General features: G+C 29.7%; 60 protein-coding genes, 25 tRNA genes, 1 riboswitch and 1 other annotated feature (1 of these 87 only partly in view). Of the genes, 12 read left to right on the plus strand and 73 right to left on the minus strand.

Features of this window, described 5'->3' with window-relative positions; all coding sequences use genetic code 11:
• Positions 1 to 175: 175 nt before the first annotated feature.
• Both Q7K47_06915 and Q7K47_06920 read right to left on the minus strand, forming a co-directional pair.
• Positions 176 to 1,279, minus strand: coding sequence for a D-alanyl-D-alanine carboxypeptidase family protein (locus Q7K47_06915; GenBank protein ID MDP0506954.1), 1,104 nt, complete (start codon positions 1,277 to 1,279; stop codon positions 176 to 178).
• Between the two features lie 116 nt (positions 1,280 to 1,395).
• Positions 1,396 to 2,865: a Na+/H+ antiporter NhaC family protein gene (locus Q7K47_06920; GenBank protein ID MDP0506955.1), complete on the minus strand. Its 1,470-nt coding sequence runs from the start codon at positions 2,863 to 2,865 to the stop codon at positions 1,396 to 1,398.
• 134 nt (positions 2,866 to 2,999) lie between these two features.
• Positions 3,000 to 3,172: riboswitch (Lysine riboswitch) on the minus strand.
• Between the two features lie 132 nt (positions 3,173 to 3,304).
• Between Q7K47_06920 and Q7K47_06925 the strand changes: the two genes are divergently transcribed.
• The 8 genes from Q7K47_06925 (at position 3,305) to Q7K47_06960 (ending at position 8,911) form a co-directional block, all read left to right on the plus strand.
• Entirely contained in the window at positions 3,305 to 4,255 is a 951-nt protein-coding gene (locus Q7K47_06925; GenBank protein ID MDP0506956.1) for an RluA family pseudouridine synthase, read from the plus strand.
• Positions 4,248 to 4,859 (plus strand): ribonuclease HII, encoded by a 612-nt coding sequence (locus Q7K47_06930; protein ID MDP0506957.1) that lies wholly within the window; start codon positions 4,248 to 4,250, stop codon positions 4,857 to 4,859. Before Q7K47_06925 ends, Q7K47_06930 begins: the two co-directional genes overlap by 8 nt.
• Positions 4,860 to 5,237 carry a YraN family protein gene (locus Q7K47_06935; GenBank protein ID MDP0506958.1) on the plus strand — a complete coding sequence of 126 codons (378 nt, stop codon included), beginning with the start codon at positions 4,860 to 4,862 and terminating at the stop codon, positions 5,235 to 5,237.
• On the plus strand, positions 5,221 to 5,442 hold the full coding sequence (locus Q7K47_06940; GenBank protein MDP0506959.1) for a zinc ribbon domain-containing protein: 222 nt from the start codon (positions 5,221 to 5,223) through the stop codon (positions 5,440 to 5,442). The genes Q7K47_06935 and Q7K47_06940 overlap by 17 nt, the downstream gene beginning before the upstream one ends.
• Positions 5,411 to 6,067, plus strand: a complete 657-nt coding sequence (locus Q7K47_06945) for a phosphoribosyltransferase family protein (GenBank protein ID MDP0506960.1) — start codon at positions 5,411 to 5,413, stop codon at positions 6,065 to 6,067. The genes Q7K47_06940 and Q7K47_06945 overlap by 32 nt, the downstream gene beginning before the upstream one ends.
• A gap of 119 nt (positions 6,068 to 6,186) precedes the next feature.
• Positions 6,187 to 6,948: a triose-phosphate isomerase gene (tpiA, locus tag Q7K47_06950; protein MDP0506961.1), complete on the plus strand. Its 762-nt coding sequence runs from the start codon at positions 6,187 to 6,189 to the stop codon at positions 6,946 to 6,948.
• A gap of 23 nt (positions 6,949 to 6,971) precedes the next feature.
• A complete protein-coding gene (gene gpmI / locus Q7K47_06955) occupies positions 6,972 to 8,492 on the plus strand; it encodes a 2,3-bisphosphoglycerate-independent phosphoglycerate mutase (GenBank protein MDP0506962.1) in 1,521 nt (506 codons plus the stop codon).
• A 44-nt stretch (positions 8,493 to 8,536) separates the two neighbouring features.
• Complete coding sequence (locus tag Q7K47_06960) at positions 8,537 to 8,911, plus strand: thioesterase family protein (GenBank protein ID MDP0506963.1); 375 nt, start codon at positions 8,537 to 8,539, stop codon at positions 8,909 to 8,911.
• A gap of 445 nt (positions 8,912 to 9,356) precedes the next feature.
• Here the strand turns inward: Q7K47_06960 and rplT are convergent, their stop codons facing one another.
• From rplT to Q7K47_07120, 32 genes are all read right to left on the minus strand, one after another.
• Positions 9,357 to 9,710 (minus strand): 50S ribosomal protein L20, encoded by a 354-nt coding sequence (gene rplT / locus Q7K47_06965; protein ID MDP0506964.1) that lies wholly within the window; start codon positions 9,708 to 9,710, stop codon positions 9,357 to 9,359.
• Between the two features lie 29 nt (positions 9,711 to 9,739).
• A complete protein-coding gene (rpmI, locus tag Q7K47_06970) occupies positions 9,740 to 9,946 on the minus strand; it encodes a 50S ribosomal protein L35 (protein ID MDP0506965.1) in 207 nt (68 codons plus the stop codon).
• Positions 9,947 to 9,976: 30 nt separating this feature from the next.
• On the minus strand, positions 9,977 to 10,489 hold the full coding sequence (infC, locus tag Q7K47_06975) for a translation initiation factor IF-3 (GenBank protein MDP0506966.1): 513 nt from the start codon (positions 10,487 to 10,489) through the stop codon (positions 9,977 to 9,979).
• Between the two features lie 15 nt (positions 10,490 to 10,504).
• Positions 10,505 to 10,624: a sequence feature (ribosomal protein L20 leader region), on the minus strand.
• Positions 10,625 to 10,681: 57 nt separating this feature from the next.
• Positions 10,682 to 10,758, minus strand: a tRNA-Arg gene (locus Q7K47_06980).
• A gap of 39 nt (positions 10,759 to 10,797) precedes the next feature.
• Positions 10,798 to 10,889 (minus strand) — tRNA-Ser (locus tag Q7K47_06985).
• A 4-nt stretch (positions 10,890 to 10,893) separates the two neighbouring features.
• A tRNA-Ser gene (locus Q7K47_06990) sits at positions 10,894 to 10,977 on the minus strand.
• 94 nt (positions 10,978 to 11,071) lie between these two features.
• Positions 11,072 to 11,443 (minus strand): Fe-S cluster assembly scaffold protein NifU, encoded by a 372-nt coding sequence (gene nifU / locus Q7K47_06995; protein ID MDP0506967.1) that lies wholly within the window; start codon positions 11,441 to 11,443, stop codon positions 11,072 to 11,074.
• A 10-nt stretch (positions 11,444 to 11,453) separates the two neighbouring features.
• Entirely contained in the window at positions 11,454 to 12,620 is a 1,167-nt protein-coding gene (locus Q7K47_07000; protein MDP0506968.1) for a cysteine desulfurase family protein, read from the minus strand.
• Between the two features lie 54 nt (positions 12,621 to 12,674).
• The gene (nth, locus tag Q7K47_07005) at positions 12,675 to 13,328 is read right to left on the minus strand and encodes an endonuclease III (protein ID MDP0506969.1); all 654 of its coding nucleotides are present in this window, start codon (positions 13,326 to 13,328) and stop codon (positions 12,675 to 12,677) included.
• A gap of 50 nt (positions 13,329 to 13,378) precedes the next feature.
• Positions 13,379 to 13,846 carry a GNAT family N-acetyltransferase gene (locus Q7K47_07010; GenBank protein ID MDP0506970.1) on the minus strand — a complete coding sequence of 156 codons (468 nt, stop codon included), beginning with the start codon at positions 13,844 to 13,846 and terminating at the stop codon, positions 13,379 to 13,381.
• A gap of 12 nt (positions 13,847 to 13,858) precedes the next feature.
• Positions 13,859 to 15,079, minus strand: coding sequence for a tyrosine--tRNA ligase (gene tyrS / locus Q7K47_07015; GenBank protein ID MDP0506971.1), 1,221 nt, complete (start codon positions 15,077 to 15,079; stop codon positions 13,859 to 13,861).
• A 102-nt stretch (positions 15,080 to 15,181) separates the two neighbouring features.
• Positions 15,182 to 15,259, minus strand: a tRNA-Asp gene (locus Q7K47_07020).
• Positions 15,260 to 15,276: 17 nt separating this feature from the next.
• Positions 15,277 to 15,352, minus strand: a tRNA-Val gene (locus Q7K47_07025).
• Positions 15,353 to 15,355: 3 nt separating this feature from the next.
• Positions 15,356 to 15,440 (minus strand) — tRNA-Tyr (locus tag Q7K47_07030).
• A gap of 17 nt (positions 15,441 to 15,457) precedes the next feature.
• A tRNA-Glu gene (locus tag Q7K47_07035) sits at positions 15,458 to 15,532 on the minus strand.
• 7 nt (positions 15,533 to 15,539) lie between these two features.
• Positions 15,540 to 15,615, minus strand: a tRNA-Thr gene (locus tag Q7K47_07040).
• Positions 15,616 to 15,683: 68 nt separating this feature from the next.
• A complete protein-coding gene (minD, locus tag Q7K47_07045) occupies positions 15,684 to 16,475 on the minus strand; it encodes a septum site-determining protein MinD (GenBank protein MDP0506972.1) in 792 nt (263 codons plus the stop codon).
• Positions 16,476 to 16,669: 194 nt separating this feature from the next.
• Complete coding sequence (locus Q7K47_07050) at positions 16,670 to 17,887, minus strand: DUF819 family protein (GenBank protein MDP0506973.1); 1,218 nt, start codon at positions 17,885 to 17,887, stop codon at positions 16,670 to 16,672.
• A 180-nt stretch (positions 17,888 to 18,067) separates the two neighbouring features.
• The gene (gene eno / locus Q7K47_07055) at positions 18,068 to 19,366 is read right to left on the minus strand and encodes a phosphopyruvate hydratase (protein MDP0506974.1); all 1,299 of its coding nucleotides are present in this window, start codon (positions 19,364 to 19,366) and stop codon (positions 18,068 to 18,070) included.
• A gap of 50 nt (positions 19,367 to 19,416) precedes the next feature.
• Complete coding sequence (gene pykF, locus Q7K47_07060) at positions 19,417 to 20,832, minus strand: pyruvate kinase PykF (protein MDP0506975.1); 1,416 nt, start codon at positions 20,830 to 20,832, stop codon at positions 19,417 to 19,419.
• A 221-nt stretch (positions 20,833 to 21,053) separates the two neighbouring features.
• Positions 21,054 to 21,131: transfer RNA gene (locus Q7K47_07065), tRNA-Asp, on the minus strand.
• Between the two features lie 8 nt (positions 21,132 to 21,139).
• Positions 21,140 to 21,215 (minus strand) — tRNA-Val (locus Q7K47_07070).
• A gap of 3 nt (positions 21,216 to 21,218) precedes the next feature.
• Positions 21,219 to 21,294 (minus strand) — tRNA-Phe (locus Q7K47_07075).
• A 27-nt stretch (positions 21,295 to 21,321) separates the two neighbouring features.
• Positions 21,322 to 21,405, minus strand: a tRNA-Ser gene (locus Q7K47_07080).
• 8 nt (positions 21,406 to 21,413) lie between these two features.
• Positions 21,414 to 21,488 (minus strand) — tRNA-Glu (locus Q7K47_07085).
• A 6-nt stretch (positions 21,489 to 21,494) separates the two neighbouring features.
• A tRNA-Ile gene (locus Q7K47_07090) sits at positions 21,495 to 21,571 on the minus strand.
• A 52-nt stretch (positions 21,572 to 21,623) separates the two neighbouring features.
• Positions 21,624 to 21,700, minus strand: a tRNA-Arg gene (locus tag Q7K47_07095).
• Positions 21,701 to 21,711: 11 nt separating this feature from the next.
• Positions 21,712 to 21,787 (minus strand) — tRNA-Lys (locus Q7K47_07100).
• A gap of 6 nt (positions 21,788 to 21,793) precedes the next feature.
• Positions 21,794 to 21,869 (minus strand) — tRNA-Gly (locus Q7K47_07105).
• Positions 21,870 to 21,893: 24 nt separating this feature from the next.
• Positions 21,894 to 21,969: transfer RNA gene (locus tag Q7K47_07110), tRNA-Met, on the minus strand.
• A gap of 3 nt (positions 21,970 to 21,972) precedes the next feature.
• Positions 21,973 to 22,061 (minus strand) — tRNA-Leu (locus tag Q7K47_07115).
• Between the two features lie 122 nt (positions 22,062 to 22,183).
• Positions 22,184 to 22,504, minus strand: coding sequence for a GIY-YIG nuclease family protein (locus Q7K47_07120; GenBank protein ID MDP0506976.1), 321 nt, complete (start codon positions 22,502 to 22,504; stop codon positions 22,184 to 22,186).
• Positions 22,505 to 22,593: 89 nt separating this feature from the next.
• Here Q7K47_07120 and Q7K47_07125 point away from each other — a divergent pair, with 89 nt between their 5' ends.
• Positions 22,594 to 23,949, plus strand: a complete 1,356-nt coding sequence (locus tag Q7K47_07125; GenBank protein ID MDP0506977.1) for a DUF1576 domain-containing protein — start codon at positions 22,594 to 22,596, stop codon at positions 23,947 to 23,949.
• 34 nt (positions 23,950 to 23,983) lie between these two features.
• On the opposite strand, the gene tsaD is transcribed toward Q7K47_07125, so the two are convergent.
• From tsaD to Q7K47_07250, 25 genes are all read right to left on the minus strand, one after another.
• Positions 23,984 to 24,991, minus strand: a complete 1,008-nt coding sequence (gene tsaD, locus Q7K47_07130; protein MDP0506978.1) for a tRNA (adenosine(37)-N6)-threonylcarbamoyltransferase complex transferase subunit TsaD — start codon at positions 24,989 to 24,991, stop codon at positions 23,984 to 23,986.
• 8 nt (positions 24,992 to 24,999) lie between these two features.
• Positions 25,000 to 26,358 carry a PFL family protein gene (locus tag Q7K47_07135; GenBank protein MDP0506979.1) on the minus strand — a complete coding sequence of 453 codons (1,359 nt, stop codon included), beginning with the start codon at positions 26,356 to 26,358 and terminating at the stop codon, positions 25,000 to 25,002.
• 17 nt (positions 26,359 to 26,375) lie between these two features.
• Entirely contained in the window at positions 26,376 to 26,645 is a 270-nt protein-coding gene (locus tag Q7K47_07140) for an ACT domain-containing protein (protein ID MDP0506980.1), read from the minus strand.
• 111 nt (positions 26,646 to 26,756) lie between these two features.
• Positions 26,757 to 27,317 (minus strand): ribosome recycling factor, encoded by a 561-nt coding sequence (frr, locus tag Q7K47_07145; protein ID MDP0506981.1) that lies wholly within the window; start codon positions 27,315 to 27,317, stop codon positions 26,757 to 26,759.
• An 18-nt stretch (positions 27,318 to 27,335) separates the two neighbouring features.
• Positions 27,336 to 28,046: a UMP kinase gene (gene pyrH / locus Q7K47_07150; GenBank protein ID MDP0506982.1), complete on the minus strand. Its 711-nt coding sequence runs from the start codon at positions 28,044 to 28,046 to the stop codon at positions 27,336 to 27,338.
• 69 nt (positions 28,047 to 28,115) lie between these two features.
• Positions 28,116 to 29,003 (minus strand): translation elongation factor Ts, encoded by an 888-nt coding sequence (gene tsf, locus Q7K47_07155; protein ID MDP0506983.1) that lies wholly within the window; start codon positions 29,001 to 29,003, stop codon positions 28,116 to 28,118.
• 23 nt (positions 29,004 to 29,026) lie between these two features.
• Positions 29,027 to 29,779: a 30S ribosomal protein S2 gene (gene rpsB / locus Q7K47_07160; GenBank protein ID MDP0506984.1), complete on the minus strand. Its 753-nt coding sequence runs from the start codon at positions 29,777 to 29,779 to the stop codon at positions 29,027 to 29,029.
• Positions 29,780 to 29,942: 163 nt separating this feature from the next.
• On the minus strand, positions 29,943 to 30,725 hold the full coding sequence (locus tag Q7K47_07165; GenBank protein MDP0506985.1) for a 4Fe-4S binding protein: 783 nt from the start codon (positions 30,723 to 30,725) through the stop codon (positions 29,943 to 29,945).
• Positions 30,726 to 30,728: 3 nt separating this feature from the next.
• Positions 30,729 to 31,934: a [FeFe] hydrogenase H-cluster maturation GTPase HydF gene (gene hydF / locus Q7K47_07170; GenBank protein ID MDP0506986.1), complete on the minus strand. Its 1,206-nt coding sequence runs from the start codon at positions 31,932 to 31,934 to the stop codon at positions 30,729 to 30,731.
• A 12-nt stretch (positions 31,935 to 31,946) separates the two neighbouring features.
• Positions 31,947 to 33,533 carry an FAD-dependent monooxygenase gene (locus tag Q7K47_07175; GenBank protein MDP0506987.1) on the minus strand — a complete coding sequence of 529 codons (1,587 nt, stop codon included), beginning with the start codon at positions 33,531 to 33,533 and terminating at the stop codon, positions 31,947 to 31,949.
• A 94-nt stretch (positions 33,534 to 33,627) separates the two neighbouring features.
• On the minus strand, positions 33,628 to 34,962 hold the full coding sequence (locus Q7K47_07180; GenBank protein MDP0506988.1) for a butyryl-CoA:acetate CoA-transferase: 1,335 nt from the start codon (positions 34,960 to 34,962) through the stop codon (positions 33,628 to 33,630).
• A gap of 166 nt (positions 34,963 to 35,128) precedes the next feature.
• Positions 35,129 to 35,479, minus strand: coding sequence for a 50S ribosomal protein L17 (gene rplQ / locus Q7K47_07185; protein ID MDP0506989.1), 351 nt, complete (start codon positions 35,477 to 35,479; stop codon positions 35,129 to 35,131).
• A gap of 24 nt (positions 35,480 to 35,503) precedes the next feature.
• Entirely contained in the window at positions 35,504 to 36,481 is a 978-nt protein-coding gene (locus tag Q7K47_07190; protein ID MDP0506990.1) for a DNA-directed RNA polymerase subunit alpha, read from the minus strand.
• A 26-nt stretch (positions 36,482 to 36,507) separates the two neighbouring features.
• Positions 36,508 to 37,095, minus strand: coding sequence for a 30S ribosomal protein S4 (gene rpsD, locus Q7K47_07195; GenBank protein MDP0506991.1), 588 nt, complete (start codon positions 37,093 to 37,095; stop codon positions 36,508 to 36,510).
• A gap of 50 nt (positions 37,096 to 37,145) precedes the next feature.
• Positions 37,146 to 37,532 (minus strand): 30S ribosomal protein S11, encoded by a 387-nt coding sequence (gene rpsK / locus Q7K47_07200; protein ID MDP0506992.1) that lies wholly within the window; start codon positions 37,530 to 37,532, stop codon positions 37,146 to 37,148.
• 46 nt (positions 37,533 to 37,578) lie between these two features.
• Positions 37,579 to 37,935, minus strand: coding sequence for a 30S ribosomal protein S13 (gene rpsM, locus Q7K47_07205; GenBank protein MDP0506993.1), 357 nt, complete (start codon positions 37,933 to 37,935; stop codon positions 37,579 to 37,581).
• 193 nt (positions 37,936 to 38,128) lie between these two features.
• Complete coding sequence (gene rpmJ / locus Q7K47_07210) at positions 38,129 to 38,242, minus strand: 50S ribosomal protein L36 (protein ID MDP0506994.1); 114 nt, start codon at positions 38,240 to 38,242, stop codon at positions 38,129 to 38,131.
• A gap of 29 nt (positions 38,243 to 38,271) precedes the next feature.
• Positions 38,272 to 38,490 carry a translation initiation factor IF-1 gene (infA, locus tag Q7K47_07215; protein ID MDP0506995.1) on the minus strand — a complete coding sequence of 73 codons (219 nt, stop codon included), beginning with the start codon at positions 38,488 to 38,490 and terminating at the stop codon, positions 38,272 to 38,274.
• Positions 38,491 to 38,566: 76 nt separating this feature from the next.
• Entirely contained in the window at positions 38,567 to 39,337 is a 771-nt protein-coding gene (gene map / locus Q7K47_07220; GenBank protein ID MDP0506996.1) for a type I methionyl aminopeptidase, read from the minus strand.
• 20 nt (positions 39,338 to 39,357) lie between these two features.
• A complete protein-coding gene (locus tag Q7K47_07225) occupies positions 39,358 to 39,999 on the minus strand; it encodes an adenylate kinase (protein ID MDP0506997.1) in 642 nt (213 codons plus the stop codon).
• A gap of 73 nt (positions 40,000 to 40,072) precedes the next feature.
• A complete protein-coding gene (gene leuS, locus Q7K47_07230; GenBank protein MDP0506998.1) occupies positions 40,073 to 42,670 on the minus strand; it encodes a leucine--tRNA ligase in 2,598 nt (865 codons plus the stop codon).
• A 9-nt stretch (positions 42,671 to 42,679) separates the two neighbouring features.
• On the minus strand, positions 42,680 to 43,264 hold the full coding sequence (locus tag Q7K47_07235) for a sigma-70 family RNA polymerase sigma factor (GenBank protein ID MDP0506999.1): 585 nt from the start codon (positions 43,262 to 43,264) through the stop codon (positions 42,680 to 42,682).
• 17 nt (positions 43,265 to 43,281) lie between these two features.
• Positions 43,282 to 43,992: a 23S rRNA (guanosine(2251)-2'-O)-methyltransferase RlmB gene (gene rlmB, locus Q7K47_07240; protein ID MDP0507000.1), complete on the minus strand. Its 711-nt coding sequence runs from the start codon at positions 43,990 to 43,992 to the stop codon at positions 43,282 to 43,284.
• 14 nt (positions 43,993 to 44,006) lie between these two features.
• Positions 44,007 to 45,287, minus strand: a complete 1,281-nt coding sequence (gene murA, locus Q7K47_07245; GenBank protein ID MDP0507001.1) for a UDP-N-acetylglucosamine 1-carboxyvinyltransferase — start codon at positions 45,285 to 45,287, stop codon at positions 44,007 to 44,009.
• Positions 45,284 to 45,841: a DUF1694 domain-containing protein gene (locus Q7K47_07250; GenBank protein ID MDP0507002.1), complete on the minus strand. Its 558-nt coding sequence runs from the start codon at positions 45,839 to 45,841 to the stop codon at positions 45,284 to 45,286. The genes murA and Q7K47_07250 overlap by 4 nt, the downstream gene beginning before the upstream one ends.
• Before the next feature lie 167 nt (positions 45,842 to 46,008).
• On the opposite strand from Q7K47_07250, the gene Q7K47_07255 reads away from it, so the two are divergent.
• Positions 46,009 to 46,794, plus strand: a complete 786-nt coding sequence (locus Q7K47_07255) for a carboxypeptidase-like regulatory domain-containing protein (protein MDP0507003.1) — start codon at positions 46,009 to 46,011, stop codon at positions 46,792 to 46,794.
• A gap of 59 nt (positions 46,795 to 46,853) precedes the next feature.
• On the opposite strand, the gene Q7K47_07260 is transcribed toward Q7K47_07255, so the two are convergent.
• The 6 genes from Q7K47_07260 to Q7K47_07285 all read right to left on the minus strand — a co-directional run bounded on the left by Q7K47_07260 (position 46,854) and on the right by Q7K47_07285 (position 47,350).
• Positions 46,854 to 46,937, minus strand: a tRNA-Leu gene (locus Q7K47_07260).
• 7 nt (positions 46,938 to 46,944) lie between these two features.
• Positions 46,945 to 47,020: transfer RNA gene (locus Q7K47_07265), tRNA-Lys, on the minus strand.
• Between the two features lie 8 nt (positions 47,021 to 47,028).
• Positions 47,029 to 47,104: transfer RNA gene (locus tag Q7K47_07270), tRNA-His, on the minus strand.
• Between the two features lie 4 nt (positions 47,105 to 47,108).
• Positions 47,109 to 47,185: transfer RNA gene (locus Q7K47_07275), tRNA-Arg, on the minus strand.
• A 9-nt stretch (positions 47,186 to 47,194) separates the two neighbouring features.
• Positions 47,195 to 47,270: transfer RNA gene (locus tag Q7K47_07280), tRNA-Gly, on the minus strand.
• A 3-nt stretch (positions 47,271 to 47,273) separates the two neighbouring features.
• Positions 47,274 to 47,350 (minus strand) — tRNA-Pro (locus Q7K47_07285).
• 131 nt (positions 47,351 to 47,481) lie between these two features.
• Here Q7K47_07285 and Q7K47_07290 point away from each other — a divergent pair.
• Positions 47,482 to 48,129, plus strand: coding sequence for an OmpA family protein (locus tag Q7K47_07290; protein MDP0507004.1), 648 nt, complete (start codon positions 47,482 to 47,484; stop codon positions 48,127 to 48,129).
• A gap of 506 nt (positions 48,130 to 48,635) precedes the next feature.
• On the plus strand, positions 48,636 to 48,878 hold the full coding sequence (locus Q7K47_07295; GenBank protein MDP0507005.1) for a transposase: 243 nt from the start codon (positions 48,636 to 48,638) through the stop codon (positions 48,876 to 48,878).
• 125 nt (positions 48,879 to 49,003) lie between these two features.
• On the opposite strand, the gene Q7K47_07300 is transcribed toward Q7K47_07295, so the two are convergent.
• From Q7K47_07300 to rfaE1, 8 genes are all read right to left on the minus strand, one after another.
• A complete protein-coding gene (locus Q7K47_07300) occupies positions 49,004 to 50,017 on the minus strand; it encodes an electron transfer flavoprotein subunit alpha/FixB family protein (GenBank protein ID MDP0507006.1) in 1,014 nt (337 codons plus the stop codon).
• 41 nt (positions 50,018 to 50,058) lie between these two features.
• The gene (locus Q7K47_07305; GenBank protein ID MDP0507007.1) at positions 50,059 to 50,847 is read right to left on the minus strand and encodes an electron transfer flavoprotein subunit beta/FixA family protein; all 789 of its coding nucleotides are present in this window, start codon (positions 50,845 to 50,847) and stop codon (positions 50,059 to 50,061) included.
• 45 nt (positions 50,848 to 50,892) lie between these two features.
• A complete protein-coding gene (locus tag Q7K47_07310; protein ID MDP0507008.1) occupies positions 50,893 to 52,038 on the minus strand; it encodes an acyl-CoA dehydrogenase in 1,146 nt (381 codons plus the stop codon).
• Between the two features lie 160 nt (positions 52,039 to 52,198).
• Entirely contained in the window at positions 52,199 to 53,410 is a 1,212-nt protein-coding gene (locus tag Q7K47_07315) for an acetyl-CoA C-acetyltransferase (protein ID MDP0507009.1), read from the minus strand.
• Between the two features lie 264 nt (positions 53,411 to 53,674).
• Entirely contained in the window at positions 53,675 to 54,514 is an 840-nt protein-coding gene (locus tag Q7K47_07320) for a 3-hydroxybutyryl-CoA dehydrogenase (GenBank protein MDP0507010.1), read from the minus strand.
• Positions 54,515 to 54,543: 29 nt separating this feature from the next.
• Positions 54,544 to 55,320, minus strand: a complete 777-nt coding sequence (locus Q7K47_07325) for an enoyl-CoA hydratase-related protein (protein MDP0507011.1) — start codon at positions 55,318 to 55,320, stop codon at positions 54,544 to 54,546.
• Positions 55,321 to 55,897: 577 nt separating this feature from the next.
• Positions 55,898 to 56,389: a 2-C-methyl-D-erythritol 2,4-cyclodiphosphate synthase gene (gene ispF, locus Q7K47_07330; protein ID MDP0507012.1), complete on the minus strand. Its 492-nt coding sequence runs from the start codon at positions 56,387 to 56,389 to the stop codon at positions 55,898 to 55,900.
• 2 nt (positions 56,390 to 56,391) lie between these two features.
• Positions 56,392 to 56,640: the end of a D-glycero-beta-D-manno-heptose-7-phosphate kinase gene (gene rfaE1 / locus Q7K47_07335; GenBank protein MDP0507013.1), read on the minus strand. Its footprint extends 741 nt past the window's final position; 249 of the gene's 990 nt are visible here — the last part of the coding sequence; the start codon falls outside the window, past its right edge; its stop codon occupies positions 56,392 to 56,394.

Raw genomic sequence — 56,640 nt, forward strand, 5'->3', positions numbered from 1 at the left:
TTGTTTCTTTAAACACCATTTAAGGTTTGCTTGCTTATCTTGTTAAACTTCTCTATTCTGTTGTTAATGTCCTTCGTTCGCTTCTCTTGCGGACAAGAAGTATAATACCACTTTCCACAACTTATGTCAACATTTTTTTTACTTTTATTTTATTTTTTTATACTTTCAACTTGAATTATTTTTTTTTTATTATTCTATCCCTTGAAATTATATAACCTTCATTTATTTTTTTTCCATCTAAAAATAATTCAAATTCCCCTATTTTTTCCATTTTTTCTATAGGAGCATGTATTTCTCCATCTAACTTTAAAATTATTTTTACTTTTTTATCTTTTGAATAAATTTTTTCTACTTCTTTATCTGGATATACCTCTAAAAATTGTTCTGTTCCTTTTTTTATTTTAATTACAGCTAAAGGAACATCTTTTCTTAATATAACTTCATGCTTAAAATCATTGTAAAAATCTGAAATGTCCGTTTCTACTTTTTCATCTCTTGTTTTTTCATCGGGGCTCCCTAATATTACATAAATAATATTCATGTTATTATTCTTGCTTGCTATAGCTATATTATAACCAGCAGCATCATGATGCCCTGTTTTTATTCCATAAATGCCCTCTTTTCCCAAAAGTTTATTTCTATTCTTGAAACTTATTTGCCCCTTTAATATTTTTTCTTTTTTTTGGGAAGCAATTTTTATATATTCTTTACATTTTAAGGCTTCTTTTGATAATTTATATATTCCCTCTGAAGTTCCTATATCCATATTTTTACCAGTCATACTTGGTGGTAATCCTGTAGGAGTATAATAATTCAATTCTTCACCTATACCTAATTTCTTTGCTTTTTCATTCATTAATCCAACAAATTTATTTACATCTCCATGCCCAACGTATTTAGCTAAAACGTATGCTGCATTATTTGCTGAATGTATTGCTGTTGCCTTTATCAAATCTTTTACACTTATTTTAGTTCCTGTTTTTATCCAAATCCTACTCCCACCTAAACTATTTGATTCTTCATCCATTATAACAAGATCTTCTTTTTTTATTTTTCCTGATTCTATAAAATCAAAAGTTACTAAAAGCGTCATCATTTTTGTTAAAGATGCTAGCGGCATTTTTTCTTTTATATTTTCACCTAAAAAAACATTTCCTTTTTCGTCTCCTAAAAGATAAGACTTATACTCTATATTTTTTTTATCTAAAATTTCCTTAGCTAATATGAAATTCGAGTTTAATAAAAACACTAACAATATGTTCAATAAGTAATATTTCATTATATATACCCCTTTTCTAATTTCTAGATATCAATTATAACATTTTAATTTAATAAAAAAAACCTCCTCCTCAAATATATAAAATTTGAGGAGGAGGTTTTAAAATTCATTATCTTTTATTTTTTTAATCTAACTTCTGGTTCTCTAGGCAATCCAAATAATGGAATTAATCTATCTAACCCTGTTAAAGTCAGTATTAAAATTGAGGCAACAGCTATCATCGCTAAAAAATTATATCTTATTATATCTAAAGCTGTAAAACTATACAATGGATAAACAACTGAAGCTATTCCTACATAAAACCCTATATAAACATGCCATGGAATTAATTGAGAACCAAAAACTCCTAAAGCATCACTAAAAGTTGCATTTCTTAATTTTAATTTATATAAAGCTTCTTCAGACCCCTCAACATTTTCATCTACAAGATTTCTAATAATTGGTCCTATAGTAACTATTTGAGCCATTTCATCTGATAAAGCTGCATTTCCTAAAATAGAAAAAACTCCGTTAAAAAACATTAGTTGTCTTACATTTCTAGAAAGATTTTTAGCTATTCTCGATAACGGTTCAAAAGCATTTATGCTTCCCATTATTCCGCCAAATGCAGCTACCCACATCATCATCACAATTACCCAAGAACCAGCACCTTCGAACCCAGTATACATAAGATTAATGAAGTTAGGAACACTTGTTATTGTTCCTGCAAAAAGACCAAATATCAAGGCAGAGATTATTCCAGAAAACAAACATAATAAAGTAGGCAACCCTTTTATTGCTGTTATTAAAACTAATAATAACGGCAACATCATATATAAAGGCACTCCTTCTTGTACTTGATTTAATAAAATAACTGCTGACTCTCTTTTTTCAGCTAATGCTGCCCAAACCTCTTGAGGTATTTGACTAATCGCATCATTTGCACTTCCTACTGTATCCGGCAATCCCATCACTACTGATGCTACATAAAAGGCAATTATACTAAGAAATAAACACCCTAAAGACCAAACACCTTGATGTTTTATTCTATGAATAACTTCTACCTTTTGAATACCTGAGCTTACTACTGTCGTATCTGAAATTAACCCTATATTATCTCCAAAACATGCTCCTCCTGCTATTGCTGCTGTAGTTAATACTACGTTTCCTCCAACAATATGATTTAACCATAAAAAAACTGGAGCACAAGCTGCAAACGTTCCCCAAGATGTACCTATTGCAACAGATAAAACACTAGTTACTATTATCCCTGTTACTGCAATTGTTTTAGCTGTTAGCCCAAAATTAAGAGACATAATTATAATCGAAGCCCCAACTCCCGAAGCCATAAAAGTTTCTGCCATTGCGTAAGCTAACATTAATATAAAAAACACTAACTGAATTTCTTTTACATTATCTACTGCTTTATCCACAATTTCTTGAAAACTAAATTTCTCCGTAACAAACGCAACAATCGCTGCATAAACCGTTGCTATCGGCGCTGCAACCAAAACATCTAACCCTAATACAACCATTAAAACCGCTAATAAAACTACTGGAGATAGTTTTAGTATTTCTATAAACCAACCTCTTCTTTCCTGTGCCATAAAATAACCTCCCTAAAATTATTTAAAGTTAAAATTAAAATAATGAATTTTAGGTAAAAAAAAACTACCATTCAAAATGAACGGTAGAGTAATTACGAAATAAATATAGCTCTATAAAACTAAATATCTAAAAATTACTTGATAGCTCTACATTAGTTATTTCTAATGTCAGTATTATAGATATTCTCTATAATCCCAAGAATTTAAAAATCGCTTCTTAAATCTTTCGGCAAAATCCCCTTTCTTAACTTTCCTAGCTTCTCAGCTCTAGTTAATACTCTTGTCATTTGCAACCTCTACCTAAATTATTATTTTACTGTTTATTGTATGGATAATAACACTTTTAATTCTTAATGTCAAGTTTTTTTATTTCCAGTTCTCTTTTACTTGAACTAATGATATAATTATTTATATCACATAAATTTATTGGAGAGTATATATGAAAACTATAATTTTTAGTGTGGATAATTTTTCAGAAAAAAAAAGAATCGACACTATTATTCAAAAAAATATACCTGGAAAAAGCAGAAATTACATTCAATTTTTAATAGAAAATAACTATGTTCAGGTAGACAGTAAAACAATTAATAAATGTAGTTTAAAATTAAAAAAAAATCAAAAAATACAAGTTAATCTTCCTGAAGAAAAAATACAAAAAATAAAGGAAGAAAAAATTCTTTTAGATATTGTATACGAAGACAAGTTCATTGCTGTTATTAATAAACCTCCAAATATGACAGTTCATCCTGCGCAAAATAATTATAGCGGAACTCTCGTTAATGCTCTTCTTTACAACTTTAGTTCCTTATCTAATTTAGAAGATGATCCTATTAGACCCGGCATTGTTCATAGATTAGATAAAAATACCAGTGGACTTATAATTATTGCAAAAACAGATTTAGCTCATGAAAAATTAGTAACTATGTTTAAAGAAAAAAAAATTGCTAAAACATATCTTGCTATTTGCAAAGGAACTTTCAAAGAAAAAAAATTTAGATTAGAAAACTTAATCGGACGAGATCCAAAAGATAGAAAAAGGATGGCAGTAGTTAAAAAAAATGGAAAACTTGCAATTTCAAACTTTAAAGTAATTGACGAAACAACTAATTTTAGTTTACTCAAAGTTAATATTGAAACTGGTAGAACTCATCAAATAAGAGTTCATTTAAAATATTTAAATCACCCTATTTTAGGAGATGATACTTATGGTACCTCATCAAAATTAACATCACGTCAAATGCTACATGCTTACGTTTTAAGATTTTACCATCCTATAACAAATGAAAATATAACTCTTAAAGGCAATTTGCCCGCAGATTTTTTAAAAACTTTAAAAAACCTAAAGCTTGAAATAAATGATAAAAATATTTTAGGAGATAATTATGAATAATTTATACACTTTTGATTTAGAACAAGGAAATATTATCGGCGTCGATGAAGCCGGAAGAGGTCCTTTAGCAGGACCCGTTGTTGCTGCCGCTGTAAAAATAAAAGAACACCATGATTTTTTCAACGATATCAATGATTCTAAAAAATTAAGCGAAAAAAAAAGAGAGCTTCTTTTTGACAAAATAATAACTAACTGTGAGGTAGGAATAGGTATCGCTACTGTAGAAGAAATAGATAAATATAATATTTTAAACGCTACTTTTATCGCTATGAATAGAGCTCTAGAAGATATAACTAAAAATAATTTTTCTTACGATAAAGTAATCGTCGATGGAAATAAATTAATTAAAAATTTCCTTGGAAAACAAGAATTTTTAATTAAAGGAGATTCTAAATCTCTCTCAATTGCAGCAGCCTCTATAATAGCCAAAGTATCCCGAGATAATATCATGAAAAAGTTTGCAAACTATTATCCTGAATATTATTTTGAAAAACATAAAGGTTATGGTACCAAATTACATCGGGAAATTTTACTACAAAAAGGTCCTTTACCAATTCACAGAAAAACTTTTTTAAAAAAAATTTTAGGACCTCACAAATCATAAATGTACTTTAAAAATAACCGAGAACAAGGTTATTATTTTGAAAAAATAGCTTCTGAAATTATAACCTCTAAAGGTTATAAAATCATAGATAAAAACTATTATACTAGATATGGAGAAATTGATCTAATCGCCAAAAATAAAAATTTAATTATTTTTGTAGAGGTTAAGCAAAGATCTTCAAATAACTTTGGATTTGGAGAAAACTCTATTGATTACAAAAAAAGAAGAAGAATTTTTTTATCCGCTAAACAATTTTTATATAAAAACAATTTATTTGATTTTAGCATTCGTTTTGATGCAATTATTTTTTATAAAAAAAATAACTACTCTTATAAATGGTTAAAAAATATAATATGGGGTGATGAATTTGGATTTTAAATGTGTAAAATGTGGAAACGAGGATTATTTTGTAGAAACTATAGTTTTGCCAGAAAAAAATTATAAATTAAAATTAGATATTGGAACTTATTATTTAAAAATATGCTCTAACTGTGGCTATACTGAAATTTATTCAGCTAAAATATTGAACAAATCAAAGGAAAACATTTTAAATGTCAATCCTCAAAAAAATACAGCCAATTAAAACATTTATTTTTTCAAATAAATGCTGTATTTGCAATGAAATTTTAAATAAAAATTCCTTTTATATCTGCTCAAGTTGCAGAAAAGATCTAATTAAAAAGATCCATCTGAGAAATTTTAAAAATGTTTATTTTTTATTAGATTATAATCCTAATGTTAAACTTCTCATAAAGAATTATAAATTCTATAACAAAAAATATATTGGCCTTTTAATAGCTTCTCTAATAAAAAAAGATCTTTATCAAATTATAAAACTTAATCATATAAATTTAATAATTCCCGTCCCAATCAGCAAAGAAAAATATAGATCTAGAGGGTTTAATCAAGTCAATTATATTTTAGATTTACTAAATATTAAATATAAAAAAATCATTAGAAATAAAAACACTTATCCTATGTCATTATTAAAAAGCAATAATGCTAGACACTTAAATATAAAATCTTCTTTTTCAATTCCTTTTAATATTTCAAATAAAAACATATTAATTATAGATGACATAATTACAACTGGAAATACTGTTAAAGAAATAAAAAAAGAAATTCTAAAAAAAGGAAAACCTAATTCTATATTTATTTTTTCTATAGCTGCCGCTAAATCTTTTCATAAAAATATTTCTTCTATTTAGTTTAATTTTTACTCAAAAAATATCAATTTATTGCTATTTTCTTAATTAGAGTTTTATAGAAAAATATGATAAAATTTAAAAGATAAACTATTTTAGTAAATTTTACAAGGAGGATTCAAATGAGAAAAACAATTATCGCTGGAAACTGGAAAATGAACAAAACTAACAAAGAAACTGTCACAATTTTAAGTGAGCTTAAAGAAAAGATTCAAGGTATTGATGGAACAGATAAAATAGGAATTGTAATAGGAACACCTTTTACTGCCCTATCTGACGCTGTCAAAACTGTAGAAAATTCTAATATAAAAATAGCTGCTCAAAATGTATATCCTAAAGAAGCAGGAGCTTATACAGGAGAAATTTCTCCCGCAATGTTAAAAGATATTGGTGTAGAATACGTTATTCTTGGACATTCAGAAAGAAGAGATTATTTTAAAGAATCTAATGCTTTTATAAATGAAAAAATAAAATGTGTTTTATCTTATGATATGACACCTATATTTTGTATCGGAGAACAATTAGAGGATAGAGAAACTGAAAAAACTAATGAAGTTATTACTCTTCAAATTAAAGAAGGTTTAGCTGGTATATCTTTAGAAGAAGCTAAAAATATAATTGTAGCTTACGAACCTGTTTGGGCTATTGGAACTGGAAAAACTGCTACACCTGAAATTGCTGAAGAAACTCATAAAGAAATAAGAAAAGTTTTAAAAGAAATGTTCGGGAAAGTTGCTGAAGAAATTACAATTCAATACGGCGGATCTATGAAACCTAATAATGCCAAAGAATTACTTTCTCAAGAAAATATTGATGGTGGACTTATTGGAGGAGCTTCTTTAAATGCTAAAGATTTCTCTGATATTATAAAAGCTGCATTATAATAATTCAAACGAAAGGATAAAAAATGAATAAAAAACCTTTAATGTTAATGATTTTAGATGGTTGGGGAATAAATGAATGTAATTCTTGTGTTAATGCTATTAAAAGTGCCAATCCCAAGGAATTTACAAATTTAATTTCAAACTATCCTCATTCAAAATTAGAAGCTTCAGGAGAAGCTGTTGGACTTCCTAAAGGACAAATGGGAAATTCTGAAGTAGGACATCTTAATATTGGAGCTGGTAGAGTTATATACCAACCTCTTGTTAAAATTACAAAAGACATAAAAACTGGAGATTTTTTTAAAAAAGAAAATTTAGTAAAAGCTTTTTCTTTGGCTAAAAAAAATAATGTTTCTCTTCATCTAGGAGGACTAGTCTCTGATGGAGGAGTTCATTCTCATATAAATCATATTTTTGGATTACTAGAAATGGCCAAAAAATATAATTTAAAAAAAGTCTACCTTCATGCTTTTTTAGATGGTAGAGATACTCCTCCTTCTTCTGGAATTAATTTTTTAGAATTAGTTGAAAATAAAATGAACGAATTAGGAGTTGGAAAAATAGCTACTATTTCAGGAAGATATTTTGCAATGGATAGAGATCAAAATTGGGACAGAACTAAAAAAGCTTATGATAACATGACTCTTGGGAATGGTAATATTGCTTTGTCAACTAAAGAAGCCATTTCTTCTTCTTATTTAAATCATATAACTGACGAATTTTTTGAGCCTACAGTTATAGAAAAAGAAGGTCTTATCAAAGAAAATGATATTTTTATAAATTTTAATTTTAGACCTGATAGAGCTAGACAGATAACTAGAGCTTTAAATGATTTTAATTTTTCTTACTTCAATAGAAACATTGAACCAATAGAAGTTTATTGCATGAGACAGTACGATTCAACTATTAATGCCCCTATTATTTATACGGATTCTGAAATAATAAATACTTTGGGAGAAGTTGTCTCTAATGCTGGATTAAAACAATTTAGAACTGCTGAAACTGAAAAATATGCTCATGTAACTTTTTTCTTTAACGGAGGAAAAGAAAATCAATATCCTGGTGAAGATAGAAAATTAATTGCTTCACCTAAAGTTGCTACTTATGATTTAAAACCTGAAATGTCTGCTTTTGAAGTAACTGATGCCGCTATTGAAGCTTTAGATAGTCAAAAATATGACGTTTTTATTTTAAATTTTGCAAATCCTGATATGGTAGGACATACAGGAGTTTTAGAAGCTGCTGAAAAAGCAATCTCAACAGTTGATCAATGTATGAAAAAAATAGTTGATAAAATCTTAGAACTAGATGGAACTGTTCTTATTACTGCAGATCATGGTAATGCTGAATTAATGGTAGATCCTAACACTAAAACTCCTTATACTGCCCACACTACAAATTTAGTTCCTTTTCTTTATGTTTCTAATAACTCTAAAGAAATTAAATTAAATGATGGTAAACTAGCAGATATTGCTCCAACAATGCTAAAAATACTAGGAATTAAAATTCCTACAGAAATGACTGGAAATATTTTAATTAAATAGGTATACTATAAGTATCTTAAATTAAATAACTATGGAGGAATTTTATGCTTAAAGAAGGATTAAAACTTAGTCACAAAAAAATAGTTACACCTGATGAAACTGCTGCTAAAGCTGCTTCTGGAACTCTAGATGTTTATGGAACACCTTTTCTTATTGCATTTATGGAAAAAACATCACTAGATATTGTCACACCTTTTCTTAAAGATGGAGAATCTACTGTTGGAATTTCTATGAATATGAAACATGTTAAAGCAAATAAAATAGGCGATGAAATTACTTGTAAAGCCGAATTATATAAAATAGACGGTAAAAAACTTACTTTTAAAGTAGTTGCTACTCATAATGATAAAGTTATAGGTGAAGCTACACATGAAAGATTTATTATTGATATTGATAGATTTCTATCTAAATTAAAATAAATACCTATTATAAATTTTAAAAAGCTAGCATATTAATATGCTAGCTTTTTATATGGGGTCTATAATATTTGGTATTGATATTTGCAAAAAAATTGAGACAAGTAAAAAAATATATTATTAAAGGAATTATATCTAAAGTTTTTTAGATGAACTTAAATTTTCTGAAGAAAAAATTGTTACTAAAATTTTATGAATTAGAAGAAGCTTATACTATTTATCAAAATTTAATATTCTTTATTAAAACTAGAAATTATATAGATTTTAAGCGCTTTATTAGCGTTAATTTAACGACAATAAAAATTTCTTCAGCATAAAGCTGAAGAAACAAAAATTATTATATAATTTTTGTTATTTTTCTCCATCAACACCAGTTGACAAAGAACCTTTATATGTATATACTGAAAAATAAAAAAAGCAGAGCAAAGCTCTGCTTAATTATTTTTATCTATGCTAACGCCGCTTTTGCAGCATCTGCTAATTTTGCAAATCCTTCTGCATTATTTAATGCCATATCTGCTAAAACTTTTCTATCTAATTCAACACCAGATCTTTTTAATCCATTCATAAATGTTGAGTAAGTCATTCCATTTAGTCTTGCCCCTGCATTTATTCTAATGATCCATAATTGTCTCATTTTTCTTCTTCTTACTTTTCTATCTCTTGTAGAGAAAGCCATTGCTCTCATTACTGCTTGTTTAGCTTGCTTTACTACGTCTCCAGAAGCTCCTCTGAATCCTTTAGCAGCTTTTAAAATCTTTTTATGCTTTCTTCTTCTTACTACACCAGTTTTAACTCTCATCTTATCCTCCTATCTATTAAAATTAGCTATTATCTTCCTGTTCCATATGGCAATAAAGAAACCATGTGCTTTTTATATACATCTAAAAGTACAAAGTCTTTCTTCATTTTATTTTTTCTTTTTCTTGTCTTTTTAGTTAATATGTGACTTTTTCCTGAATGTTTTACTACATATTTTCCTGTTCCTGTTACTTTCACTCTTTTTGCTGTTCCTCTATGAGTTTTCATTTTTGGCATTGTATGTTCCTCCTCTCAATTACTTAAATACTACTTCTTTAATGTCATCAATAAATGTTTTTGTGCATCCCTATATCTTTTCTCTATATCCGCACTCTCTTTAAATCTTTCTGCAATTTGATCTAATAGAGCTATTCCCATACCTTCATAACTTCTTTCTCTTCCAAATTGAACTAAAGTAACTTTTACTTTATTATCTTTTTCTAAGAATTTTTGTATATTTTTCATCTTTGTTTCTAGGTCGTGAACATCTATTCTAGTTCTTACTTTAACTTCTTTCACTACAACCATTTTTTGTTTCTTTTTAGCATCTTTGGCTTTTCTAGTTTGTTCATATTTATACTTACCATAATCCATTATTTTACAAACCGGTGGCTTTGCTGATGGTGATATCTCAACCAAGTCAAGATCTAATTTTCTAGCTTCATTTAAAGCTGCTGAAGCTGTCATTATACCCATTTGTTCTCCTGAATTTGATATAATCCTAAACTCTTTCCCTCTTATTCTTTCATTAATTCTAATTTTGTCAGAAATAGCCGACACCTCCTATTAAAAACTTTATAAAAAAAAACAAGGCTACATAACCCTGTTGTATAATCAAAATAAATTTATTTTAAAAATTTAACCTGATAAGGCTTTTGCCCAAAAGGTGAGAAACAGGGGTTTCTTCTTTTATTTAATACCCACTCATTATACTTGAATGTATTAACATTGTCAAGTGTTTTCTTATATTTATGGCGTACTCGAGAGGAGTCGAACCCCCAACCCCCTGATCCGTAGTCAAGTGCTCTATCCAGTTGAGCTACGAGTACAAAAATAAAAAAAGGTAGCTAACCTACCTAATATTTTAATGGCGGTGAAGGAGAGATTTGAACTCTCGGTACCGTTTAAGCGGTACACTCCCTTAGCAGGGGAGCGCATTCGGCCACTCTGCCACTTCACCATTATGGCGGAGAACCAGAGACTCGAACTCTGAAGCCTTGCGGCGTCGGTTTTCAAGACCGATTCCTTACCAATTAGGATAGCTCTCCACGCCAATAATATTACCACATTTCACACTTTTTGTCAACTAAAGTTTTATATCAAGTAAGGCTATCTATAATCTTTAGATTAATTTTTAATAGTTTATTTTTTCTTTGATAAATAATCTTCTATTGCTGCTTTTATAGCTTCTTCCGCAAGAACTGAACAATGCATTTTTACTGCTGGTAATCCTCCTAAAGCTTCCACCACTTTTTTATTAGTAACCTCTAAAGCTTCTTCTACTGTTTTCCCTAGAATCATCTCTGTAGAAACTGAAGAGGATGCTATAGCAGATGCACACCCAAAAGTTCTAAATTTAACATCTACAATAATTTCATTTTCTATTTTTAAAAAAATTTCCATTATATCTCCACAAGAAGCATTTCCTATTTTCCCATAGCCATCTGGATTATCTATCACTCCCATATTTCTAGGATTACTAAAATGATCCATTACTTTATCTGTATACTCCATTACCTTCCCCCTAATTTTTATTTTCATCCCACAAAGGAGACATTTTTCTTAACTTTTCTATTATTTCAACTAAATTATCCAAAGTATAATCTATTTCTTTTTTTGTGTTATATTTTCCAATACTAAATCTTATTGTTCCATGAGCAAATTCTACTGGAACTCCCATAGCTAACAACACATGAGAAGCTTGTAACTCATCTGATGAACATGCTGATCCTGAACTTACAGCTATTCCTTTTAAACTTAAATGAAGCAAAATTGATTCTCCTTCTATATATTTAAAAGTTATGCTCGAGGTCCCTGCTAATCTTTCTGCTTCTTTTGAATTTATAATTACTTGAGGAATTCTTTTTAATACTTCACTTTCAAAATAATCTCTTAATTCTGAAATTCTTTTTTCTTCCTCTTCTTTATTTTTATATATTTTATTTAAAGCTGTTGCCATTCCTACGATAAGAGGTGTATTGGTTGTCCCTGGTCTTAATTTCTTTTCCTGACCTCCTCCTGTAATAACTTTTCCTATTCTAACTCCATTTCTTATATATAATCCTCCGACTCCTTTAGGTCCATAAAATTTATGAGCTGTAAAAGCTAATGTGTCTATACCTATTTCTTTAGGCTTTATTTCTTTTTTTCCCATGCTTTGAACAGCGTCAACATGAAACAATATCCTATTTTTATTAGCTATTTCAGCTATCTCTTCTATAGGTTGAATTGCTCCACTTTCATTATTAGCATGCATAACTGTGATTAAAATAGTATCCTCTTTTATAGCATTTTTTAAATCCTCTATCTTTAAAACTCCATTTTTATCAACATCTACCTCAGTTATTTCAAATCCTTCTCTCTCTAGATCTTTACATGTATTTCTTACTCCTGGATGTTCTATCGAACTTAATATTATATGCTTACCTCTATTTTTATACGCTCTTGCTATCCCTCTTATTGCTATGTTATCTGATTCAGTACCTGACCCTGTAAAAATTATTTCTTCTGGTTTTACCTCTAGAACATCTGCTATTTTTTTCCTAGCATCACGTACTGCCTTTCCAGTTTCCCTCCCAAATAAATGAAGACTAAAGGCATTCCCATACTCTTCTTTAAAATAAGGAACCATACTTTCAAAAACTTCATCATCTAATTTTGTAGTTGCATTGTTATCTAAATAAATTTTCATTCTATCAACTCCTACCATTTGATACCTAATTTATACCATTCCTTACTATTTTTGTCAAGAATTATTCTTTGCCTTTTTATAAGTTTCGCAAATAGTATTAATTTCACACTCTGAACATTTAGGTCTTCTCGCTATACATTTATCTCTTCCCTGAAGTATCAAAAAATGAGAAAATTGTATCCATTTATTTTTAGGAACTATCTTCATTAAATCTTTTTCAATCTTATCTGGAGACTGTTCTTTTGTTAAGCCAATCATTTTACTCAATCTTTTTACATGAGTGTCTACTGTTATCCCATCAGCTAATCCCCAAAGTTCTCCTCTAACTACATTTGCTGTTTTTCTCCCAACTCCATTTAATTTTAATAAATCTTCCATTTTTTTAGGAACTTTTCCATTATAATTTTCTAAAATTTGTTTACTTGTTTTCTTTATATTTTTTGATTTATTTTTATAAAATCCTGTACTTTTTATTTTAACTTCTATTTCCTCTAACTCTAATATAGAAAATCCTTCTGGAGTATTTACTTCTTTAAACATTTTATCAGTAACAATATTAACTCTTTTATCTGTACACTGAGCTGACAACATAACAGCAATCAACAATTCAAAAGGAGTTGTATAATTTAATGCACATTTAGGATCTCCAAATTTTTTTTCCAAAACAGATAAAATAACTTCAACCTTATTCTTTTCTTCTTTCAGCATAATCACTCCTTATCTTAATTAAGAAAAAAGGACGGAATAATCCGTCCCTATTAATTTAAACATTTTATAAAAAGCATATGCTCTACACCCTTGTATTTTTCCATACAATCAAATATAAAACCTAATCTAGCAAATGCTTTTTTTGAAAATAAATTTTCCTCCAATATATAAGCTAAAACAATAGAAATATCTTGTCTCTTCTTTCTTATTTTATTTAAACTTAACTCAATTATTTTTTCACTATACCTTTTCCCACGAATACTTTCTATTATATAAACATTTATAATAGCACATTCTCCATCGATTTCAAATTTAACATACCCCAAAAAAGACTGTTCGTCATCTAAGACTGTATATAGTTCATAATAATCTGACTTTATAAGAAATTTATACCATTTTTTATGAGTTTTCCATTGACTTTTCTCATTTCCTTTATAGTATTTTTTCACATATTTATCATGTACATTCAAGTATATATTTTCAATATCATCTTCTATTGTTTCTCTTAAAATAATCAAATATACCACCTTTTATTTTAAAATTATCTTCTGAAATCTCTTCTTTCCTATTTTAACTAATATTTCACCATCATCAAAAATATTTTCTTCTAATAAAAAATGAACATCTTTTACTTTTAATCCATCAATAGAAACTGCATTTTGTTGAATTAATCTTCTTCCTTCACTTTTAGTCTTTATTATTTTTTCTTCTGCCAGTATATCTAACAATGATGAACCTAACTTTATCTTTTCCATCTCTATAGTCGGAACATCTTTCATATCATTTCCTTTACCAAATAAAGCTTCTGAAGCAGCTTTTGCTTTTTGAGCTTCTTCTTCACCATGAATCATTTTTGTAACTTCATAAGCCAAAACTACTTTTGCTTTATTTATTTCTGCATCTTTTAAAGAAGATAATTTTCTAACTTCATCCATAGGTATAAATGTTAATAATGATAAACATTTTTCAACATCAGCATCATCTATATTTCTCCAATATTGATAAAATTCATACGGTGTTGTCTTTTCAGGATCAAGCCACAAAGCTCCTTTTGCTGTTTTTCCCATTTTTTTGCCTTCGCTATTAGTTAATAATGTGCAAGTCATTCCATAAACTGTTTTTTGACTTTTTTTTCTAACTAAATTTATTCCTGCAATTATATTTGACCACTGATCATCTCCACCCAATTCCATTTTACAGTTATACTTTTTATTTAAAATATAGAAATCATATCCTTGCATTAGCATATAATTAAATTCTAAAAAAGATAGTCCTGCTTCCATTCTTGACTTAAAACACTCTGCAGCTAACATTCTATTTACAGAAAAACATGATCCTATTTCTCTTATAAAATCAATATAATTTAATTTTAATAACCAGTCTGCATTATTCGCCAAAATTGCTTTATCATCTGAAAAATCAATAAATTTTTCCATTTGTTTTTTTATACAAGCAACGTTATGAGCAATAGTTTCTTTTGTCATCATTTGTCTCATATCAGTTCTTCCACTTGGATCACCAATCATAGCAGTTCCCCCACCGATTAATGCAATTGGTCTATGACCAAATTTTTGCATATGTGCCATAAACATCATAGCTATAAAATGACCCACATGTAAACTATCCGCAGTAGGATCAAATCCTATATAAAACGTAATCTTTTCTTCTGATAATAATTTCTCTATATTTTCTTCATCTGTGAATTGTTTCAAATATCCACGTTCTTTCAAAACATTATATACATTATTCATTTACAATTCCCCCTATTCTTTACTATGGTTTATATTTTAACATAAACTTATTTTTTTTTAAAGAAAAAAAAGAGATGCTTAACATCTCTCTAATATTTTAAATGGCGGGAGCGACGAGAATCGAACTCGCGACCCCCAACGTGACAGGCTGGTGCTCTAACCAAACTGAGCTACGCCCCCATTTTATATCATTTTTATGGTGGTCACAACAGGACTTGAACCTGTGACCCCCTGCTTGTAAGGCAGGTGCTCTCCCAACTGAGCTATGCGACCAAGTGGTGGTGAGGGAAGGATTTGAACCTTCGAAAGCTGAGCTGGCAGATTTACAGTCTGCTCCCTTTGACCACTCGGGAACCTCACCGACTTATTAAATTATTATGGTACCCCGTAGGGGAATCGAACCCCTGTCTTCAGAGTGAAAATCTGATGTCCTAACCGTTGAACGAACGGGGCAAAATAATGGTGCCGCTTACCGGAATCGAACCAGTCACCTACTGATTACAAGTCAGTTGCTCTACCAGATGAGCTAAAGCGGCATCAAGATTGCATTTAATAATATCATACTATCCTTATCTTGTCAACTTTTTTTTGCTTTTATATTAAATTAGCTTCCAAAAATATTTCTTAACTTTCTTAAAAACCCTTTTCCTAAATCCAAGTCTAAAAATTCTATGTTTTCTCCTAAGAGTCTACTTGCTATATTTTTATAACTCTGAGCAGCTAAAGATTTTCCTTTATAAACTAACGGTTCTCCCTTATTTGTAGAAATAACTATAGTCTCATCGTCTGGAACAACTCCTAATAATTTTATTCTAAGTACTTCTAAAACATCATCCACACTTAACATGTTACCTTGCTTAACCATCTCAATTTTTATTCTATTAATAATTAGAGTTATTTTATCTATCTCTTCAGCAGCTAATAATCCAATTATTCTATCAGCATCTCTTACTGCTGACATTTCTGGAGTTGTAACTATTATAGCCTCGTCTGCTGCTACAATCGCATTTTTAAAGCCTTGTTCTATTCCTGCGGGACAATCCATTATAATATAATCAAAATCTTCTCTAAGCGCCTCTACCAACTGCTTTATTTGCTCTGGAGTAACATCTGTTTTATCTCTTGTTTGAGCAGCAGGTAATAAATTTAAATTAATATTTCTTTTGTCTTTTACTAAGGCTTGCTTTATTTTACAACGTCCTTCTATTAGGTCAACTATATCATAAACTATTCTGTTCTCCAAACCCATAACAACATCTAAATTTCTAAGGCCTATATCAGTATCTATAAGCAAAACCTTTTTGCCCTTAAGAGCCAATCCTGCTCCTATATTGGCTGATGTTGTAGTTTTACCTACTCCACCTTTACCAGATGTTACCACTAATACTTTTCCCATAACTCCCCTCCTAAATGCTGTCTCTTTTTTTAGCATATACTAAAGTATACCATACTAATTTTTATCCTTCAATATGATTTTATGTACATTTTAATATAATTTCTACATTCTTTTTTGTTTCATATAAATTAAAAACACACTTTAGAAATTAATTTAAAGTGTGCTTCTATTTTAAGCTTTTTATATAACTCTATTTATAGTATAATTAATAATTTCGCTAACATTAAAGCTGTTACAGTACCCATCGCAGATCCTAATATTCCCATCATCAATCCTGCCGGAATTAATGCTTCATCATAAGTTCCTGCTAATATAGGAGCTGATACCGTTCCACCTATATTTGCTTGAGAAGCTATTCCACAAATATATAAGTCTAATTTAAATATTTTAGCCATAATTAATAAAACAATTAAATGGAAACCTAAGATTAAGAATCCTGCAATTATATATATCGCCGCTTCACTAAAGCTAATTGTTGAAAAATCTGTTGCTGTTGCTATTAATGCAACAACAATATATAAAAGAACACTTCCTATATGATCTGTTCCTTTTATCCTTTTTAATGGTGTTGTACTACCTATTAATCCAAATACAGTTGCTAAAATAACTACCCAACCTGAACCACTAAAGAAGTTTCTTAATCCATATAAAAAAGCTCCTTGTTGTAAATTAGAAGGGTGCACAACTTGTTTCCCTAGAACTAAAACTATTCCAGCCACTCCTAATCCTAGCCCTAAAGTTAACATAAAATCCATAAACTCATAATCTCTTTTATCTTTATTCGCTTCTGCTGATAAATGAATACTTTTAATTATTTCGTCTACGTCTGCACTATGAGCTCCTGAAAACTTATTAAATTTTTCTCTCATTGGAGCCAAAGTAATCAGCATAACTAACCAGAAAGAAGCACAAATATTATCCATTAAAAATGCATAAGTTAACGCTTGAGATCCTTCTTTTACACCTAATCCAACTTGAGTAGCAGCCATATTTGTTGAACCACCAATCCAAGATGAAGAAAGTATTGAAAATGTTTGCCACGCATCCATATCCAATTTAGATTTAAATGCCATAAATACAATTATAAACCCAATTATTATACTTGCTGTCACTGCCAAGAAAGATCCTACTAACTTAGGCCCTAATTTAAATATATCTCTGATATCATTCTTTAGCAATAATAAGAACAGCATCATTGGTAATAAATAATATTTTAAACCGCCTATAAAATGAGATATTTCTGGAGTTAATTGCCAGATATGCAACGATGCTCCTATCATACCCCCAAAATAAATAAAAGTTAAACCTGGAATAAACTTAAAAATAGGTAACTTTACTTTAATTTGTAAAAATAATACTAATGTTACAAATAAAATCAACAATGAAAAATAACTATAAATACTTGTTATCATACAATCCTCCCTTTAAATAATAGTTTAAGCATACTGTTTGTTTGATTACCTAACACTTTATATGCCTTATTACAACTTCACCCTATTATAATACCACGATTTTTATAAAAATTAAACTTTTTTGTCTAAAATAAAAAAATGGCTATCTATATAACTAGATAGCCATTTAATTTTAATTAATTATTTAGATACATTATAAAATACATCTATTCCGTTATATTGAGCCATTTCTCCTAATTCTTGTTCAATTCTTAATAATTGGTTGTATTTTGCCATTCTGTCAGTTCTTGAAGTTGACCCTGTTTTTATTTGTCCAGCATTAACACCAACTACTAAATCAGCTATTGTTGCATCTTCAGTTTCCCCTGATCTATGAGAAACTACTGCAGTCATTCCTGCTCTTTTTGCCATTTCAATAGCATCTAAAGTTTCTGTTAATGTTCCTATTTGATTAAGTTTAATTAATATTGAGTTTGCTGCTTTTTCTTTTATTCCTCTTGCTAATCTTTCAGTATTAGTTACAAATAAATCATCACCAACTATTTGAGTTTTATCTCCTATAGCTGCTGTTAATTTTTTCCATCCATCCCAATCATCTTCAGCTAATCCGTCTTCTATTGATGTTATTGGATATTTTTCAACTAAAGATTTATACCAATCTACCATCTCATCAGATGTTCTTACAACTCCACCTTCTCTTTTAAATTCATAGTTTCCAGTTTCTTCATTATAAAATTCACTTGAAGCTGAGTCTATAGCAAATGTTATATCTTTTCCTGGTTCATAACCTGCTTTTTTGATAGCTTCTACCATCATATCTAAAGCACCTTCTGTTCCATTTATATTTGCCGGAGCATATCCTCCTTCATTTCCTACATTTGTAGAATCTCCATTAGCTTTTAATAATTTCCCTAAGTTATGGAAAACTTCAGCTCCCATTCTCATAGCTTCATGAAAATCTTTAGCTCCTACTGGTTGAATCATGAATTCTTGAACATCTACTGCAGAATCAGCATGTGATCCTCCATTTAAAATGTTCATCATAGGAAGAGGTAATTCTTTTGCATTTACTCCACCTAAATATTTATATAAAGGCATTCCTTCTGCTGCTGCTGCTGCCTTTGCAACTGCTAATGAAACACCTAATATAGCATTAGCTCCTAATCTTCCTTTATTTGGAGTTCCATCTAATTTTATCATAGCTTTATCAATTTTCACTTGATCTAAAGCATCCATCCCTAATAACATTTCTTTTATTTCAGTATTAACATTTTTTACAGCTGTTAATACTCCTTTTCCTAAATATCTTGATTTATCTCCATCTCTTAATTCTACAGCTTCATGAACTCCTGTAGAGGCTCCTGATGGAACTGCTGCTCTTCCTTCAGCACCACAAGATAAAACTACATCTACTTCTACAGTTGGATTTCCTCTTGAATCTAATATTTCTCTAGCTATTACGTCAACTATTTTTGTCATTTCTTCCTCCTTAAAATCTGTTAACACTTAAAATATTTATATTTATTTAATTATCTAACTTTTATTATTTTTAAAGTATTAGTTGTTCCTTGAATGAAAACTTCTTCTCCACATGTTGCTGCTATTATATCTCCAGATTCTACTAACCCTAATCCTAAAGCTGCTTTTTCTGCATGCTCCATAAATCCTTTTAATGTTTTTATATCTTCGCTCAAATAAGGAACTACACCTTTTGTTAAAAGTAATTGATTAAATGATTTTTGATTATTAGTAATTGCCATTATATTTGCTGTTGGAAAATATTTTCTTAAACTTCTCGCTGCTCTTCCAGAACCAGTTCCAACAACTATTAATTTTGCATGTAAAACTTCTGCTGCATCCACGCATCCTTTTGCAACAGCTTCTGTAATAGTTAATTTTCCTTTTCTATCATAATCAACATTACTATATAATAATGGATCTGTCTTTTCTGCTATTCTAGTCATTACCTTTACTGCTTCTACAGGATATTTCCCTTTAGCACTTTCCCCTGATAACATAACTGCATCTGTTCCATCTAATATTGCATTAGCCACATCATTAGCTTCCGCTCTTGTTGGTCTTGGATTATTTATCATCGAATCTAGCATTTGTGTTGCTGTTATTACTGGTTTTCCAGCTTCATTACACTTTTCTATCATCATTTTTTGAGCAAAAGGAACCTCTTCTACAGGTATTTCAACTCCCAAATCTCCTCTTGCAACCATTATTCCATCTGAATATTTTAAAATTTCTTCAAAATTATCTAATCCCTCTTTATTTTCTATTTTTGAAATTATCTTTATTGCTTCTCCACCATTTTCAGTAAGGATCTTTCTAACCTCCTTAACATCTTCAGCTTTTCTTATAAACGACGCTGCTACAAAATCTACTCCTTGTTCACATCCAAATTTTAAATCTGCAACGTCTTTCTTCGCAAGTGCTGGTAAATTAACATTTACATTAGGTAGATTAACTCCTTTATTCTCTCCTAATTCTCCGTTATTTAAAACAGTACATCTAACTTCCTGCCCTTCTATTTCATCTACTTTCATTTCTATCAAACCATCATCAATTAAAACTATATCTCCTAAAGATAAGTCAGATGCAAAATTATCATAAGTAACTGCTACTTTATCTTTATTTCCAACAACTGCTTTATCTGTAGTTATTGTAAATTTTTGTCCAGCAATTAATTTAACATCTTCCCCATTTTCTAATTTTATTGTTCTTATTTCAGGACCTTTTGTATCTAAAAGTATTGCCGCTTTTAATCCTGTTTCTATTTTTATTTCTCTTAATGTTGCTATTCTTTCTGCATGTTCTTCATGACTTCCATGAGAAAAGTTTAATCTCATAACATTCATTCCAGCTTTTATAAGTTTTGTTAACATCTCTTTAGACTCACTTTTAGGGCCTATTGTACAAACTATTTTTGTTTTTTTCACAAAATCACCTCAATAATTTTTTTATTTTTACACACACAACAAAATTATATAAATTCTAATAATTATTTTATATATTTATGTTTAAATTTTAAACAATAAAGGTACTTTTGTCAATTTTATTAACGAGCATTTTTTTATCCTTTTTAGTAATATCCTTAATCATGTAGCTTTAATATAACAATAAAAAAAAGAGATGTTATACATCTCTTTGACTTTCTTAATGGCGGGAGCGACGAGAATCGAACTCGCGACCCCCAACGTGACAGGCTGGTGCTCTAACCAAACTGAGCTACGCCCCCGCATATAATGGTGGTCACAACAGGACTTGAACCTGTGACCCCCTGCTTGTAAGGCAGGTGCTCTCCCAACTGAGCTATGCGACCAAGTGGTGGCCAGAGGCGGAATCGAACCACCGACACGGGGATTTTCAGTCCCCTGCTCTACCGACTGAGCTATCTGGCCAAACAAATATTTAATTCTAAAAAAAAATGGCGGAGAACCAGAGACTCGAACTCTGAAGCCTTGCGGCGTCGGTTTTCAAGACCGATTCCTTACCAATTAGGATAGCTCTCCAGCACATATGGTACCCCGTAGGGGAATCGAACCCCTGTCTCCAGAGTGAAAATCTGATGTCCTAACCGTTGAACGAACGGGGCATAAAATGGTGGATCTAATTGGATTTGAACCAATGACCACTCGGTTATGAGCCGAGTGCTCTAACCAGCTGAGCTATAGATCCATACGTTTCTATAATCTACCATGTGTTAAATTATTCTTTTTTTATTTCTATATGGCGTGTCTGAAGGGATTCGAACCCCTGACCCACGCCTTAGAAGGGCGTTGCTCTATCCAGCTGAGCTACAGACACAAATGAATAGATGGTGCGTCATACAGGATTTGAACCTGTGACAACACGATTAAAAGTCGTGTGCTCTACCAGCTGAGCTAATGACGCATATTCTGGAGCGGGAAACGAGGTTCGAACTCGCGACATTCAGCTTGGAAGGCTGACGCTCTACCAACTGAGCTATTCCCGCATTTGTAAATCTATTATTTGGTTTTGGTGGCGGGGATAGGACTTGAACCTATGACCTTCGGGTTATGAGCCCGACGAGCTGCCAACTGCTCTACCCCGCGATATGGTGCCTAGGGCCGGAATCGAACCGGCACGGTATCAAGATACCACGGGATTTTAAGTCCCGTGCGTCTACCTGTTCCGCCACCCAGGCTTCTTAAGTTAAGATGTTTTTCTTTTCCTCAAGACAAGAATAATAATATCACATTTACTAACTTGTGTCAATAATTTTTTTCGCTTTTTTTCCGCTTTTTTTTAGAAATTTAACACATACCCTTATTTACCAACGTTTTCTTCTATTATTATTTTATATTTTTTTTCTATAATTTTTATAAATTTTTTTCTTTCTTCTTGATTTGTCACTAATAACTCTTTATTTTTTTTCACTTTTTTCTTTAAAATATACTCAATTTTTGAAGCTTCACTCCGATTTTTAGAAACAAAGGTAATTTCTATTCCTTTTACCCCTTTAATTTTAGTATACTTTGCTCCTTTTCCACTTTTATGTTTCTCATATCTTTTTTCAATATCATTAGTTATGCCTGTATATAAACTATTGTCCCCACATCTTAAAATATAAATATACCAATTTTTCATTTTTATTCCTTTTTTTTAATAATAAAATAAGTTATAATCTATTAAATATAACTTATTTTATCACACAATTTATAAAAGGAGGACTATTTTTGGATAATTTAAAAGGAAAAAGAAAATTTTATGCTTATGAACTTTCTATTTTATTAATTCTTATATTTTTTATATCTTTTTTCATCTATACTCGTATTGTTTATGAAGAAAATATTTTAATCGGATTAAAAAAAATTATGGAATCTCAATCTATATTAATAACTGATTTTTTAGTAGTAGGGGGTATCAGTGGAGGATTTTTAAACGCTTTTTTAATTCTTCTTTTAAATTTTTCTATTATTAAAATTTTAAAAATTAAAATTTCTGGAATTGTTCTTGCCTCACTCTTTACTGTTTTTGGATTTTCCTTCTTTGGAAAAAATATTTTAAATATTTTACCGATATATATTGGAGGAATTATATACAGCAAATATGAAGGGATTCCTTTTAGAGATATATTTATACGGGTTTCTTTCGCTACTGCTTTAGCTCCTTTTATTAGTGAAATTGCTTTCAGTACCAATTCTTTTGAATTCTCATATATAAATGGAATCTTATTTGGAACATTTATCGGCTTTATAATTAGTCCTTTAGCTAAAAAAATGAAATCTTTTCACGAAGGATATAATTTATATAATATGGGGTTCACTGCAGGTATATTAGGAACCGTTCTTAATAGTATTTTAAAATCTTACGGTTTTAATGTCGCCTCTAGAAAAATTCTTTCTACAGAATATGATCATACTATAAAATTAATTTGTTGTTTTATTTTTTCTATATTTATAATTGTTGGGTTTTTCGTTAATGATTCTTCTTTTAAAGGTTATAAAGCATTAACTAAAGATAATGGATTAGAATCAGATTTTATTAATAATTATGGCTACGGATTAACTTTTATAAATATGGGAATTATGGGATTTATTTCTCTTCTTTTCCCCATGTTATTTAGAGAACCATTAAATGGTCCTATTCTAGCTGGAATCTTCACTATTGTTGGATTTTCCGCTCATGGAAAAACTTATTTAAATACTATTCCTATTTTAATAGGAGTAGCCTTTGCTGGATTTTCTGGAACTAATTTTAATTCCTTTACTATTGTTCTTTCAGGATTATTTGGAACATCTCTCGCCCCAATATCTGGAGTTTTTGGAATTTTCTGGGGGATTGTTGCTGGTTGGTTACATCTTACTGTTGTTACTACGATAGGATCTATCCATGGAGGTCTAAATTTATATAATAATGGATTTTCTGCTGGAATTGTTGCTGGTTTTATGCTCCCTATATTAAGAACTCTAAATGAAAGAGCTGCAAAAAAAGAATTAGCTTTTTTTAAAAAAAGAAAAGAAATTATTAAATTAATTAATAATAAAAGAGTTAAGCCCAATGAATTTAAAAATATCGAAGACAAACTATAAAAAAAGAATCAGTACAAAAGTACTGATTCTTTTTTTATAGTTTGTCTATTGGCAAGGTTGCTATTCCATTTAATGTTAAGTTTATTTCTTCTTTATATCCATTTTTTATTTTATAATATGCTGCCAACGCTATCATTGCACCGTTATCTGTACATAATTTCATTGAAGGATAATAAACTTTTATCCCTTTCTTTTCTCCTTTTTCTTTCAGTTCTTTCCTTAGCAAAGAATTTGCAGCTACTCCTCCCGCAATTATTATATTTTTTACAGGATATTCTTCACAAGCCTTTAATGTTTTTTTACATAAAATCTCTACAACTTTTTGTTGAAAAGAAGCTGCTAAATCTTCGGGTTTAAAATATTCTTTTTTCATATTCATTTTATTTACATAATTTATGACAGAAGTTTTTATTCCTGAAAAACTAAAGTTATAATCATTTACTTTTGGAGTTGTTATTTTAAGAAAGTTAGGATTCCCTTCATAATACATTTTATCTATAACAGGACCCCCTGGATAACCTATTCCTAATACTCTCGCTACTTTATCATAACTTTCTCCCACTGCGTCGTCTAAAGTTCCTCCTAAATTTTTAAAATTATATTCTTTATCTATATAAATTATATTAGTGTGTCCTCCTGAAACAACTAAGGCAATACAAGGCAACTCAACTTTATTTTCTATGAAATTAGCGTAAATATGACCCCTTATATGATGCACTGGAACTAGTGGAATATTCTTCCCATATGCTAGTCCTTTAGCAAAAGATACTCCTACAAGTAAGGCTCCTATTAATCCTGGAGCATAAGTAACTGCTATATAATCTATCTCATCTAACGTTACATGAGCCTCTTCTAAGCTTTCCTGTAATATAGCTGCAATATTTTTCACATGCTGCCTCGAAGCTATTTCTGGAACAACTCCTCCATATTCTTTATGAATAGCTATTTGAGAAGAAATTTTATTTGATAAAATTTCTTCTCCATTTTTAATTATCGCTATTGATGTTTCATCACAAGATGATTCTATCCCTAATATTAACATTTATCCTCCTAATTTTTAAAACTATGTATTGGAGCCGGCACTCTTCCTCCTCTATCAATAAATTTGTTACAACTAAATTTATTGACTGACATTATAGGAGCATAACCTAATAATCCTCCAAACTCAACATATTCTCCTACTTTTTTACCTATAACAGGTATTAGTCTAACCGCTGTTGTTTTATTGTTTATCATTCCTATCGCAGCTTCATCCGAAATTATTCCAGATATTGTTGCCGCAGAAGTATCTCCTGGAATAGCTATCATATCTAATCCCACAGAACATACACAAGTCATTGCTTCTAATTTTTCTAAAGTTAAAGCTCCTATTTCTGCTGCTTTTATCATTGCATGATCTTCACTAACAGGAATAAATGCTCCACTTAATCCTCCTACATAAGAAGAAGCCATAACTCCCCCTTTTTTCACGTTATCATTTAGCATGGCTAAAGCTGCTGTTGTTCCTGGGGCTCCTGGTTGCTCTAATCCCATTTCCTGAAAAATTTCTCCTATACTATCTCCAACTGCTGGAGTTGGAGCTAATGATAAATCTATTATTCCAAATTTAACTCCCAACCTTTCTGCAGCTTCTTGAGCAACTAATTGCCCAACTCTAGTTATTTTAAATGCTGTCTTTTTTATAACCTCACATAGAGTCTCAAAATCTTTTCCTCTAGCTTCTTCCAAAGCTTTTTTTACAACGCCTGGGCCACTAACTCCGACATTGACTATCGCTTCAGCTTCTCCTAGTCCATGAAAAGCTCCTGCCATAAATGGATTATCTTCTACTGCATTGCAAAATATAACTAATTTTGCACATCCTATACTTTCTTCATTTTTAGTTAGCTCAGCAGTTTCTTTTATTATATATCCCATTTCTTTTATTGCATCCATATTAAGACCATTTCTTGATGTCCCAACATTAATTGAAGAACAAACTCTTTCGGTTACCTTCAATGCTTCTGGAATTGATTTAATTAATATTTTATCTGAATTTGTATAACCTTTTTGCACTAAAGCTGAAAAGCCTCCTATAAAATTAACTCCACATTCTTTTGCCGCTTTATCTAAAGTTTTAGCCACACTAACATAAGAATCTGTATTACAGCCAGCTGCTGCTATCGCTATAGGAGTAACTGAAATTCTTTTATTTACAACCGGAACTCCAAATTGTTTTGCAATGTCATCTCCAATTTCAACCAAATTTTTAGCATACTTTACTATTTTATTATATATCTTTTCATTAAATCTATCAATATTAGAATCTGCACAATCCATTAAACTAATCCCCATAGTTATAGTTCTTACATCAAGATTTTCCTCTGCTATCATCATATTAGTTTCTATTATCTCGCCTCTTGAAATCATTGTTTGCTCCTCCTTTTTTAAATACGGTGCATACAGTTAAATATATCTTCATTTTGTATAGTTATAACAACACCTAATTCATTCCCTATTTGTGTTAATTTATTACTTATTTCCTTCGTTGTTTGTATTTCTTTAGTTATTTCAACTATCATCATCATATTAAAATAACCTTTTACTATTGTCTGAGATATATCTAAAACATTTATCTCTTTTTCCGCCAAATAAGTACATATCTTCGCTATTATCCCAACTTTATCGCTCCCTAAAACAGTAATTATACATTTCATACTATACCTCCTATAATTTTATTCCTCATTATAACACCTTTTGTTTATTTTTCAAATATTAAATTATAAAAACACCATAAGAAATCTTATGGTGTTTTTATAATTTAATATTTATACTGTTGTTATTTCCTTTTCTTTCAATGCTAATAATTTATCTATGTCTTTAATTACTTTATCTGTAATTTTCTGAACTTCATTTTCTGCATCTTTTAACTCATCAGTTGTTAAATCTTCTGATTTTTCTAATCTTCTTAATCCATTATTTGTTTCTTTTCTTATATTTCTTACTGCTATTTTTCCTTCTTCTGCATCTTTTTTAGCTATTTTGACATACTCTTTTCTTCTGTCTGCTGTTAATTCTGGAACCATAAGTCTAATTACTCTTCCATCATTATTTGGTGTTAACCCTAAATTAGCTGTCATTATAGCTTTCTCTATTGATGGAATTACAGATTTATCCCATGGATCTATAACTAATAATCTTGCTTCTGGAGCTGATACAGTTCCAACTTGGTTTAATGGCATATCAGATCCATACTGTGAAACTTTTACTCCATCTAACATTGAAACATTTGCTCTCCCTGCTCTTATTGCAGTAAATTTATTCTTTGTCGCTTCTACTGTTTTTTCCATTTTTTCTTTGCATTCTAATATTAGATTTTCTTTATCCATTATTTATCCTCCTAATTATTATAGTACCACTGTTCCTATCTTTTCTCCTAAAACAACTTTTTCTATATTTCCTTCTTTTAAAGAATCAAATACAATTAAAGGTAATTTATTATCTCTACATAATGAAATTGCTGCTGCATCCATAACTTTTAAATCATTGTTTAAAACCTCTGTATATGTTATTGTGTTATATTTTTTTGCATCTATAAATTTAACTGGATCTTTATCATATATTCCATCGACCTTTGTTGCTTTTATAACTACATCTGCATTTATTTCAATAGCTCTTAATGCTGCTGCTGTATCAGTTGTAAAATATGGATTTCCTGTTCCTGCTCCAAATATTACTACTCTCCCTTTTTCTAAATGTCTTTGAGCTCTTCTTTTAATAAATGGTTCTGCTATTTTAGGCATTTCTATAGCTGTTAAAACTCTTGTTGGAACTCCTAATTTTTCTATAGAATTTTGAAGTGCTAAAGAATTAATTACTGTAGCCAACATTCCCATATGATCTCCAGTTACTCTATCCACTCCTTGTTCTGCTCCTGAAAGTCCTCTAAAAATATTTCCTCCACCTATAACTATTCCAACCTCAACTCCTAGGTCAACTATATCTTTTATTTGCTTAGCATATGACGAAATAACTTCAGATGATATTCCGAAATCTTGATTCCCCATTAATGCTTCTCCACTTAATTTTAGTAATATTCTGTTATACACAGGTTTCATTCTTTCCTCCTATTTTTTTAAAAAAATAGGGATGCTATTGCATCCCTTGTTTTATCTTCTTAAGAAGTCTTATCCATTAATTTGAGCTGCAACTTCAGCTGCGAAGTCTTCTACTTTCTTTTCAATTCCTTCTCCTACTTTATATCTAGTGAAAGATAATACTTTCATGTCTCCTGCAAATTTAGCAACAGTTTCTTTATTTTCTGCTCTTACATATATTTGATCAACTAAACAATTTTCTTCATAGAATTTTCTCATTTTCCCAATTAATATTTTTTCTATAATTTGAGCTGGTTTTCCTTCCATTTCTAATTGTTTTCTAGCAATTTCTTTTTCATGTTCTAACATTTCAGGTGTCACTTCTTCTTCGCATAGATAACCAGGGTTCATTGCTGCTGCGTGCATAGCAATTCCTTTTGCTCTTTCTAATCTTTCTGGAGTTAATTCTGCTGACATTTCAACTATTACTCCTAATTTTCCACCTAAATGATTATAAGTAGTAACAAAACCAGGTGCAATAACCTTTTCCATTCTTCTTATATTCATATTTTCTCCAATTTTAGCAATTAGAGCAACTAATGATTCTTCTATTGTTTTACCATCAGCTAGTTTTTGAGCTTTTAATTCTTCAACAGTTGTTACTTCTGTATTTAAAGCTACTTCAACTAAAAGTTTTCCAAAATCTTTAAATGCATCATTTTTAGAAACAAAATCTGTTTCTGCATTGAACTCAATAACTACTGCTTTTTTATGATCTTCAGTAACTCCATCGAAAATTAATCCTTCTGCCGCTACTCTACCTGATTTTTTAACAGCTTTAGCCATACCTTTTTCTCTTAGTAAGTCTACAGCTTTTTCCATATTTCCTTCTGTTTCTGTAAGTGCTTTTTTACAATCCATCATTCCAGCACCAGTCATTTCTCTTAATTCTTTTACTAATTTAGCTGTAATTTGCATATTATTTTGTCCTCCTTAAAAAATTATTCTGCCGCTCCATTTTCTGCAACTTCTTCAGTTAACTCTTTAGCTTCTGCTGCTTTTTCTTCAGCACCTTGCTTTCCTTCTATTACTGCATTAGCCATTAATGTAGTCATTAATTTTACTGATCTTATAGCATCATCATTTGAAGGGATTGGATAATTAATTAAATCTGGATCTACGTTAGTGTCTATCATAGCTATTACTGGAATTCCTAGGTGACTAGCCTCTTCTACTGCTAAAGCTTCTTTTTTAACATCAACAACAAATAATGCTTTTGGTAATCCTGGCATATCTTGAATTCCTGATAAGTTTTTAGATAGTTTATCTAATTCTTTTCTTAATTTAGAAGCCTCTTTTTTAGTATAAGAATTGTCTAAAACACCTTCTTCTTCCATTTTTGTTAATTCTTTAAGTCTTGCTATTCTTCCTTTGATAGTTCCAAAGTTAGTTAACATTCCTCCTAACCATCTATTATTTACATAATACATTCCAGCTCTTTCAGATTGTTCTTTAATTGTATCTTGAGCTTGTTTTTTTGTTCCAACAAATAAAACATGTCCTCCATCAGCTGCAATATCTCTTACTACTGAGTAAGCAACCTCTATCTTTTTTAAAGATTTATGTAAATCTATTACATGTATCCCATTTCTTTCTGTAAAAATATACTTTTTCATTTTTGGATTCCATCTTTTTGCTTGATGTCCAAAATGAACTCCTGATTCTAACAATTGTTTCATTGTAACTACTGCCATTTTTATTCCTCCTAATTTTTTGGTTAATCTTCCGCTAATCTTAAAAACTAAACAACTCAAAAGAGCACCATGCTTAGAAATAATTAACGTGCTTTTTATAGCATTTTATTCTATCATTTATCATTTATATTGTCAACCTTAAGCTTTGATTTTCTTACTCTTTTTATAAAAAAATCTCAATTTTTCTTTCTTCATTACATTTAGTTTCTAGAAAATTTATTGCCTTTTCTAAAGGAGCTCCTTTAAACTCTCTTCCATTAAAATTACATACTTTTATACAAGCACAACATTGAATACATTTCTTTGAATCAACTTCCCCTATATTTATTTTTGAAATAGCTTCAGTAGGACAAACGCTAGCACAAGTATTGCATCCCTTACAATTTTCATTAGGTAAAGGAGCTATATTCTTTTTCTGTCCATCTTTCTTATATGGTTTATTTCCTGGAACGTTTATATTATCTAGTTCACTAATTTTTTTTATTTTTTCTATAATTTTTCCACCAAATTTATAAGCTTTTTCAGTATCTTGTTTATTAGGACGTCCTGTAGCTACTTTTTTAGTATAAGAATGCTCTCCTAAAAAAGCTCCTGCTGCAATAACTTTAAATCCATTTCTAATAAAAATATCTTTTAACTCTATTAAAGTATCATCATAATGTCTATTTCCATATACCGCTACTAAAACAATTGGGGTGTTACTTCCTTTTATCCTATTTAGTGTTTCTCTTATTACTTTAGGAGTTCTTCCCCCATAAACTGGTACCCCTATAATAACTAAATCTTGCTTCAAAAATTCATATTCTTTTATATTCCTATTTATAAATGTTAAATCATTATCTTCAATCTCTAATTTTGTTCCTAGAGCAATATTTTGAACAATTGTTTTTGTTGTATGTGTCGGACTAAAATAAAAAACATTTATCTTTTTTAATTCTTCGAGCATTCTTTAATCATCTCCATTATTTGTTTTTATTGAATTTATTGATTTTTCTAAAATTCCAGATAAATAAGCTAAAACTATTCCATAATTAGTTATTTCAACTCCTTCTTTTATACATTCCTCTATTCTTATTTCCATATTTTTTTTAGTGATCATACACGCTCCGCAATGAATAACTAAATCATATTTTTTTAAATCTCTAGGAAAATCTTTTCCTGTCAAAAACTTAAAGCTAAAATTTTTCCCCGTTTTTTTTTCTAACAATGCGGGGATTTTAAATCTCCCTATATCTTCATGAGAAGTATTATGAGTACAATTTTCTGAAATTAAAATGTTAGCTCCTTCTTTTAAGTGCTTAATTTTTTCTATCCCTGAAATTAATCTTTCTAAATCTCCTTTTTGCTTTGCAAAAAGTATTGAAAAACTAGTTAAAGGAAACTTATTTTTCACTATTTTATCTACTTTATTAAAAATTTGAGAATCAGTTACAACTAAAGAAATTTTTTCTGTTTCATTTATTACTTCTTCTAATTCTGTTTCTCTACAAACTATACTTTTTATTCCTTTGTCTAGAGCAGCTCTTAATAATTGAACTTGAGGTAAAATTAATCTCCCTTTTGGAGCTTCTGAATCTATGGGTATCACCATAATTATAGTATCATCATAATTTAAAATTCCATCTAATAAACCTGGTTCTTCCTCTAATATATTTAAATTTTTTAATAATAACTCTTTAAATCTCAAAATAGAATTTCTATCTCTTGTATTTATAAAAATACAATCCTTTAATGCATTTTTTATTTCTAATTTTTCAACTTCTTTCAATTTTTCTTCTTTTGTCACTACATTTATATATGGTATTGAATATTTTTTTAACATTAAAATATTTTCTTTATATTCTTCTTTATTAAAATCATTTCCATCAACCACATAAATAATAAAATCTGAACTTCTAATTTCTTGAATTGTTTTCTCTATTCTGAATTTTCCTAATTCAGAATCATCATTAAATCCAGCTGTATCTGTAAATAATACTGGACCAAATGGTAAAAATTCCATTGCTTTTTTTACAGAATCTGTTGTTGTTCCTTTTATATTTGAAACTATTGATATTTCTTGTTCTGTAATTGCATTTAATAAAGATGATTTTCCAGCATTAGTCGATCCTATTATAGTTATTTTAAATCTATTTGAATTTGGAGTAGTTTGCATTTTTCCTCCCTTTTAATCTTGATAATTTTCTAAAAATGATAATTCTACTATTCTTAGTCCATCTACAGCTGCGCTCATTATTCCTCCTGCGTATCCTGCCCCTTCTCCGATAGGATATAATCCTTTTATATTAATTGACTCCCCTTTTTTATCTCTTAATATCCTTACAGGAGAAGAAGTTCTTGTCTCTGGAGCAATTAAATTTGCTTTTTTAGAAACGAAAATCTTATTTTGTTTTCCCCAATACTCTAAAGCTTTCTTCAAATTTCTTGCAATTACTTCTGGGAATAATTGATTTAAATCATAAGAAACTTTTTTCATTTGATAGCTAGTTTCTATTTTGTCTTTTGTTTTTTTTCCAGCTAAAAAATCTGGAACACTTTGGTATAAAGCACCATAATTTTTAACTAATTCATAAGTCTTTTTTTCTAAATCTTCTTGGAATTTCATCCCTGAAAATAAGTCTGTCCCAAATTCATTTTCTTTAATCCCTACTACAACTGCTGAATTTGAAAATTTTCCATTTCTTTGTGAATAACTCATCCCATTTACTAAGGTCCCTCCAAATTCAGAAGCTGCATTAACTATCACTCCTCCAGGACACATACAAAAAGAAAAAACTCCTCTTTCTTCCTCTTTATTGTGATAAGTAAAGTTATAAGTTGCTGCTCCCAACTTTTCATCCCCTGCAAATTTCCCAAACTGCATTTCATCTATATCTTTTCTTAAATGTTCTATCCTTGCTCCAACTGCAAAAGCTTTATTTTCCATCGCAACTTTATGACTATTTAACATTTTATAAGTATCCCTAGATGAATGACCTATGCCTAAAATAATTCTATCTAATTGTAGATTTTCTATTTTATTTTGATTATTTTTTATTATTGCTCCCTTTATTTTCTGATTTTCGACTATAATATCTAATAAATCATTTTTAAAATAAAATTCTCCTCCTAAAGAAATTATCTTCTTTCTTAAATTTTTAATTACAATTTTTAATTTATCAGTTCCTATATGAGGTTTATTCTCCCATAATATCTCTGGTTGAGCTCCATTATTAACAAATTCTAAAAAAACTTTGTCTATATATGGGCTTTTTATTCTAGTGTTAAGTTTTCCATCTGAATATGTTCCTGCTCCTCCTTCTCCAAACTGAATATTAGAATCTTTATTTAATATTCCCTTTGTTATAAATTCTTGAATTGTTTTATCTCTAGCATCTATATCCTCACCTTTATCTATAATTATAGGTTTATAACCATATTCTACTAATTTTAGAGCTGCAAACAATCCTGAAGGTCCAGCTCCAACAACTAAAACTTTTAATTCCTGATTTATTGCTCTCTTTTTTCCTGCTGGTTTTTCTTTTACAATAGTTAAATTTTTTATTTGGCTTATCTCTGAATTATCATCTAATTCAGCTTGTATATTATAAACAAATTTTATATTACTTTTTTTTCTTGCATCAATTGATTTTTTTATTATTTTAAATTTCTTTAAATTTTTCTTTTTTATTCCACTTTTTATTAATTCTTTTTCTATTTCTAATTCTTGATTTTTTTTAAAAAAAATCTTTATATTATTTACATTAACTTTCAATAAATCACCTCAGAAAAATTATACCATATTCTTTATTGAATTTCTTAAAAAAAAGGCGTAGAAAACAAAAGTTTTCAACGCCTTTTAATAATTTTTATTTTTTTCTCCAAATATTCATTTTTTTAGCTGCTTCTATTAATTCTTCTCTAAAGTCTGGATGAGCTATACTAATTAATGCTTCTGCTCTTTCCCAAACAGTTTTCCCCTTAAGATTAACTTTACCATATTCAGTTACTACATATTGAACATTATCTCTTGTGTCTGTTACTATAGTTCCATTTTCTAAAGTTGGTTTAATTCTTGAATATAATTTTCCTTCTCTATCTTTATATGTTGAAGATAGGCAAATTATTGTTTTTCCTCCCTTAGATAAATAAGCTCCTAAAACAAAATCAAGTTGCCCTCCAGCTCCACTTATATGTTTTGTTCCTGAACTCTCAGAATTTACTTGCCCGAATAAATCTATATCCACTGCATTATTTATTGAAATAAAATTATCCATTTGAGCTATTACTCTTGCATCATTAACATAATCAACAGATGAAGTCATTATTTCTGGATTTTTATCTAAGTAATCATACATTTCTTTACCACCTGCAGCAAATGTAAATACTTGTCTATATCTATTAATTTCTTTATTTGCTCCTGTTATTTTCCCTGCCTTTGCCATTTCAACAAAAGAATCAACATACATTTCTGAATGAACACTTAAATCTTTTAAGTCAGATTTTGCTATTAAACTTCCTACTGCTGTTGGCATTGCTCCTATTCCTAACTGTATACAACATCCATCAGATAATTCTTCAACAATCTGCTCTGCTACTTTTACATCTACTTCTGAAGGAGTTGGTGAAGGTAAAATTGGAATATCTGTATTTTCTGTTTCAACAATCATGTCTACTTCTGAAATATGAATTATATTTTCAGTCCCACCAAAGCATACTGGCATTTTTTCATTTACTTCAAGTATAACTGTTTTTGCCATTTCACAAACAGCTTTCATGTGAGAAGCACTTAATCCAAAATTAAAATATCCAAACTCATCCATTGGAGAAACTTGTAATATAGCAATATCTACTTTTGCTCCTCCATCTCTATAATATCTTGGTAATTCAGAGTATCTTATTGGCCCATGAAATCCAAATCCTCTTTTTATAGCTTTTCTCTCTATTCCTGTTGTGTGCCAAGAATTCCATGTAAAATGTTCTCCTGGATTATCAATCTTAAAAATTTCTGGTTCTCTTAAAAGAATTCCTCCCCTTAATACAACATCTTTTAATTCTGGCATTCTTTTAGCTAAAGCTTTATCTACTTCTACAGAAGTACAAGTACACCATCCATAATCAACATATGATCCTGATTGTACAGTTGCCGCTGCTTTTTCAGCTGAAACTAACTTACTTTTATAATCTTGTTCTAATTTTGTCATTAAATTCACCCCTTAAAAAATATTATTATTTCCGTAATCATTTAATACTTTCAAAAATAAAATCAATCAATTGATTTTACTACATTTATCATATTGTTTCAAGCTTTTTTAACTTTTAACTAAAAAAAAAGGAACTTAAAAAAAGTTCCTTTTTTATATTTTATTTTTAAACTAAAGCTATTATAGCTAGTTCTGCAGAGTCTCCTCTTCTTACAGAAGTTTTTATTATTCTTGTATAACCACCATTTCTTTCTGCATATCTTGGTGCTAAATCATTGAATAATTTTGCTACTGCTTCTTCATCTCTTAAGAATGCAAAAGCTCTTCTTCTGTCTGCTAAAGTTCCTTTTTTACCTAAAGTAACCATTCTATCTAAGAATTTTCTAAGTTCTTTAGCTCTAGTAACTGTAGTTTCTAGTTTTTCTTCTCTTACTAATGAGATAGTTAAGTTCTTAAGCATTGCTTTTCTGTGATCTGCTCTTCTTCCTAACTTTCTATATGATTTATTATGATTCATTAGTTAGCTTCCTCCTTATAAATATTATTCAGAATACTCATTCTGATTAAGGTCAAATCCTAATTCTTTCATTTTTTCAAGAATTTCATCAAGAGATTTTCTTCCAAGATTTTTTATTTTTAGAAGATCTGCCATACTTAGCTTAGCTAACTGTCCAACTTCTTCTATTCCTGCTTTTTTCAAACAATTAAAAGATCTAACTGTTAAGTCAAGTTCTTCTATTTTAGTATCAAGCATATTATTATCTTTTTCTGAATTTTCCTCTTCTTCTTCTTCTTCTTCTATATCTTCTCTTAAATATTCTAATCTATTTCCTAAATCTAAGAATGGATTTAAATATAATTTTAAAAGTTCTACTGAATAAGATACTGCATCTCTCATAGAAACACTGCCATCAGTTTCTATGTTAAGAATTAGTTTATCAAAATCTGTCATTCTACCAACCATAGTAGCTTCTATAGCATAAGAAACTTTTCTGATTGGAGTATATATCGCATCTACTGCTATATAATCTACAGGCCAATTTTTTCTATCTATTTCTTCTGAAACAACAAATCCTTCTCCAACATCAACTAAAAATTCCATATCTATTTCTCTCTCAGTTGTTATTGTACAAATAACTTGTTCAGGGTTTACTATTTCTAAACCGATATCTGGTATTATATCAGCAGCGGTAACTATTTTAGGTCCTTTAACAGATAGAGTCATTTTTCTCTCTCCAACTGATTCAGTTTTAACTACAATTTCTTTAATATTAAGTATAATGTCAGAAACAGGTTCTTTCACTCCCTCAACAACTGAAAATTCGCTTAAAACTCCATCAATTCTGACACCTTTTATAGCCGCACCAGGTATAGAAGAAAGCAGAACTCTTCTTAAAGCATTACCAATCGTATTTCCATACCCTCTATATAAAGGCTCGATAATATATTGTCCTTTAAACTCATTCTCTTTAACTTCTTTTATTTGTATACCTCTAGCATGTTTTTCAATTTTTAACATTTGATCAACTCCTATTAAAAGGCTTATTATCTTGAATATAATTCAACTATTAGAGACTCATCGATATCAAAATCTAAATCTTCTTTAGTTGGAACTTGAAGAACTTTTCCTGCAAATGCAGCTTTATCAAGCTCTAACCAAGCTGGAACAGCTACTGCTTCAACAGCTTCTTTAACTAGATCTAAGTTCTTAGAATTCTCTATTACAGAAACAACATCTCCAACTTTAACTCTATAAGATGCTATATTTACTTTTCTTCCATTAACTGCAATATGTCCATGTGAAACTATTTGTCTAGCTTGTCTTCTAGTTTTTGCAAAACCTAATCTATAAACAACATTTTCTAATCTTCTTTCAAGAAACTGAATTAATACTAAACCAGTTACCCCGTCTTTTCTTGTTGCTTCTTCATAAAGTTTTCTAAATTGTTTTTCCATTACATTGTATATGAATCTTGCTTTTTGTTTTTCTCTTAATTGTATTGCATACTCTGTAGGTTTTCTATTTGCGTTTGGTCTGAATCCTCTTTTTGAAGTTTTATTAACTCCTAAAACTATAGGCTCAATTCCAAGTGCTCTACATTTTTTTAATATAGGCTGTCTATTCCTTGCCATCTCTCAAATATTCCTCCTTCGTTTAAATTGTCATCTAAATTATGACTAGGTTACATTCTTCTTCTTTTTGGTGGTCTGCATCCATTATGTGGAACTGGTGTTACGTCTGTAATTTTAGTAACTTCTAATCCAGTTGCTTGTAATGATCTTACACAAGCTTCTCTTCCAGAACCAGGTCCTTTTACTTTAACTTCAACTTTTTTCATTCCATTGTCCATTGCTACTTGAGCTGCTTGTTCTGCTGCTATTTGAGCTGCAAATGGAGTTCCCTTCTTAGTTCCTTTGAACCCTGAAGTTCCACCTGATTTCCAACTAACTACTCTTCCTTCTGGATCAGTAATAGCGATAATTGTATTATTGAATGTTGAATGTATATGAGCTACTCCGCTAGGAATACTTTTTAATTTCTTTTTAACTTTAGCTACTTTTTTAGCCAATTTAGCTCCCTCCTTACTTTCTAATTCTAAATTTTGATAAATTTAATTATCTTTTAACCATTTTCTTAGGACCTTTTACTGTTCTTGCATTAGTTTTTGATTTTTGTCCTCTTACTGGTAAGTGCATTTTGTGTCTTAATCCTCTGTAACATCTAATGTCTAAAAGTCTCTTAACTGCTAATCTAACTTCTTTTCTTAAATCCCCTTCAACTCTTAATCCATCGATGATTCCTCTAATTTTGTTTAATTCTTCTTCAGTTAAATCTTTTACTCTTGTGTCAAAATCAACGCCTGCTTGAGTTAAAACATTTTGAGAAGTTTTTCTTCCAATCCCGTAAATATAAGTTAGTGAGATTTCAACTCTCTTATTTCTAGGAATATCTACTCCTGCTATTCTAGCCAATTTGGTTCCTCCTATTCACAAAAATTTATATATTGCTAACTTCTGTGGTTAGCTAACACTTTCTTCGACATGCCTTATTTTAATAAGCACAAGCTCTACAGCTTAACATGTCTTTACAGTACTTCCAATGTCAGTACTACATTTGTTCCTCTTAGTAAAATACTTTTTAGCTTAGTAAAATTCAAAGTTTTAACTACCCTTGAACTTGTTTATGCTTAGGGTTTTCACATATAACTCTTATTTTACCATGTCTTCTAATTACTTTACATTTGTCACAAATAGGTTTAATTGATGTTCTTACTTTCATCTCTACCTCCTCTTTCGTGATTAAAAAAACTATTTTTTTCTATAAACTATTCTTCCTCTTGATAAATCATAAGGTGAAATTTGAACAGTTACTGTATCTCCAGGTAAAATTTTAATGTAATTCATTCTCATTTTTCCTGATATGTGACCTAGTATTGTGTGTCCATTTTCTAACTTAACTTGAAACATCGCATTTGGAAGGGTTTCTAAAATAGTTCCTTCTAATTCGATAACATCTTTCTTTGACATATTTCCTCCTATCGAACAGAAATTCATATTATCATAACATATCTAATAAAAAAAGTCCATATAATTTTCTTTTTTTTTAGTCTAATTTACTTAACACCAATGGTTTTCCATCAACAATTGCTATTGAATGTTCAAAATGTGCTGATCTCTTCCCGTCTTTTGTTACTACTGTCCATCCATCATCCAACATCTTAATTTTGTAACTACCCTCATTAACCATTGGTTCAACAGCTAATACCATTCCATTTTCTATTTTTAATCCTCTTCCTTTTCTTCCATAATTTGGAACACAAGGATCTTCATGCATAGCTTTCCCAACTCCATGGCCGGCATAATCTCTTACTACTGTAAACCCTTGAGATTCAACATATCTTTGAATAGCATGACCTATATCTCCTAGTCTGTTACCAACTACTGCTGCTGCTATTCCTATTTCTCTAGATTTTTTAGTCACTTCCAATAATCTTTTTGCTTCTTCATCTATTTGACCAACAGGATATGTTATTGCTGCATCTCCATAATAACCGTCTAATATAGTTACAGTATCTATACTTACAATATCGCCCTCTTTTAACACTATATTTTCACTAGGAATTCCATGTACAACTCCTTCATTTACAGAAATACATGCTCCTGCAGGAAACGGATCATATATTCCAGGAACTCCTATTGTTCCTGGAATAGCCCCTTGAGACACTATATAATCTTCAATTATTTTATTTAATTCTTTTGTTGATATTCCTGGCTTTATATATTCAGGTAATATATTTTGATAAAGTCTAGCTATTATCTGATTTGCTTCTTTTATTTTTTTTATTTCATCTATAGTTTTTATAATAACTGCCATTTTCAGTCCTTCCTTAATAACTATCCTAAAATTTTAAATATATCTTGTGTTATTTCTTTTATGTCTTTAGTTCCGTCAATTTCTTCCATAATTCCTCTTTCTTTATAGAAATCAAATAAAGGAGCTGTTTGTGCATGATATTCTGATAGTCTTTTTTCTACTGTTTCTGCATTATCATCTTTTCTTTGTACTAAAGTTTTCCCACAGAAATCACAAATTCCTTCTTTTTTAGATGGGTTAAATTTAACATGAAAGGATCCTCCACACGATTTACATACTCTTCTTCCTATAACTCTTCCTACTATTAATTCATCTGGAACATTTAAAGATATAACTTTATCTAAAGAAATTTTCATTTCTTTCATTAATTTTTCTAAAGCTTCTGCTTGAGCTAATGTTCTAGGAAAACCATCTAAAATAAATCCTTTTTTACAATCTTCCATTAATAATCTATCTTTTATTATTCCTACTATAATTTCATCCGAAACTAATTTTCCTGATTCCATACAAGCTTTAGCCTCAAGTCCCATCGGTGTTCCTGCGCTAACAGCTGCTCTAAGCATATCTCCTGTTGAAATTTGAGGAATCCCATATTTTTCTATAATATATTTTGCTTGTGTTCCTTTTCCCGCTCCGGGAGCTCCAAATAACATAATGTTCATTCTATCATCTCCTAAATATTTTTTTCAACGTTTTTATTATACTATTTCACCTAAAAAAAATATACCTTTTTTTCTATTTAACTACTATGTTAATTATTTTTTTAGGTATTACAATTACTTTAACAACTTGTTTATCTGTAATATGCTTTCTCACATTTTCTACTTCAAAAGCTTTCCCCTCTATTTCTTCCTTTGTGGCATTTAAATCAACTATTATTGATCCTCTCATTTTCCCATTAACTTGAATCGCTATTGTCGCTTCATCAGAAATTGTTAATTTTTCATCATATTCTGGCCATGTAATATCAAATAAGTTTTCTTCTGCTCCAATCTCTTCCCATAATTCTGATGTAAAATGAGGAGTAAAAGGCGAAAGCATTATAACTATATCTCTTATTGTTTCTCCAAATATTTTTTTAGATTCACTTGTTTCTTTTTCTGTTCCAAGCACGTTAGCTCTATATGAATAAACTTCATTTACAAGTTCCATAGTTCCTGCAATAGCTGTATTAAAATGATAATTATCTTCTATAGAGTCTGTTATTCTTTTTATAGTTTGATGTAATTTTCTCACTAATGCCTTATCTTCTCTTGAAGCTTTAGAATAATCTGCTTTTTCTTCTGAAATATAAGATTTATTTTCAACAATTATTCTCCAAACTCTATTTAAAAATCTAGATGCTCCAGAAAGTCCATTCTCATTCCATTCTAATTCTCTTTCTGGAGGAGCTGTAAACATAATAAATAATCTAACTGCATCAGCTCCATATTTTGACATTATTTCTTCAGGATCAACACCATTATTTTTAGACTTTGACATTTTTTCCATTTTTACTAAAAGTTCTTCGCCTGTTTTTTTAGAATAAGCTTTTTCCCCTTTTAAATCTACTTCATCTAAAAACATAAATTTATTTTCTTTTTCTGAAAAATAAGAATTAGAAAGCACCATTCCTTGAGTTAAAAGTCTTTTAAAAGGTTCATCTGAAGAAACTAAGTTGATATCTCTTAAAGCTTTATGGAAAAATCTTGCATATAATAAATGCATAACAGCATGTTCTACTCCACCTATATATTGGCTTACTGGAAACCACTTATCTACAATTTCTTTACTAAATGGAGCTGCATCATTTTTAGGGTCACAATATCTTAAAAAATACCATGAAGAATCTACAAAGGTATCCATTGTATCTGTTTCTCTTCTTGCTGGTCCTCCACATATAGGGCATATTGCATTTTTATACTCTTCTGAAGTTTCTATAGGGTTTCCATTTCCTGTAAACTCAATATCTTCAGGTAATTTAACTGGTAAATTCTCATCTTTTTCCATAACCATTCCACATTTCTCACAATACAACGCTGGAATTGGAGTTCCCCAATATCTTTGCCTTGAAATTCCCCAATCTTTTAATCTATATTTTACTGTCTTTTCTCCCCAGCCATTTTCTTCAACATAATCAGCTATTATTCCTATTGCTTTTTTAGAATTTATACCGTTAAATTCCCCAGAATTAACTAACTGTCCAACTTCTGTAAATGCTTCCGTCATTTCATTTATATCTATAATTTCTTCTTGTCCCTTAGGATTAATTACAATTTTCATCGGCAAATCATATTTTTTAGCAAATGCAAAATCTCTTTCATCATGAGAAGGTACCGCCATAACTGCACCTGTTCCATAATTCATTAATACATAATCAGCTATCCACAAAGGAACTTTTTCTCCATTCACAGGATTTATAACATGCCAACCTGTAGCCACCCCCGTTTTTTCTTTCCCTTCTGCTGTTCTTTCTATTATATCAGTATTCTTCATTGCTTCTATCTTACTTTTTAAAGCATTATTATTTTCTATTATTTTGTCAACAATAGGATGCTCTGGAGCCACTACTGCATAAGTTACTCCATATATAGTATCTATTCTTGTTGTAAACATTGGTAATTTTTCTCCTGTTTCTTGAACAGTGAATACTATTTCTGTTCCATAAGATTTTCCAATCCAGTTTTTTTGCATTGCTAAAACTTTATCTGGCCATCCACCTTTAAGTTCTTTATGTCCATCTAATAATTCATCTGCATAATCTGTTATCTTAAAAAACCATTGTTCTAATTCTTTTTGAATAACTTGAGTTTTAGAATGTCTCCAACATTTCCCATCCTCAACTTGTTCGTTAGCTAAAACTGTTTGACAATCAGGACACCAATTAACTGTAGATTTCTTTTTATAAATTAAACCTTTCTCATAGAATTTTTTAAATATCCATTGATTCCATTTATAATATTCTGGAGTATAACTTGCTATTTCTCTATCCCAATCATATGATAATCCCATTAATTTTAATTGTCTTTTCATATTTTTTATATTTGATTTTGTCCAAATAGCTGGATGTGCTCCATTTTGAATAGCTGCATTTTCTGCCGGAAGTCCAAATGAGTCCCATCCCATAGGTTGGAGAACATTATATCCCTTCATCCTTTTATATCTTGAAATAACATCTCCTATAGTGTAATTTCTTGCATGCCCTACATGTAATTTCCCAGAAGGATAAGGTAGCATAACTAGAACATAATAATTTTCCTTATTTTCAACTGTGTTTTCAGTTTTAAAGAGATTATTTTGGTTCCATTTTTCTTGCCATTTTTCTTCAACTTCTTTAAAATTGTACTCTTTCATTTCTTCCTCCTATATATTATTTAAACTTTTCAACCATTTTTTTACTTTTAATTTTATACGTTGATAAGTATTGTCTATTGTTTTATTTGATTTCTTTAAAATCTGTGCAATTTCTCCATAAGAATAACCTTTTATTAAATATCTCAGTACTTTTTTTTCTAATTCACTAAAATGTTTTTCAGAATAAGTCTTAAACTCTTGCATTAGCTCTTTATAAATAAATATTTCTTCTGCATTTGGAGCCTTTTCTTTAAATATTTTTTCTTTTATTTTTTCATCTTCGGTAACATACATAACATTTAAAACTTGATTTTTTTTAGAATTTGAATTTTTTAATGCTGAAATTATTTGTCTTCTCATACACATAATCACAAAGGTTTTAAAAGATACCTCTTTACTAAAATCAAAACTCTTAATCCCTTTTAGCAAACCTATCATTCCTTCTTGAATTAAATCTTCTCTTTCTCCATCTATCAAATAATAATCTTTCGTATTCATATATATATATTTTTCATATTTTTTTAATAATATTTCAAAACTTTCATTATCTCCTGATTTAGCTTTTATTAAAGCTTCAACTTCAAATGAATCCATGATACCTCCTATTATCTTTAGTAAACAAATTTAGCTATTTCTGATAATAATATTCCCCCCGCAACTGAAACATTCAATGAATTTATTTTGCCATGCATTGGTATTTTTATTAAAATATCACAATTTTCTTTAACTTTTTTTCTTATTCCAAATCCTTCACTTCCTAAAATTAATATTGTTTTTTCTGGATATTTTTCTTGATTATAGTCTATAGTTCCGCTTCCTTCTGCTCCATATACCCAATAACCTATTTTTTTAAACTTTTCTAAAGCTTGAGATATATTTACAACTTTAATAATATCAACATACTCTATCGCCCCAGTTGAAGTTTTTACAACAGTTTCATTTATTTTCACAGAATTTCTTTCTGGAATTATTATTCCTGAAACACCAAATATTTCAGCGCTTCTTATTATTGCTCCAAAATTTCTAGGATCTTGAACTCCATCTAAAACTAATATTATATCCTTTTTTTTAGAAGCTATTTTCTCTATAAATTCTCCTAATTCCTTATAATAATCATAGGATGAAATATAAGCAACCACTCCTTGAGAATTGTCTACTTTTTTCTTTATATATTGAATCCTTATATTTCTTTTAGACGCTTTCATTTTTATTAGCTTAACTTTTTCTTCTTTTAATCCTTGAAATATCTCAATTTTTTCTATATTTTTTTCTTTATTTTCCAAAACTTCCATCACTGGGTTTAAACCTATTATCTTTTCCATATTTCTCCTTTAATTTATACTTCTTCTTTTATTCTTGAAATATCTCCACCTGTGAGCTTTAATTTTTCTTCTAAAGCTTCATAACCTCTATCAATATGATATATTCTATTTACTATGGTTTCTCCATCTGATTTCAAAGCTGCTAAAACAAGAGCTGCTCCTGCTCTAAGATCACTAGCCATTACTTTTGCTGCTGAAAATTCTTTTATCCCTTTTATTATTGCTATATTTTTCTCAACAGTTATATTTGCTCCCATTCTATTTAATTCCGGAACATGCATAAATCTATTTTCAAAAATAGTTTCTTTAATTTCACTATTTCCTTTCACCAGGCACATTAAAGTCATTAAAGGAGATTGTAAATCTGTTGGAAAACCAGGATAAGGCATTGTTGTTACTTTTGTCCCTTCCATATTTTCTAGTTTTGATTTAACTACAAATAACCCTTTTGAATCAAATTCATATTTTAAACCCATTTCAGTGAGTTTCATTAAAAAACTTTCTAAACATTCCGGCTCGACTCCCTCAACTTTAATTTTACCATTAAACATTATAGAAGCAATTATAAAAGTTCCTGCAACTATCCTGTCTGGCATAATTGAATAATCGCAAGGTTTTAATTTTTCAACACCTTCTATTTCTATTCTACCTGTACCTAACCCTGAAATTTTTGCCCCCATTTTATTCAAAAAATTACACAAATCATCTATTTCAGGTTCTCTCGCTACATTTTCTATTATAGTTATTCCTTTGGCTTTTACTGCTGCCATAATTATGTTTTCACTTGCTCCAACACTTGGGAAATCTAATATTATTTTATTTCCTTTCAGTTTTTTTTCTTTAATTTCAGCTTGAACATATCCATGATCTATTACTATCTCAGCTCCTAAAGCTTCAAATCCCTTTAAATGTAAATCTACAGGTCTTGCTCCTATCGCACATCCTCCTGGTAAAGATACCTTTGCCTTTCCACCATTTGATAACATTGGTCCCATCACTAAAAATGATGCTCTCATTTTCTTTACAAGTTCATAAGAAGCCTCTATATTTTTAATTCCATTATTAATTATTCTATATGAATTTTTATCTAGTTTTTCTACAATTAAGCCTAAACTTTCTAAAAGCTTTATTAATGTTCTTATATCCATAAGATTTGGAACGTTTTTTAATACATATACTCCTTGCTCTATTAAGGTTGCTATAAAAATTGGTAATGACGCATTTTTTGATCCCTCAACTTTTAGCACTCCTTTTATTTCTTTTCCTCCAATTATCTTAAAAGCTTCTACACTCATTCTTTTTTTTCTCCTTCTTCTTGACATATAGGACATTTTATTCCGAGTAATTTATCTACCATTTTAATTTCTGAAAAATTTTCTATATTTTCTGAATATTTTTTTTGTAATAAAGTAAAATGTTTTCTACAAATTTTTTTTCCTTCATATTTTGCATAAATAGGAGACAATCCTCTACTTAGATATTTGTCTTTTTTACTTTCTAAAATTATATTTTCTTTTTCATTATCTAATATTTCCTTGGAAACTAATACCATTCCTATTTCACTTGAAAAAGAAATCCCATCTACTAATCTGTAATTAAGTCCTATTTTCTCTGCATATTGAATGTATTCCTTTACTATTTTAAAATTAATTTGTCTACTTATCTTTAAAAGCTTCGCATCTTTTCTTTCCATTAATTTAAAAATATCTTTATTTATTTTGTCATTTAAGTCTTGCTTTTTTACAGCAATAATAATATTTTCTTTAAATTCTCCTAAATAATAATTTTTTTCTATTTGTAAATTTTGAAGTTTTACCCTTACTTTCTCTTTTTCATCAAATATATCCATTTAAGAACTTCCCTTCTCTTTATTGCTTTTTTACAACAATTATAACATAAATTGATTAACTTTAAAATAAAATTGGTCTCAATAAAAAAAAATGATATAATTTATATATAATCATTTTTTTTTTTATGTTTTAATAGTTTATTTTTTTTATCGTTAGGAGTTTTAATATGAATTCTTTTAATAGTGTGTATTTTCGTATATTTTTATTTTTATTTTTAACTGTTAATTCCTTTTGTGATAAGTTTAAAATTGATTTTGAGTTCGATATAGCTACCGGTTATATTTATTATGAAGAAAATAATCCGTTTTTTTTTAATGACTCTAAAGCTTCACTAAACCTTGAAAAGGGAAATTATACTTTCTTATTTTCTGATAAATATCAAAATTCTTTAAAAAAAAAGATTTTTATATCAAAAAATAAAAAGATTTTTATATCTTTTCTTAATAATAAAAAAATTAAAGGTAAAATTTTAGATGAAAATTTTAATCCTATTAAACTCTGTAATATAAAAATTAAAAATAAACTCACAAAACAAAAATCAAGTACAACTTCAGATGATTTTGGAAAATTTAATATTCCTTATACTGATGGAATTAATATTATCACTATAAATAAGATAGGATATTCCTCTAAAATTATAATGCAAGATTTTTCTAATCATGATTCTAATAATATTTACATCTTAAATAAAAACTTTTATCTTTTTTCTGGAATCGTTACCAATGATATATACCCTATTAATAATTTACCGATTTATCTTTTTTCTAAAAAAGGAAAACTTTTAAATAAAACTACTACAAATATAAATGGAGAATTCTTTCTTAATAATATTAATTCTAATACCTTTTATATTTTTATACCAGAAACAAAATTGTACAAAACATATAAATCATCTTTTTTTAATATAGATAAATCTATTGAAGAGTTTCGTATAAATATAAAAAAACGTTAATATTTATTAACGTTTTTCAAAAAATAAAAAAAACTACCATCTTAATAGTAGTTGCTCTATGGTGCGAAGAGAGGGACTTGAACCCTCACGTCGGAGACACTAGATCCTAAGTCTAGCGCGTCTGCCAATTCCGCCATCCTCGCATATTTATGGTGCGTCATACAGGATTTGAACCTGTGACAACACGATTAAAAGTCGTGTGCTCTACCAGCTGAGCTAATGACGCATATATATTGGGGTGACCGACGAGATTTGAACTCGCGACAACCAGTGCCACAAACTGGCGCTCTACCGACTGAACTACGGTCACCAAATGGCGTGTCTGAAGGGATTCGAACCCCTGACCCACGCCTTAGAAGGGCGTTGCTCTATCCAGCTGAGCTACAGACACATAAAAAAATGGAGCGGGAAACGAGGTTCGAACTCGCGACATTCAGCTTGGAAGGCTGACGCTCTACCAACTGAGCTATTCCCGCAAATGGTCGGAATAGCAAGATTCGAACTTGCGGCCCCTTGCTCCCAAGGCAAGTGCGCTACCGGACTGCGCTATATTCCGACGTCCTAAGACAAGAATAATAATATCATATTTAACACTTGTTGTCAACACTTTTTTTATTATTTTTTTAAATATACACTTTTATGATATTATGATAGAATAAATTAAGACTATTTTATAAGGAGGTTTATATGAAAAGTAAAAGAATTTCAATCGGTTTCCTTTTAGGAGCAATTTTGATTACAGGATGTACTAATGATTTTGTTAGACCTGAAGGTTCTACTTCATATACAAATTCTGGAGCAATGAGTGGAGCTATTGCTGGAGCTTTAGCAGGACAAGCAATAGGTCAAGATACCAAAGGTACTCTTATAGGAGCTGCTGCTGGAGCTTTATTAGGAACTGCTGTAGGGTCATCTATGCAACAACAAGAAAACGAATTCAGAAATGTATTATACAGTTCTGGAGTTGGTATTGTAAATACAGGTCGTTCTATTTTATTGACATTACCTGGAGGTTTAACTTTTCCTATTGATGGAGCAAAAATAAAACCTGAATTTACTAGGCAATTAAATTCTATAGCTTATGTCCTTAATAAATATCCAAATTCAAGAATTAAGATAACTGGTCACACCGATAATACTGGTTCTTATAACCATAATTTAAATCTTTCTGAACAAAGAGCTTATTCAGTTAGAAACTATTTAGTAAGACAAGGAGTCGGATCACAAAGAATCACTTCTTTAGGTATGGCTTCTGATCTTCCTGTCGCTTCTAACGCTTCTAAAGCTGGTAGGCAAGCTAACAGAAGGGTTACTATCGAAGTCATTTCAAGATAATCTAAACCAAAAAAAGAAGGGTCTATAATATTTGGTGTTGGTATTTGTAAAAAAATACTAGCACCTTTATTTTTTGCAAAAAAAATTGAGACAAATAAAAAAATCCATTACAATTAAGTTGCGAAAATAAAAGAAAGGATGTGATTTATTTGTCTCATAATTATTCTATCAGATCTTTGTTAAATTTAAAAGATAATAATATATTTTTTAAAAATAATTTTGTAAAGAATATTAATATTAAAGGAGTTACATCTAAAGTTTTTTTAGCTGAACTTACTTATTCTCCTGCGCATTGTGAATGTTGCGGTTTAATAATAACTCTATTATTAAATATGGGTTTAAAAATACTTTAATTAAACTTCCTATAATTTCTAATTACAACACTTATATTAAATTAAAAAAGCAAAGATTTCTTTGCAAAGAATGTGGAAAGACTTTTACTGCTAAGACTTCGCTAGTTAATAAACATTGCTTTATATCAAATCAAACTAAACTAGCTGTTGCTAATGAAGCTAAACTTAAAATTTTCAAGTCATCATATGCTAACTTCAATAAAGACATATATTAAATATTTACCTTATATTAAAAATAGTTTAACTTATCCTTTTTCTAATGGACCTATTGAAGGAATTAATAATAAAATAAAGGTTATTAATCGAATTGCCTTTGGATATCGTAGCTTTTATCACTTAAGAAATAGAATTTTAATTTATAGTAACTTAACAACAATAAAAATTCCTTCAGCATAAAGCTGAAGAAACAAAAATTATTATTTAATTTTTTTATTTTTCTCCACCAACACCAGTTGACAAAGAACCAAAAAGAAAAAGTTACTGTGAATTCACAGTAACTTTTTTATTATTTTCTTTGAAAACTATTTATTTGCATTAACTTTTTTTAATTCTTCTCCAAGTAAAGCTGCTATTTTATTAGCATCCCCAACTATTCCTAAGTCAGCAACATCAAATATTGCAGCTCCTTCATCTTTATTTATAGCAACAATATATTCAGATTCTTCCATTCCTGCAACGTGTTGAATCGCTCCTGAAATTCCACAAGCAAAATAAATATCAGGTCTTACTGTTTTTCCTGTTTGACCTACTTGTCTATCATGCTCTATATATCCAGCATCTACAGCTGCTCTTGAAGCTGAAACTGTTGCTCCTATTTCTTGAGCTACCGCTTCTAGATTTTTAAAGTTTTCAGCAGAACCAATTCCTCTTCCACCAGAAACTAATATCTTAGCTTCTGAAATATCAACTTTATTTTTAGCTTCTTTAACAACTTCTAAAACTTTAACTTTTAATTTAGATGTATCTAAAGCAAAATCAAATTTTTCAATTTCTCCTTTTCTAGCGTCATCTCTTTCTAATTTTTGCATAACTCCTGGTCTTACAGTTGACATTTGAGGTCTATGATTAGGAGAAATAATAGTCGCCATTAAGTTTCCACCAAATGCAGGTCTTGTCATTTCTAATCTTTTGAACTCATCATCAGATATTTCTAATTTTGTACAATCTGCAGTTAATCCACATACCATTCTTGAAGATACTCTAGGTGCTAAATCTCTTCCTAAAGTTGTAGCTCCAAATAGAACTATTTCTGGTTTTTTTGCATCTATTATTGCTTTGAAAGCTTGTGCATAAGCTTCTGTTCCGTATATTTTTAATTCTGGTTTATCAACAACTAATACCTTATCTGCACCGTAAGCTACTAATTCTTTTGCTAATCCTTCTATTTCTGATCCTATTAATGCTGCAGTAACAGGTACATTTAATTTTCCAGCTAATTCTTTTGCTTTTCCTATTAACTCTATCCCTACTTTTTGTAATTGCCCATCTCTTTGTTCAGCAAATACAACTATTCCTTTATAATCGCTTAAATTCATTATTCTATCTCCTTTTCTCAAGAATTTTTCTTCGTTTTTAACTATATAACGAATTTTTCTTTTAATTTTTCTACAATTAAGTTTACAGCTTGTTTTGTATCTAAGTCATTAAACACTTTCCCTGCTTGTTTAGCACCTTTTGTAAATGATTTTTTAACCTGTGTTGGAGAACCTTTTAATCCTAGTTTTTCTGCTTCAATTTTAACGTTTTCAGTTGTCCAAACTTCAACTTCCTTGTTAAAAGCATCAACTATGTTTCCAACTCTCATATATCTAGGTTGATTAGCTTCAGCTAATACTGTTACTAAAGCTGGTAATTCAGCTTCTAATAAATAGTATCCATCTTCAACTACTCTTTTCACTTTAATTGTTTTTGCATCTTCGTTATACTCTAATTCTTTTAAATAAGAGATTTGAGGTATTCCTAAATGTTCAGCTATTTGTGGTCCTACTTGAGCTGTATCTCCATCAATAGCTTGTCTTCCAGCTATTATTAAATCATAATCAATTTCTCTTAAAGCTGCTGCTAGAGCATTAGATGTTGCTAAAGTATCTGCTCCTGCAAATTTTCTATCTGTTAATAATATTGCTCTATCAACACCCATAGCATATGCTTCTCTTAAAATAGCATCTGCTTGAGGAGGTCCCATTGTAATTACTGTTACGTGAGCCCCATACATATCTTTTAATTTTAATGCTTCTTCTAGTCCACCTTTATCGTCTGGGTTCATTATACTAGGAACCCCATCTCTAATTAATGTTCCTTTTACTGGATCTAGTTTTATTTCTGTTGTATCTGGAACTTGTTTTATACAAACTACTATATTCATTTTCTATCCTCCAATATTTTTCAATATGTTCATTACCTTTTATTCTTATCTAAATAAGTTTCCTGCTATTACCATTCTTTGAACTTCTGAAGTTCCTTCATAGATTTCAGTTATTTTTGCGTCTCTCATCATTCTTTCAACTGGATATTCTCTTGTATATCCATATCCACCATGATATTGTACAGCCTTTGTTGTTACTTCCATAGCTGTTTCAGCTGCAAATAATTTAGCTCTTGCTGCATCTATGGAATAAGGTAATCCTGCACTCTCTTTCCATGCTGCTTTATAAACTAATAATCTTGAAGCTTCTACTTTTACTTCCATATCAGCGATTTGGAATTGAGTATTTTGGAATTTAGCTATAGCTCTTCCAAATTGTTTTCTTTCTTTAGTATAAGCTACAACTTCATCTAAAGCTCCTTGAGCTAAACCTAAAGCTTGAGATGCTATTCCTATTCTTCCTCCATCAAGAGTCATCATAGCAATTTTAAATCCTTTTCCTTCTTTTCCTAATAAGTTTTCATGTGGTAATCTAACATCTTCAAATATTAATTCACAAGTTGCAGATCCTTTTATTCCTAATTTTTTCTCCTTTTTACCAATAGAGAATCCTGGAGTTCCTTCTTCAATAATGAATGCAGAAATTCCTTTTAATCCTTTAGATTTATCTGTCATAGCAAAAATAACATATACATCTGCATACCCTGCATTTGTTATGAATATTTTTGAACCATTAATTATCCATTCGTTTGTTTCAGGGTCTAAATGAGCAGTTGTTTGTTGTCCTGCAGCATCTGTTCCTGCGTTTGGTTCTGTTAATCCGAATGCCCCTATCCATTCCCCTTTTGCCATTTTAGGAATGTATTTTTGTTTTTGTTCTTCTGTACCAAAGTGTAATATTGGCCATGTTCCTAATGATGTATGAGCTGATACTATAACTCCTGTTGTTCCACAAACTCTTGATAATTCTTCAACAGCCATAGAGTACATTAAGTTATCTCCACCTGCTCCTCCATATTCTTTTGGAACTGGTATTCCCATTATTCCAATTTCTGCCATTTTTTTAACAGTTTCAACTGGGAATCTTTCCTCTTCGTCTACTTCAGCAGCCAAAGGTTTTACTTCTTTTTCAGCAAATTCTCTTATCATTTGTCTGAAAAGTTCATGTGTTTTAGGTATATTGAATTCCATTCTCTCTAATCCTCCTATATTTTTTTGACTAAAAATCCTCAATAACTATTTTACTACATTTTAATCTATTAGTGCAACATTTTTTTGTAATCAAAACTTATCGATGATATATCACCGATAAGTTTTGAGATTTCAAATTTATTAATTTTTTAAAAACTTTCTATTTATCTCTTTTTAATATTACCGCTACAGACATTCCTCCACCAATACATAGAGTTGCTAAACCATAAGTAAGATCTCTTTTTTCCATTTCATATAAAAGAGTTACTAAGATTCTGTTTCCTGAGCATCCTACTGGATGCCCTAAAGCAATTGCTCCTCCATTTACATTAGTTCTTTCTAGCATCCATTCTTTAGTTACATCATGTTCTTCACACACTTCTCTTAAAACTCCTAAAGATTGAGATGCAAAAGCTTCGTTTAATTCAAATAATTCTATATCTTTAAGACTCATTTTAGCTTTTTTCAATACGTCTCTTATAGCTGCAACTGGTCCCATACCCATAATTGCTGGATCTACTCCACCTTGTCCAACTGCAAATACTTCTGCTTTTGGAGTTAAATTATTTTCTTTTAATGCTTCCTCAGATGCTAATAATACAGCTGAAGCTCCATCATTTAATCCAGATGCATTTCCTGCTGTAACAGTTCCATCCTTTTTAAATGCTGGTCTTAATTTTGCTAATTTTTCTAGTGTTGATTTTCTATTTGGATGCTCATCTCTAGCAAACATTTTTGTTTCTTTTCTATTTACCTTAACTTCTATTGGAACTATCTCATCATCAAATCTTCCAGAATCAACTGCTTTAATAGCTCTTCTTTGTGATTCATAAGCAAAAGCATCTTGCTCTTCTCTTGAAATGTTATATTTATCTACTATATTTTCAGCTGTTATACCCATGTGATAACCATGGAATGCATCAGTTAGTCCATCTGAAACCATATGGTCTATTAATTTTAAATCTCCCATTTTCACACCAGTTCTTGCTGATGCAGGTAATACAAATCCTGCTTGAGACATTGATTCAACTCCACCTGCTAAAATTAAATTTGATTGTCCACATTTAATTTCACAATAAGCTAAATAAACTGATTTTAATCCTGAACCACAAATCATGTTAATTGAGTATCCTGGTACTTCTTGAGGAACTCCAGCTTTTATTGAAGTTTGTCTTCCTATTCCTTGCTTATGACCTGCATGTAAAACATTTCCCATAACAACTTCATCAAGTTTTGCTGGATTTATTTTTGTTTCATCTATTATAGCTTTAACTATATGAGCCCCTAAATCTCCTGGTTGAACACCTTTAAGACTTCCTAGGAAACTTCCAATCGCTGTTCTTTTCGCTTCTACTAAATATACTTTTGACATTTTTTCCTCCTGAATTAACTTTATATTTAAATTATTTTTTCCAATTTCATTAAATAATTTTCTTTAAAAATTTATTTTTACAAAAACTACCTTTCAATTATATTGCATCTTCACTTTTTTTAAAAATATATTTTATATATATTTAAACTGTTTTGATTTAATTTTAATCTATATGCTCCTTTTGCGCTCATAGTTTAGACTGAAAATTTTCAACTTTAATAAAATAGGCTTGAACTTATCTTCAAGCCTATTTTTTTCAAATAATTACTTCGAATAATTATAGAAACCTTCTCCTGTTTTCATTCCTAACTTATGTCCACGAACCATTTTTCTTAACAATGGATGTGGTCTGTATTTTGTATCTCCCATTTCATTATATAGCACTTCCATTATCGCCAAACATACGTCAAGTCCTATTAAATCTCCTAAAGCTAATGGTCCAATAGGGTGATTACAACCTAACTTCATAGCTGCATCTATCCCTTCAACACTAGCTACTCCTTCTGCATAAATACCTATAGCTTCATTTACCATTGGTATTAATATCCTATTAACAACAAAACCTGGAGCTTCCTCAACCTGAACAGGAACTTTCCCTATTTCCTCTGATATTTCTTTTATCTTTTCAACTACTTCTTCCGGAGTATTTAATCCCGCTATAACTTCCACTAATTTCATTACTGGTACAGGGTTGAAAAAATGCATCCCTATTACAGGTCTTCTTAGTCCAGATCCTATCTCAGTTATAGATAATGATGATGTATTAGTTGCGAAAATTGTTTCTTCTTTACAAATTTCATCTAACTCTCTAAAAGTTTGTTTTTTTATCTCCATATTTTCAATAGCTGCTTCTATAACTAAATCACATTCTTTACAGATTTCTTTTGTTCCAGTTGTTATTCTTTCTAAGATATTATTAGCGTCAGAAGCTTCCATTTTCCCTTTAGAAACTTTTCTCTCTAATCCTTTTGCTATCTTAGCTTTTCCTTTTGCTGCAAACTCTTCATTAATGTCACATAGCATAACCTCATATCCATTAGTTTGTGCAAATGTTTGTGCAATCCCTGAACCCATTGTTCCTGCTCCAATAACACCTATCTTCATTTCAAATCCTCCTAATTTATTTTTATTAACTATTTATTTATAAATCCTTCTACTTTTTTCTTTTCTAAAAAAGCTTTCATTCCATTTTTCTGGTCTTGAGTCTCAAAACAACTTCCAAATAATTTTTCTTCTACAATAATAGCTTCATCCATATTTAAAGAAATTCCTTCATTTATAGCTTTTTTGCAAGCTCTTACAGCTATTGGTGCATTCCTATATATTTTTTTAGCTATTTTTTTAGCTTCATTTATCAATTCTTCACTTGAACAAACTTTATTTACTAATCCTATTCTAAAAGCTTCCTCCGCTTTTATATTAGAAGCTGTATAAATCATTTCCTTAGCTTTTCCTATTCCTATTGTTCTAGCTAATCTTTGAGTCCCTCCAAATCCAGGAGTTATACCTAAGCCAACCTCCGGTTGACCAAACAAAGCGTTTTCTGAACATATTCTAATATCACAGCTCAAAGAAAGTTCACAACCTCCCCCTAGAGCAAACCCATTTACTGCCGCTATAACGGGCACCTGAAATGTTTCTAATTTTCTAAAAACATCATTTCCCATCTTACCAAAAACTTCCCCTTCTGATTTTGTTAATTTACTCATCTCAGAAATATCCGCTCCTGCAACAAAAGATTTAGAACCACTCCCTGTTAAAATAAGAGCTCTTGTCTTTTCTAAATCAACATCGTCAAGAACTTTATTTAGCATTTCTAAAACATCAGTATTTAAAGCATTCAAGGCTTTAGGACGATTAATAGTAATCACCCCGATAAAACCATCTTGTTCATATTTAACAAATTCCATAAGATTTCCTCCTTAATGTACTAATGAATTTGATAACTTTTTCATCATTTTCAAGATAAATTTTTGCTTTTAGTTTTACACAAATTTTTTTAGGTTATCTCTTTTTCAAAATATAACTAATTATATTGCAAATTTGACCATTTTAAAAATATATTTTATATATATGTTACCCTAATTTTCAAATTTTTTGCTTTTTAGATCTTTTGTTTATCATTGCTCCAATAAACTTTCAAATAAAAGATTCTCTTGATAACGAGTAAATTTGTCTGAGCTTTTATGAATCATTTCTCTTAAAAAAACTTAAATTTTCAGTCTGTTTTTATAAATTTTTTATCGTGCTCTCTTTTATGCTACTAGATATTTTTTAAATAATTATTTTCTTTGACTTTTAATATTAACTCCTCAAGTATCAATTATATGCTAATCAGTTATAAATATCAAGACCACTCACAATTTAAATTTTATTTTTCAGCATTTTTTATTTATAACTACCGAAATTAATAAAGATAACCTCAAAACCATTATAACATTTTAATGATTAGCTAAAAAAAGAAAGCTTTCTCTTTCTTTTTTTAGATTAAGCTTTCTTTTTTTGTTTTTTATTTAATATCAAAACGCAATAACTTTTTATTCCTTCTTCTCTTCCTGTAAATCCTAAGTTTTCTTCTGTTGTTGCTTTAACACTTATATTTGATATCTCTGTCTTTAAAATTTCTGAAATATTTTTTCTCATTTCTTTTAAATAATTCTTTAATTTAGGTTTTTGAGTCACAATTATGGAATCCAAATTTCCTATCTCATATCCTTCTATATCCATAATATTTTTAACTTTTTTTAATAAAATTTTACTATCTATATTTAAATATTCTTTATTATTATCTGGAAAGTGTTGGCCTATATCCCCCAAAGCTAATGCTCCTAATATCGCATCTATAATTGCATGCAACAAAACATCTGCATCTGAATGTCCTAGCAATCCAACCTTATAAGGAATCTCTACTCCACCTAAAATAAGTTTTCTCCCTTCTTTAAATCTATGTACATCATAACCATTTCCTATTCTAATCATAACTATTCAACTTCTTTTCCATAAATTTCATCATAAAAATCTATTATTTGTTCTTTTGTCGCTGTAGATGTTCCTATTTTCCCAACAACTATTCCTGCTGCTGTATTTGCAATCTTGGCAGCCTCCTCCCAAGAAGCTCCTGCTGCTTTTGATAGTGTATAAACTGAAATTACTGTATCTCCAGCTCCTGTAACATCAAAAACTTCTTTCGCAAAAGTAGGAATATTTGTTACACCATTATCATCATATAA

It is taken from the genome of Fusobacterium sp. JB019 (assembly GCA_030673965.1).
Classification (GTDB): Bacteria; Fusobacteriota; Fusobacteriia; order Fusobacteriales; family Fusobacteriaceae; genus Fusobacterium_B.

Excerpts from the sequence above, each read along its gene's own strand:
- gpmI (MDP0506962.1), top strand. The coding sequence starts at position 6,972 with ATGAATAAAAAACCTTTAATGTTAATGATTTTAGATGGTTGGGGAATA.
- Q7K47_07000 (MDP0506968.1), bottom strand. The coding sequence starts at position 12,620 with ATGAAAATTTATTTAGATAACAATGCAACTACAAAATTAGATGATGAA.
- Q7K47_07250 (MDP0507002.1), bottom strand. The coding sequence starts at position 45,841 with ATGGATATATTTGATGAAAAAGAGAAAGTAAGGGTAAAACTTCAAAAT.
- Q7K47_07290 (MDP0507004.1), top strand. The coding sequence starts at position 47,482 with ATGAAAAGTAAAAGAATTTCAATCGGTTTCCTTTTAGGAGCAATTTTG.
- infA (MDP0506995.1), bottom strand. The coding sequence starts at position 38,490 with ATGTCAAAGAAAGATGTTATCGAATTAGAAGGAACTATTTTAGAAACC.
- Q7K47_07320 (MDP0507010.1), bottom strand. The coding sequence starts at position 54,514 with ATGAAGATAGGTGTTATTGGAGCAGGAACAATGGGTTCAGGGATTGCA.
- Q7K47_07255 (MDP0507003.1), top strand. The coding sequence starts at position 46,009 with ATGAATTCTTTTAATAGTGTGTATTTTCGTATATTTTTATTTTTATTT.
- Q7K47_07295 (MDP0507005.1), top strand. The coding sequence starts at position 48,636 with ATGAAGCTAAACTTAAAATTTTCAAGTCATCATATGCTAACTTCAATA.
- Q7K47_06945 (MDP0506960.1), top strand. The coding sequence starts at position 5,411 with ATGTCAATCCTCAAAAAAATACAGCCAATTAAAACATTTATTTTTTCA.
- Q7K47_07180 (MDP0506988.1), bottom strand. The coding sequence starts at position 34,962 with ATGACAAAATTAGAACAAGATTATAAAAGTAAGTTAGTTTCAGCTGAA.
- Q7K47_07120 (MDP0506976.1), bottom strand. The coding sequence starts at position 22,504 with ATGAAAAATTGGTATATTTATATTTTAAGATGTGGGGACAATAGTTTA.
- rplT (MDP0506964.1), bottom strand. The coding sequence starts at position 9,710 with ATGAGAGTTAAAACTGGTGTAGTAAGAAGAAGAAAGCATAAAAAGATT.
- Q7K47_07135 (MDP0506979.1), bottom strand. The coding sequence starts at position 26,358 with ATGATTTCAAGAGGCGAGATAATAGAAACTAATATGATGATAGCAGAG.
- Q7K47_07305 (MDP0507007.1), bottom strand. The coding sequence starts at position 50,847 with ATGAATATAGTAGTTTGTATAAAACAAGTTCCAGATACAACAGAAATA.
- Q7K47_07300 (MDP0507006.1), bottom strand. The coding sequence starts at position 50,017 with ATGAATTTAAGCGATTATAAAGGAATAGTTGTATTTGCTGAACAAAGA.
- Q7K47_07235 (MDP0506999.1), bottom strand. The coding sequence starts at position 43,264 with ATGGATTCATTTGAAGTTGAAGCTTTAATAAAAGCTAAATCAGGAGAT.
- frr (MDP0506981.1), bottom strand. The coding sequence starts at position 27,317 with ATGGATAAAGAAAATCTAATATTAGAATGCAAAGAAAAAATGGAAAAA.
- Q7K47_07315 (MDP0507009.1), bottom strand. The coding sequence starts at position 53,410 with ATGTCAAAAGTATATTTAGTAGAAGCGAAAAGAACAGCGATTGGAAGT.
- rpsD (MDP0506991.1), bottom strand. The coding sequence starts at position 37,095 with ATGGCAAGGAATAGACAGCCTATATTAAAAAAATGTAGAGCACTTGGA.
- Q7K47_06935 (MDP0506958.1), top strand. The coding sequence starts at position 4,860 with ATGTACTTTAAAAATAACCGAGAACAAGGTTATTATTTTGAAAAAATA.
- tyrS (MDP0506971.1), bottom strand. The coding sequence starts at position 15,079 with ATGAATAATGTATATAATGTTTTGAAAGAACGTGGATATTTGAAACAA.
- eno (MDP0506974.1), bottom strand. The coding sequence starts at position 19,366 with ATGACAAAAATAGTTGACGTAATAGCTAGAGAAATATTAGATTCAAGA.
- rpmJ (MDP0506994.1), bottom strand. The coding sequence starts at position 38,242 with ATGAAAGTAAGAACATCAATTAAACCTATTTGTGACAAATGTAAAGTA.
- Q7K47_07050 (MDP0506973.1), bottom strand. The coding sequence starts at position 17,887 with ATGATAACAAGTATTTATAGTTATTTTTCATTGTTGATTTTATTTGTA.
- Q7K47_07325 (MDP0507011.1), bottom strand. The coding sequence starts at position 55,320 with ATGGAATTTGTTAAATATGAACAAGATGGTTTTATCGGGGTGATTACT.
- nifU (MDP0506967.1), bottom strand. The coding sequence starts at position 11,443 with ATGGAGTATACAGATAAAGTAATGGATCATTTTAGTAATCCTAGAAAT.
- Q7K47_06940 (MDP0506959.1), top strand. The coding sequence starts at position 5,221 with ATGAATTTGGATTTTAAATGTGTAAAATGTGGAAACGAGGATTATTTT.
- Q7K47_07225 (MDP0506997.1), bottom strand. The coding sequence starts at position 39,999 with ATGAACATTATGTTATTTGGAGCTCCCGGAGCGGGAAAAGGAACACAA.
- rlmB (MDP0507000.1), bottom strand. The coding sequence starts at position 43,992 with ATGGAAAAGATAATAGGTTTAAACCCAGTGATGGAAGTTTTGGAAAAT.
- Q7K47_07140 (MDP0506980.1), bottom strand. The coding sequence starts at position 26,645 with ATGAAATGTATAATTACTGTTTTAGGGAGCGATAAAGTTGGGATAATA.
- Q7K47_06960 (MDP0506963.1), top strand. The coding sequence starts at position 8,537 with ATGCTTAAAGAAGGATTAAAACTTAGTCACAAAAAAATAGTTACACCT.
- nth (MDP0506969.1), bottom strand. The coding sequence starts at position 13,328 with ATGCTGAAAGAAGAAAAGAATAAGGTTGAAGTTATTTTATCTGTTTTG.
- minD (MDP0506972.1), bottom strand. The coding sequence starts at position 16,475 with ATGGGAAAAGTATTAGTGGTAACATCTGGTAAAGGTGGAGTAGGTAAA.
- Q7K47_07310 (MDP0507008.1), bottom strand. The coding sequence starts at position 52,038 with ATGGAATTCAATATACCTAAAACACATGAACTTTTCAGACAAATGATA.
- Q7K47_06920 (MDP0506955.1), bottom strand. The coding sequence starts at position 2,865 with ATGGCACAGGAAAGAAGAGGTTGGTTTATAGAAATACTAAAACTATCT.
- Q7K47_07165 (MDP0506985.1), bottom strand. The coding sequence starts at position 30,725 with ATGCTCGAAGAATTAAAAAAGATAAATGTTTTTTATTTTAGTCCGACA.
- rpsB (MDP0506984.1), bottom strand. The coding sequence starts at position 29,779 with ATGGCAGTAGTTACAATGAAACAATTGTTAGAATCAGGAGTTCATTTT.
- rplQ (MDP0506989.1), bottom strand. The coding sequence starts at position 35,479 with ATGAATCATAATAAATCATATAGAAAGTTAGGAAGAAGAGCAGATCAC.
- Q7K47_07190 (MDP0506990.1), bottom strand. The coding sequence starts at position 36,481 with ATGTTAAAAATTGAAAAACATGCTAGAGGTATACAAATAAAAGAAGTT.
- Q7K47_06930 (MDP0506957.1), top strand. The coding sequence starts at position 4,248 with ATGAATAATTTATACACTTTTGATTTAGAACAAGGAAATATTATCGGC.
- Q7K47_06915 (MDP0506954.1), bottom strand. The coding sequence starts at position 1,279 with ATGAAATATTACTTATTGAACATATTGTTAGTGTTTTTATTAAACTCG.
- tsaD (MDP0506978.1), bottom strand. The coding sequence starts at position 24,991 with ATGTTAATATTAGGGATAGAATCATCTTGTGATGAAACATCAATAGCG.
- tsf (MDP0506983.1), bottom strand. The coding sequence starts at position 29,003 with ATGCAAATTACAGCTAAATTAGTAAAAGAATTAAGAGAAATGACTGGT.
- rpmI (MDP0506965.1), bottom strand. The coding sequence starts at position 9,946 with ATGCCAAAAATGAAAACTCATAGAGGAACAGCAAAAAGAGTGAAAGTA.
- hydF (MDP0506986.1), bottom strand. The coding sequence starts at position 31,934 with ATGCAAACTACTCCAAATTCAAATAGATTTAAAATAACTATAATAGGA.
- murA (MDP0507001.1), bottom strand. The coding sequence starts at position 45,287 with ATGAGTGTAGAAGCTTTTAAGATAATTGGAGGAAAAGAAATAAAAGGA.
- map (MDP0506996.1), bottom strand. The coding sequence starts at position 39,337 with ATGGCAGTTATTATAAAAACTATAGATGAAATAAAAAAAATAAAAGAA.
- tpiA (MDP0506961.1), top strand. The coding sequence starts at position 6,187 with ATGAGAAAAACAATTATCGCTGGAAACTGGAAAATGAACAAAACTAAC.
- Q7K47_06925 (MDP0506956.1), top strand. The coding sequence starts at position 3,305 with ATGAAAACTATAATTTTTAGTGTGGATAATTTTTCAGAAAAAAAAAGA.
- ispF (MDP0507012.1), bottom strand. The coding sequence starts at position 56,389 with ATGATTAGAATAGGAAATGGTTATGATGTACATAGATTTAAAGAAGGG.
- pyrH (MDP0506982.1), bottom strand. The coding sequence starts at position 28,046 with ATGAAACCTGTGTATAACAGAATATTACTAAAATTAAGTGGAGAAGCA.
- leuS (MDP0506998.1), bottom strand. The coding sequence starts at position 42,670 with ATGAAAGAGTACAATTTTAAAGAAGTTGAAGAAAAATGGCAAGAAAAA.